The following is a 57,671-nucleotide window of genomic DNA, read 5'->3' as shown; positions in this document are numbered from 1 at the left end:
CGGCAGCTCGGCACCCGAAAGGAAGAACACGAAGAACAGCGGAACCGTGACCAACTCGACCATCAGAAGGAACAGCAAGTTGGACGTCGCCTTGGCAAGAAACACCACCGCGCGGTCGATCGGCGCGAGCAAAATGCCCTCGAGGCAACTCGACTCGGTCTCATGACTGAAACTGCGGTTGAGCCCCAGCAGGCTCGTGAACACGATGAGCGCCCACAGCAGGCCGCCCGCGAAAGATACGACCTGCAACTTATCCCCCACCTGGGCGAGCGCGGCGCCGTAAATGGTGAGCACGAGCAGCGAATAGACGATCATCGACGTGAGCATCTCGCGCGTACGGAGCTCCTGCCGAACGTCTTTGGCAAGTAGGGCCCTGTACTGCGCAAACGCAGAGGGGCGCAGACGTTCGACCCGATCGACGCCGGATTTCCCGCGATGCGTTCCGGCCATTTACGCCACCCCCATTCCAACGGTAGCCAAATACAGGTCTCGGAAGGCCGCACGATCGATCTTGGCCGTCTCGGCACACACCACCGCGCGTCCGCGCGCCATGATAAGCGCGTGAGTACACAGGTCAAAGCCCTTTTCGAGGTCGTGGCTGACCATCACGAACGTGCGCCCGTCGCGAACGCGGGCGATCAGGCGATCGAAGAGCTCCGCGGCATGCGGATCGAGGCCCGAATACGGCTCGTCGAGCAACACGAGCTCAGGGTCGTTGATGAGGGCGCGGGCAATGGAGAGGCGCTGCTGCATGCCGCGCGAGAAGGTGCGGGCACAATCGTTCGCGCGATGGTCGAGTTCGACCAGGCGCAGCAGCTCATCGATGCGAGCGCCCGCCTCCGGTCCCTCCAGCCCGTACAGACTCGCAAAGAACGCCAGGTTCTCACGCGCGGTCAGATCGCCGTAAAGCATGGACTTGTGCGAGATGAGACCGATGCGGGAGCGCAAAACGTCGGGCTCTTCAAGGGCGTCGACACCGAGAATCCGCAGCTCACCACCAGTTGGCCGCGCCAGAAGGGCAAGCTCGCGCAGAAGCGTGGTCTTTCCGGCGCCATTGGGGCCAAAGATGGAGAGGAACCCACCCTGTGGCAGCTCCAGGTCGAGGCCGTCGAGCGCACGACGGCCGCCGAACTGCTTGACGAGCCCTCTGGCCTCAATGGCGAACGGCGCTGCGGATTCGGGGACAGGGCTACTCATGCAGCTCACCCTCGGCACAAGATGCGGCCGCACGCTCGCGCTCGTCGGCTGCCAAAAGCGGCGTGGCGCGACGGGGCGCGAACGCGAGCACGATGCCCAGCGTGGAGATCGCTCCACCCGCCCAGGTGAACAGGATGAGCGGGTTCACCTTGACGTTGAGCGACAGGCTGCCGTCCGGATTCAGACCCTGGAACGCCACGAAAAGGTCCTCAAGCGGGAACGTGATGACGGCTGCGTCGAGCGTGGTCTGACTCGTGGCGGCCGCGACCTTCATAGAGGGCGCCACGTGTCCGAGCGGCCGCCCGGTCTCGGCGTTCGTCACGTCGAGCTCAACGCGCATGATCTCGTTGTTCTGATCGTCGGAATAGCGCTCGCTGCCCGTGAACGTAAGCTCATAGGCGCCCACGCGCACCGACTCACCGGCCTCGCCCGCCAGGTTCACCGTGGCCTCGCGCACATACATCATGGAACCCACCAGGCCCACCACCACGATGGCAACGCCCAGGTGACACAGGTAGCCGCCGGCCTGCGCGGGCGAGCGGCGGAACAGGTTGACCAGCGCGAGCGGCATGCCCTCGCCTTTGGCGCGCATGCGGCCGCGCACACCGCGGCCCAACAGATACAGCGAGCTCGTGAACAGCAGGGCGGCAGACGCGAAGGCGAGCGCCGTCAAACCGAAGTAATAAACCGCGGGGCCCTGCTCGGCAAGCGCCTCGCCCGCCGCCCCGCCGGCCGCGATGATCTCGTGATACTCGGGGACCAGCACCAGCGCGAAGTACGCCATGAGCGCGACAAACACCGCCGCGCCGGCGATGGCGGGGACGCGTATGTGGCGGGCGAACTTGGCGCGGTCGGTCTTGCGCCAGCCCAGCATGGGGCACACGGCCATGAGCAAAACCACGAACACGGCCACGGGACGGGCCACGGCATTGTACGCACCGGCGGCAACCACCGCGCCGCCGAGCGGCATCCAACTCGGCAGGGCGCTCGACACCGTGAGGTAGGCCACGAGCACGCCGGCCATGAGCATCACGATATTGGTCAGGTAGTACGACCCGTTCTTGGAGATCATGGACTCGATCTCACCGTCGTCCTCGCCGAACTCGGCATGGCGGTACGCGACGCCCAGCAAGAACGCCAAGCCGCTCACCACCATGATGGCGAGGAAGAAATAGGTGGACACCGGGTCCTCGGCGAACGCATGCACGCTCTGCACCAGGCCGGAGCGCGTGATGAAGGTGCCGAGCACCACGAAGACGAAGGTGATCGTGGCCGACAGCATGCTCCAGCGCTTGAAGATGCCGCGCTTGCGGTACATCGTGAAGCTATGGATCATGGCGACGCACGTGAGCCAGCTCATGAGGCTGGCGTTCTCCACGGCGTCCCACGCCCAGAAGCCGCCCCAGCCGAGCACGACGTAAGCCCACACCGCGCCCAGGCCCATGCCGATGGACAGGAAGATGAATCCGAACACCGCCATGCGGTCGCACAGCTCGACCCAGCGCGCGGATAGGTCGCCGGTGATGAGCGCGGCCATGGCATAGGCGAACGGGATGGTCATCGCGGCGTAGCCGATGAAGGTCGCCGGCGGGTGCAGGATCATTGCCCAATGCATGAGCAGCGGGTTCATGCCGCCGATCTTGGACACCAGGGTGCCGTCGGCGTTGAGGTACTCCGCGGCCGTGGCCATAAACGGATTGTTGGACGCCGAAAAGACGAGCGTGGCGGTGAACAACGCGACCACGATCTCGGTCACGCCGAGGGCCGCGCACGTGAGCTCTTCGCTCGCACGGCGGCGACGGTACGCCTGGGCCGCGGCGAATGCGGAAATGAGCCACGTCCACAGCAAAAGCGAGCCCTGGCGGCCGGCCCACACGGCACTCACACGGTAGAGCGGCTGCAGGGGGCTATCGGTCGCGGGATAGTTCGAGACCACGTAGGCCAGGGTGTAATCCTCGGTCAGCATGCCCGTGAGCACAATAACCACGCAGGCGGTGAGCAGCGCGAAGGAGGCGTACACGAACGCGTATCCGGTGCGCGCCGGACGAGAGCTCGGACGCTTTGAACCCGCGATGAGCATCAACGCCGAAACGACGGAAAACACGAGCGCCAGGCTCTGCAGGGTATTGCCAAGAGTTGAGGTCATGGGAAACCTTTCTTGTGCGAAGGGGCGCCCGCGCGCATCGCCGACGATGCGAGGCGGGCGCCCGACCGACGCGTCGAGGCCCCGGACGCGCATTCACATCCGGGGCCCCGGCAACGCCGTGAACTACTTTGAGATGGAGGAGTCGATGGCGGGCTGCTCCGTTGCGACGAAGATGCCATCGGAATCGAGGTGACCCGAGAGCACGACGGCAACGCCGTCGGCGACCTGCTCGTCGAGGCCCCCGTCATACACCACCTTCAACGTGGCGCCCTGGGACTCGATGACAAAGCGGTAATCCGCGCTGGCATCGTTGACCTCGCCCTGGATGTAGCCGCACACCTTGGTGTCCTCGAACATCATGGTGTCGGCCTGATCGATGAGGCCCTTGACGGTGAGGGAGCCCTCGGCGCTCTCGTACTTGGACGGGCACTTGGTGACCATCTCGGTGCACCTGAGCATGGGCGGGTTCTCGACCGTGCCGGTGCAGATGGCGACGACGCCCGAGCCAAAGGTCGCGGGCAGCGCGCCCTCGTAGACGACTCGGACCGACTCGCTCCCGTCACCCTCCTCGGGGGTGATGTCAAAACGGACCGCGGTGCCGTCCGTCTCGATCGAGCCGTCGACAACCGAGCCGGTGACCTGGACCTTCTTGCCGGCGTAATCGCCGGTGAGCAGGTCGCCCACCGTGAGCGACGAGGCCGCCCCGCCGGAGCCGGCGATGGCGACGATCACGAGCATGGCGATGGCGACGATACCGCCGGTCACCACCAGACGGCGCTTGGCCTTCTTGTTCATGAGACTCCTCGGAAACCGAAAACGTTTGTGCGCCGCGGAGCGCACGTGCAAGCGATAAGTATACAATGTGCGCTGTCGCTCAGGACACCCTGTCGACCCTATTTCCGCAGCGTCCGCATGACATTCAACGGGAGACGACCATGCTTTTGGCCATCGATATGGGCAACACCCAAACCGCACTCGGCCTCTTTGACGGCGACGAGCTTGTACACGCATGGCGCATGCCCACGGACCGCACGCTCACCAAAGACGAACTGCACGTCCGCCTGCTCGGCTATTTCCACAAAGACGGCCTGGACCTGGGCTGCGTCCACGCCATCGCGTTTGCCGGCGTGGTGCCGCAGCTCATGCGCGAATGGGAGGGCGTGGCCCGAGACATGGGCGCGCGCCTGATGGTCGTGGGCCGTGAGACCGCGGCCGTTACAAGCATCGACGCGCCCAACCCGGCGGAGGTGGGAGCCGACCGCATCGCCAACGCCACGGCGGCGGCCGCGCTGTACGGCGCACCGAGCATCGTGGTCGATTTTGGCACCGCCACCAACATCGACGTGGTCGACGAGCGCGGCGCCTACATCGGAGGGTGCATCGCGCCGGGAATCCGCATCTCGCTCGACGCTCTAACCGCGCGCGCCGCCCGATTGGCAAGCGTCCCGCTCGAAGCGCCCAAGGCCACGATCGGCCACACCACCGTGGAGGCCGTGCAAAGCGGCACCGTGGTGGGCGCCGCCGCGATGGCCGAGGGCCTAATCGCGCGCATCAAGCGCGAACTCGATTGCGAAGATGCGACCGTCATCGCCACCGGCGGCCTTGCGCGCGTGGTGGCCGAGGCCACCGACGCGTTCGACCACGTCGACCCCCAACTCACCATCAAGGGCATCTGCGAGATCTACCGCCGCCTGGCGTAAAGGGTCGAACGCTACAGCGTGCCGAGCTCGGCGACGACGTGGCCCACGCGGTCCTCGGGCTCCTTGACGTCGATACCCTCGTAGCGGAAGAAGCGCGCCGGGTTGTGCATGAGGTCCTCGAGCGGCACCAGCACAAAGTCGCGCTCTCCCAGACCGGGATGCGGCAGGCGCAGCTTGTTGCCGCCGTGAATCTCGTTGTCCATCCACAAAAGGTCGCAATCGATGGGGCGCGGGCCGTTTGCCTTGGCCTTGCCGGAGCGGTCGCGGCCCAGCTGCAGCTCCACCTTGCCCAGCTCATCCAGCAGGATGAGCGGCGCCAGCTCGGTCTTGATCTCGATCACCGCATTGGCAAAGGCATCCTGATCCGTTTCGTAGGCGGGCTCGCTCTCGTAAATGCGCGAGCAGCTCGACACACACGTCATGGGGATCTGGGCAATGAGGTCGCGCGCGGTGCGGATGTTCTCCAAACGGTCGCCCTCGTTGGAGCCGAGCGCCACGTAGGCGCGGCGCGGCTGCGGGCGGGCGATCGCCCAAAAACCATTCAGGAACTGGGCGAACCCGGCAACGTTGTGCACGCGCACGATGTTTGCGCCCTGCTCGATGGCGCCCAGGCACACGCCGAACGTGGCGATGTCGCGCTCCCTGGCGTTTGCCACGCCCGAGATGGCGCCCACCAGGCGCTTGCGCGATACGGCACACAGCGTGGGATAGCCCAGCGAGGCGATCTTGCCCAGCTCGCGTTGGATAACGATGTCCTCGTTGGCCTCCTTGCCAAAACCCGAGCCCGGATCCAGGCAGATGCGCTCGCGGGCCACGCCTGCGTGTATGAGTGCGCGGGCCTGGTCGGACAGGAAGCCCATGACGCGACGCATGATCGGGGCCGAATCGGGCAGGGTGAAGCGGCGGAGCTGCGCGGAGCGGCTGCCGTTGTATGCGGTGGCCCCGGAGCGCGCCATCACGGACGCAAGATCGTCGCTGGAAGGTGCGTCTTCGACCGATGCGCTCACGGCATCCGCGTCGGTCGCATCGAACGCCACGGCGGCAGATGCGCCGGGGGCCGGCGCGGCCTGCTCGGCATCGGCTGCGGGAGCCGGCGCGTCGAACGGCAGCTGCGGCTGCAGGGGCTGCACCATGCCGGAGATGAGCTTTGCCTTGGCGGCGCGCTTGGACTTGCCGGTGGCGCCCAGCGCGCGAGCGGCCTCCTCGGCCTCGCGAGCCTTCTGCGCCATGAATGCGGCGGCGGAGGTGTCGAGCTGGACCTCGGTGTGCGTGCGGGGACGCTCGACGTCGGCAACCTCGCCGGCATGCATGACCACCAGGCCGCAATCGCTCTCTTTGACGAAATCGACCATGCGCGGGTCGGTGAAGCCCGTCACGTCGTTGACGATGGAGGCTCCCACGCGGACGGCCGCCTTGGCGACTTCCACATGGCGGGTATCGATAGACACAACGGCGCCGGCTTTGGCGAGCGCTTGCACGACCGGCAGCACGCGGCGCGCCTCGGTGTCGGGATCGACCGGGGTGAAACCGGGACGGGTCGACTCGCCGCCGACGTCGATGATATCGGCGCCATCGTCGAGCATCTTGAGGCCGTGCGCGATTGCGGCGTCGGTGTCGAGGTGCTCGCCACCGTCGCTGAAGGAATCGGGCGTGACGTTGAGGACGCCCATGATGCGCGGGCGATCGAACTTCAGCTCGTATTTTCCGCAGCGCCAAACTTTGGAATCGCGTGCCATGAGGATCCTTTCGAAACAGACAAACTCGTTCTATTGTATCCAGCCCACTCGTTTTACGTTGCGCGAATGTCGTGGCACGCGGGGATAGAGAGGCCGAGAACGCCCTAAAACTCGAATGCCCGCCCGATATCGCAGAAGATGAGCAGTACGGCGCGCCCATCCTGGGGCGTCGGCAACCAGGCGAGGCTTTCGCCGAACCGCAATCGCAGCGCCACCGCCATCTAGTATAGTTAGCCATGCGATACCCTACTGGGCCCATTTCGTCGGCGCGCGCAGCGCCGAACGGGCCCTTCGACATATCCGGCGCTGTGCGCCGCCGAAGGAGACCATCATGACCGACACCGCTTCCCGCGCGCTCAAGCTCGCCTCGTGGAACGTCAACGGCCTGCGCGCCGTGCTCAAGAAGGACCCGAGCTTCACCGACATCGTGGCCGAACTCGACGCCGACATCCTCGGCCTGCAGGAGACCAAACTGCAGGAGGGTCAGGTCGAGCTCGACCTTCCCGGTTATCACCAGGTGTGGAGCTACGCTGAGCGCAAGGGCTACTCCGGCACGGCCGTGTTCTGCCGCGAGGAGCCCCTTTCCGTACGTCACGCCGATGCCGTGCTCGCAGCCGGGCGCGCCGCGGGCCTCTCCGACGACGAACTCGAACTGGTCGCCGTCGCCGCCACCGAGGGCCGCGTGTGCGCCCTGGAGTTCGAGCGCTTTTGGTTCGTGGACGTGTACACCCCCAACGCGCAGGGCGAGCTCGCCCGTCTGAGCACGCGCATGGCCTGGGACGACGCCTACCGCGCCTTCCTGCGCTCGCTCGAGGACGAAACGGGCAAGCCGGTTGTGACCTGCGGCGATTTTAACGTCGCGCACAACGAGATCGACCTCAAGAACCCCAAGTCCAACCGCGGCAACGCCGGCTTTTCCGACGAGGAGCGCGCGAAGTTCGGCGAGCTGCTGGATGCGGGGTACACCGACACGTTCCGCGCCGCCAACCCCAACCTGGAGGGCGCCTACAGCTGGTGGAGCTACCGCTTCAACGCGCGCAAGAACAACGCGGGCTGGCGCATCGACTACTTCCTGGTAAGCGACGCGATCGCCGACCGCGTGCGCGCCTGCGGCATCCGCAACGACATCTTTGGCTCCGACCACTGCCCCGTCACGCTGGAGATCGAACTGTAGGGCCGCCGCGCAGACGCTACAGCCCGTACTTGCGCACGACTCGACCGATGCGGCGCGTCCACGGGCCGTACAAAACCGCGAGGAACAGAGCGGTCGCCACGCCGTGCATCGCGTCAAAGGGCAGGGATGCGGCTACGTAGGCCAGCGCACCGGCCCATGTGAGCGGACGCACGAACCCCAGCACGCCATATGCATTGATGATCACGCCGTATAGGGCGCCGGATGCCAGCCCCATGAGCACGAGCGCCCATACGCGCGGGCGGCCAGCCGTGCGGTCATCGAACACGCCGGACCGAGCCAGCATGCCGCCCACGTATCCCACCACGCCCCAGGCATACATCTGCCATGGGCTCCACAGCCCCTGGCCGAAAAAGAAATTACTGGTAAGCGCCGCGAGCGCACCGACCATGAAGCCGTTGCGCGGGCCCAACGTCGCGCCGGCGATGATGGCGATCGCGGAAAGCGGCTTGAAGTCCGGAATGGGCGCGAACAGGATGCGCCCCGCCGCCGCGCACGCGGCGAGCACCAGCGTGGGCATGATCTGGCGCAGCGCAGGCTGGCTCCGCTCGTACCCCAGGAAGAACAGAACGAGCACCAGCGTCACGACCACCATCATGAGCAGTGCGGCGTTTGCCGTCCCCGTCAGCAATGCCGCGCCCATGACCAGGGGAACTGCAGTCAGCAGCGCAATTTCGAGAACGTGTCCGCACGTGCCGCTCAAACGCATCTCATCCCCCACCATCATGGCCGGTAGAACAGGTTGTTGCGGAAGAACTCGCCCACGGGCTCCGTGCAGGCAAGCTCGCCGTCGAACATAAGCGACACGCGGTCGGCGACGCGACGCACGAACGCCAGATCGTGCGTGGATACGATGACCGTAACACCGTCGCGGCGAGCAGCCTCGATCATGCCGGCCACACGCTCGCGGGCGGTGCGGTCGAGACCCTTGGTCGGTTCGTCGAGCAACAGAAGCCGTGGATGAACGAGCAGCAGCTTGCCCAAGGCGAGCATCTGGCGTTGACCGCCGGACAGGTCGTACGGATGCAGGTCGGCACGGTCGGCAACACCGAGCTCCCCCATCATGGCCTGAACCTCATCTGCACCATATCCGCCGATATGCGCCCATTCCATGAGCTCCTCATCCACGCGCTCCTCGGCAAAAAGGGCCTTGGGGTCCTGGGGGAGCATCGCCTTGGCCGAAATCGCGGAACGCACCTCGCCCCGCTGCGCACGGCGCGTGCCCGCGATAAGGGCGAGCAGCGTCGATTTGCCACAGCCGTTACCGCCAACCAGAGCATGCACCTCGCCCTGACGCACTTCAAGATCAAAACCGCGCAGCACCCAGTCGTCATCGCGGCGGTACCGGAACCACGCACCGCGCGCCGACACGGCGGCCGGGGCATTCGCGTCGCAGAGCGCGCCACGCTCTGCCAACGTGGCCTCGCACTTGAAGCGCCCCAGGCTCTCAACCTCCCTCACAGCACCATCCACCAGCTCGAACGCACAGGTCGCGTAATCAGCCATCAGCTCGGGCTCGTGCGTCGCAACAACCACGCTGCATCCCAGCTCCCGGTTCACGCGGAATAAGGCATGCAGGAAATTGCGCGCCGCGATGGGGTCGAGCTGCGCCGTCGGCTCGTCGAGCAGCAGCACGCGCGGTTGCATGACGAGCGTCGAGGCAAGCGCCAACAGCTGCTTGCGGCCGCCCGAAAGCGAATCCGTATCGCTGTGGAACCACGGCCCCATGCCAAAAAAGTAGCTCGCCTCGGCAACGCGACGGCGCATCTCGCCCTGGGGCGTACCGAGGTTTTCCAAGCCGAATGCCATCTCGTGCCACACGCTGTCGCACACGATCTGGTTATCGGGGTCTTGGAACACATAGCCGACCTCACATGCTACGGCCCCATCCAAGTCATCCACGGGTCTGCCGAACACGCGCACCTGGCCGGCGCGGTCCCCCGCAGGGGCGATTTGCGGCTTGGCCAGCGAGAGCAGCGTCGACTTGCCCGAACCGGTGCCTCCCACCAGCAGCGCGAACGCACCGGCGGGAACGGCCATGGACACGCCGCTCAGCACGTCACCACGAGGGCCCGGATAGCGAAACGTCACGTCATCGTACGCGAGCGCGATGCCTTCACCGCTCATGCGAACACGCTCCTCTCATACACGTGCAGCGCCGCGGGAACGAACATCCAAGCGGCGTAGGGAATGTAGCTCAGCCAAGGACCCAAGGGCGAGAGCTGTGGATAAAACGCAAAGGACGCGGACCGCCACGCCACCGCGATGCAGAGGGCACCGAAGGCCGCGACGAGTACCAGGCAGAACATGTCGCGCGAAGTGAAGCGATAGCGAACGTACGTGGTTCGGCGCTCCGCGGCGCCCCAGCCGCGCGCACGCATGGCGTCGGCAGTTTCCAGGGAGTCTTCCATGGCCCAGCCCATAAGCACCGAGCTCTGCCGCATGCGGCGGCGCACAAGACCGCGACGCTCGCCGGCACGTCGGCGGCCACTCTCATCGGCACAGCTCAGAGCCACATCCTGCACGTCGGCGATCACATGCCCCTGTCGCACGAAGCGCGGGATGAGCCGCATCGTCATCGAGACCATGAGCGATATGACCGGCGCCGCGCTACCAAACAGGGAGAGCACCTTGTCCTGCGGCAAGATATCGCGTGCGGCCTGGAACCACAGGACGCTCGCCATGAACATCGCCGCCATGACAACGCCGTACAGCAGGCTCTCGGCGTACACCGGCATGCCGAACGGCGAGAACAGCAACGTGCTCCCCCGCTGCGCGAACAGAGGGTTCACGCAGGCCAGCAGCGCGATGAGCGGAAGCTGCCAACGCAAGGCGAGCAGCGTGGGACGAACACCGCGGGCAACGGCGCCGTACGCGAGCGCTCCCGCGAGGGACAGCGACACCAGCACCGGATGCGGGGCGAACATGGTCAGGCCGAGCGTGCACGCGAGAAACGCCGCCGGCACCGCGGGGTGCATAGTTCCAAATGCCGTATGCCTGGGCGCCTGCGCCATCCGCTCCCCCTCTTCTGCAAATCGCCCCTTTAAGAAACAGCCGGGCCCGCCAGGACCCGGCTGCACGAGCGGCGGACGAGCCACCGCTCACATTGAACATGTTCGCTACATCGCGAAGTCGCCGCCCACGAGCGTGCTCACGGACTGCTCGTAGTACACGGCGGAAATGGTCTCGGCGAACTCACCGGCCACGGAGATGGTCTTGATCTTGCCGCCCTCCTCGACGGGGATGGCGTCGGTGACCACGCACTCGACGATCGGAGCGTCGTTCAGGCGCTGGACGGCCTCGCCGGAGAAGATGCCGTGGGTGGCGCACACGTAGATGTCGCCGGCGCCGAGGGCCTTGAGCTCGCGCACGTTGGCGCACAGGGTGCCCGCGGTGTCGATCATGTCATCGTTGATGATGCAGGTCTTGCCCTTGATGTCACCGATGATGCCCATGACCTCGGCGGCGTTGTGGCGCGGACGGCCCTTGTGGGCGATGGCCAGCGAGCAGCCGAGCATGTCGGACAGCTTCTTGGCGGCCTTGGCGCGACCCACGTCGGGGGAGACGACGACGAGGTTGTCGGTGTCAAAGCCCATGGCGTCGTAGTAGTCGGCGAAGAGCGGCAGGGCGGAGAGGTGGTTCACCGGGATGTCGAAGAAGCCCTGGATCTGGCCCTGGTGCAGGTCGAGCGTGATGATGCGGTCCACGCCGGCGCACTCGAGCAGGTTAGCGACGAGGCGGGCGGTGATGGGCTCACGCGGGCCGGCCTTGCGGTCCTGGCGGGCGTAGCCGTAGTGGGTGATGACGGCGGTGATGGAGCGGGCGGAAGCGCGCTTGGCGGCATCCGTGGCGATGAGGAGCTCCATGAGCATGTCATTGACGTTCTCGCCGGCAACGGACTGGATCAGGAAGACGTCGGCGCCGCGGACGGTCTCGTCATAGCGAGCGTAGATCTCACCGTTGGCGAACTGCTTGAGCGTAAGGCCGGAGAGCTCCACGCCGAGCTGATTGGCGATCTTCTGGGCGAGCGGACGGTTGGAGGAACCGGAGTACACTCGCAGGATCTTGCTCATATCCACGGTCTTTTTGGGATCGGTTGTCGGCATGACTTCTCCTTTATACGCCACAACTTCCTTACACGTTCTATATATTAGCCACTTTGCCAGCTAATTGACCACCGATAACGCACCCGTCCCCAATTACACATCCGAAAGGGCTACAGGCGGGCGCGACGCAGCTCGGTGTAGCCCTCGACAATGCGCTGGTCGGAACGCTCCACGGCCAGGGCTCCGTCGGGCACGTCGCGGGTGATGCAGCTGCTCGCGCCGGTCACCACGTCCGCGCCGATGTTCACGGGGGCGACCATCATGGTGTCGGAGCCGATGAACGTGCGGTCGCCGATGGTGGTGGCGTGTTTGTTCTTGCCATCGTAGTTGCAGGTGATGGAGCCGGCGCCAACGTTCACGCCCGCGCCCATCGTGGTGTCGCCGATATAGGAGAGATGCGGGACCTTGGAGCCCTCGCCGATCGTGGACTTCTTGATCTCGACATGCGTACCCACGTGCGCGCCGTCCAAAAGGTGCGTGCCCGGGCGCAGGTAGGCACGCGGACCGCAGGTCACGCCGTTCTCAATCACAACGTCGATGGCGACCGTCTCGTCGAGCGAGCAATCGTTGCCCGCCACGACATTCGTGAGGCGGCTGTTCGGGCCGAGCTGGCAGCCCTCGCCGATGCGGCAGGCGCCGATGAGGTGAGTCTGCGGCCACACGATGGTGTCGCGACCAATCTGCGCATCGGGGCCGATCCAGGCCTGGGCGGGATCGATAAAGGTGACGCCCTCGGTCATGAAGCGCTCGTTGATGCGGTCGCGGGCGATGGCGGTGAGCTCGGCGAGCTGCACGCGGCTATTCACACCCAGGCCGTCGCGGTAATCCTCGCAGTGGGAGATGGTCACGGCATGGCCGTGGCGTTTAAGGATCTCAACCATGTCGGGCAGGTAATACTCGGCCTGCGCGTTGTCGTTGCCGACCTCGCCGATGTGGGCGGCAAGGAGCGCTCCGTCGAAGGCGTAGCAGCCGGCGTTGCACTCGAGGAGCTCGGCGTCCTGCTCGGGCGTGCAGTCCTTCTGCTCGATGATGCGGTTGACGGTCCCGTCCTCGGCCAGCTCAATGCGGCCGTAGCCAAAGGGCACGGGCGGGGTGAAGGTGAGCACGGCACCGGCGTTCGAACCGTTGGCGACGGTGTTGGCGAAGGCGGCGATGGTATCGGCCTGGATGAGCGGGAGGTCGCCGTTCAAGACCACCACGGGGCCGGCGTCGATGCCTGTCGCATCCAGCGCGGTGCGGACGGCATGCGCGGTGCCCAGGCGCTCGACCTGCTCGACGCACTCGATGGCGTCGGCGGCAGGCGTGCCCTCGTAGGCAGCGGAGATCAGCGCGCGCACCTCGTCGGAGTGGCTGCCCACCACCACGACCACGCGGGTGCATCCAGCGGCCAGTGCCGCATCGATGACCCAGCAGGCCATGGGCTTGCCGAGAATCTGGTGGGACACCTTGGCATGATTCGACTTCATGCGCGTGCCCTCGCCTGCGGCCATTACAATCGCGGTGACATCCATGGGGACTCCTTGATGTTCGGTATCAAATCGGACGTCGGACGACGACGCCCATGAATTGATAGTACCGCACAGCAAGAAGCCAAACCGCCCCCAAGTCGACACCCCCGCCGCCCTCCACATCCCGCGCGCCCCGATTTGACAGCTCATCCACCCACCGCCACCATACTCGGCAGGTACATAACGAACGCAAGGAGCCCCATGGCCGCAGCACAGCCCAAGCCCATCCGCATGGTCGCCGGACTCGGCAACCCCGGCGAGGAATACGCCGCAACCCGTCACAACGCCGGCTTTTGCGCGATCGACGTCCTGGCCGAGAAGGCGGGCGTCAGCTATTGGAAGAACCAGGCGGGCGCCGAGGTCGCCGTCATCAACGTCAACGACGCCGAGGCCGAAGGCGGTAAGCGCGAGGTCGTCCTGGTCAAACCCCAGTCCTACATGAACACGAGCGGCGGCCCCATCTCCAAGCTCTGCGCGCAGTACAAGGTCAAGCCCGAGGAGCTGCTCGTCATCCACGACGAGCTCGATATCCCTGCGGGCGACGTGCGCGTGAAGGTCGGCGGCGGCCACGCCGGCCACAACGGTCTGCGCTCCATCATCGACAAGCTCGGCAGCCGCGACTTCTCCCGCATCCGCGCCGGCATCGGCAACCCCCCGGGTCGCATGCCCGTGGCCGACTTCGTCTTGAAGCAGCTGCGCTCCCGCGAGGCCGAGGACTTCGAGGTCATGACGCACCAGGCCGCCGAAGCTGCGGCGCTCGCCGTGACCCGCGGCGTCGTATTCGCGCGCGACCATGTCAACGGCGGCGCGAACGCCAACGGCAAACACTGACAACCCGGAGCAAAACCGCATCGCACCCAAAAGCGCCGACCTCAATTTAGGGACTGTCCCTAAATTGAGGTCGGCGCCCTCCTTTTCACCGCCCCCTCGCCCACCGAAAAACGTTTTACCGCTTGCCCGAAAGACGCGCGAACAAGGCTTACACGCAAGGCCGCGGGGTATACTTGACAGCGCATGCGCATATTCGCCTTATGCGCATGCGCAAGAGGTTGCAATCGGGGCATTTTGCTTGCGTGACCTGCGCATACGATGCTCCGGCCAATCAGAGAGGGGTTCTATGTTTGAAATCCTGAAGAAGACGCAGTTCTCGGAGAAGGTCTTCGAGTTCCGCGTCCACGCCCCGAGGATGGCCAAGAAGGCTCACGCCGGCCAGTTCCTCATGGTGCGCATCGACGAGACGGGCGAGCGCGTGCCGTTCACCTTCGCCAACTGGAACGCGGAGGAGGGCTGGATCGAGTTCATCTTCATGGTGGTGGGCAAGACCACGCAGTGCCTCTCCGAGCTCAACGAGGGCGACTTCATCCGCGATATCACCGGCCCGCTGGGCCAGCCCACCGAGGTCGAGGGCGACTCCGTGGCCGTCATCGGCGGCGGCGTGGGTCTCGCCATCGCCTACCCCGTGGCGCGCATGCTCTGCGAGCAGGGCAAGAACGTCTACGTGATCATGGGCGCCCGCACCAAGGACCTCCTCATCCTGCATGAGCAGTTCGACGCGCTGCCGCTCGCCGGCCTGTTCGTCACCACCGACGACGGCTCCATGGGTGAGAAGGGCGTCGTGACCCTGCCGCTCGCGCGCCTGTGCGAGACCGACTCCATCGACCACGCCTTCTGCGTCGGCCCCGTGCCGATGATGAAGTTCTCCTCCCTCACCTGCCACGAGCACAACATCCCGATCATCGCCAGCCTCAACCCCATCATGGTCGACGGCACCGGCATGTGCGGTTGCTGCCGCGTCGAGGTGGGCGGCGAGACCAAGTTCGCCTGCGTCGACGGCCCCGATTTCGACGCCAGCGCCGTCGACTGGGACGACCTGGCCGCGCGCCAGGCCAGCTACCGCGGCGAAGAGGCCGTTTCCACCAAGCGTCATGAGGAGGCCTGCGCATGTCAGAAGTAAAAAAGTATCGCCCGAACATCGGCGCTCCCCGCACCACTCCGAACGAGGAGCCGGCCGCTGAGCGCGCGTGCGATTTCCGCCCGGTCGACACGGGCTTCACCAAGGAAAACGCCATCGCTGAGGCCAACCGCTGCCTCGACTGCAAGAAGCCCCTGTGCATGCAGGGCTGCCCCGTCGGCGTGAACATCCCCGGCTTCATCTCCAAGATCCGCGACGAGGACTGGGCTGGCGCACTCGAGACCATCAAGGGCGACAACCTGCTGCCCTCCGTCTGCGGCCGCGTGTGCCCGCAGGAGAACCAGTGCGAGGGCAAGTGCATCCTCGGCCGCAAGGGCGAGGCCGTGGCCATCGGCCAACTCGAGCGCATGGTGGGCGACATGGCCGAGGAGGTCGGCCGCGCTCCGGTGTGCAAGCCCAAGAACGGCAAGAAGGTCGCCATCGTGGGCTCCGGCCCCTCCGGCATCGCCTGCGCCGGCGAGCTCGCCCGCGAGGGCTTCGACGTCACCGTGTTCGAGGCCTTCTTCACTGGCGGCGGCGTGCTGACCTACGGCATCCCCGAGTTCCGCCTGCCCAAGAAGATCGTCAAGCGCGAGATCGACGGCCTGGAGCAGCTCGGCGTCAAGTTCGAGTACAACTCCGTCGCCGGCCGCCTGTTCGACGCCGACGAGCTCTTCAACGAGGAGGGCTTTGACGCCCTGTACCTCGCTGTGGGCGCCGGTCTCCCCCGCTTCCTCAAGGTCCCGGGCGAGAACCTGCCCGGCGTGTACTGCGCCAACGAGTACCTCACCCGCACCAACCTCATGCACGCGTACGACTTCCCCGTCTACGACACCCCGATCCGCCAGGGCAAGAACGTCGTGGTGTTCGGCGGCGGCAACGTTGCCATGGACGCCGCCCGCACCGCTCTGCGTCTGGGCGCCGACAGCGTGACGCTGGCTTACCGCCGTACCGAGGCCGAGATGCCCGCGCGCCTGGCCGAGGTCCATCACGCCAAGGAAGAGGGCGTGCACATCCTCGAGCTCGTCAACCCGCTCGAGTTCATCAAGGGCGAGGACGGCTTTGTGTCCGCCGTCAAGCTGGAGCGCATGGAACTCGGCGAGCCCGACGCCTCCGGCCGTCGCCGCCCGGTCCCCGTGGCCGACTCCGCCTTTGAGATTCCCTGCGACGTGGCCATCACCGCCATCGGCACCATGGCGAACCCCTTCGCCAAGCTCTGCGCCGACGTCGAGCTCAACCGCTGGGGTCTCATCGAAGCCGATGAGGACGGCCGCACCTCCAACCCCAAGGTGTGGGCCGGCGGTGACATCGTGACCGGTGCCGCCACTGTCATCCTCGCCATGGGCGCCGGCAAGAAGGCCGCCGCTTCCATGAAGAAGGCGCTGCTGGGCGAGTAGGCCGTATATCTGGTGGGTGGGGCCGTTTTACTCGGCCCCACCCCAGTCTCTGGTACCAGAAATACGAGTTTTGTATACCCCGAGCGCCGGGAACCACCAACAAGAGCCACCCCGAATAGTGGAAAACGATCATTTTTGGCTACCCGTATCGTAAATCGCTACCTGTAGCCGCTTTGCTTGGGTCGATCATCCAAATAGAGCATACAAAACTCGGTTTTTTGGTACAAATGGCTGCGGAGCATCCGAGCACGGCCCACCGTTCTGCCCGTCGTTCCCGAATGCGCACCGCGTGACAGCTAACGAGCAGGGGCGTTCACGCCAAATGGGAGGCGGGGCCATTTCGTATTCGCTGCGCACCAGCGCACATACGAAATGGCCCCGCCTCGCCAAATTACCGCTCGCTTACACCAACTTGAACCCAAAACCATCGCGAATATAGGGCAGCAGACGCATGTCCTCGGCATGCACCTGACCTGCGACATTCATCCGCGCATCACCCGCCAGATCGATGCGGGCAATTTCCAGCTCACCCATATAGCGCAGGTAATCGCTGTTGGACACGGCGATGGAGCCCGCCGGTCGAGCGACACCCGCCCCGGCATCCGGCGCGAGCGGCACCGCCGGCTTCAAGCTCGTACGCGACTCCTGCGACCGAATGATCCGGGCACTCGAATCGGGGCGGTCGTGGTGCACCTGGCCACGCAGGTACCCATAGCCATCCCCGAGCTCGCAGCCAAGCTCGACATACCCGGCCGAAACCTGGGCAAAGCGCCCCCATGATGCATCGCTCAGGTCGGAGTCGCCCACCAGCACGGCATCACAACCCGCTGCGAACGCCGTCTCAAGCATGTTGAGCGCCACGTCGTCCTTGCGGTCGCGGTGCGCCTCGATCATAGGCAGGCCCTCGTGCAATGGCCCGCGCAGCTCGGCATCGCCCGGCACGAACCCGATCGTCTCGAACCCATACGCGCTCAAGCGGTCATTCATCGCCCGCACGTCCTCAAGCGCCAAGCCCGTGTGCTGCTTGGGATAGTAGTTGTGGCACGCCGCAAAGCGCGAGAAGTCTGCGCCGGCAGCACGCCACGCGACGATCTCCGCTTTCGTCACCGTCGAGGCATTGCACACGATGTGGAACGTCTCCGAAAGACGCACCGTCTCCTCCGGCGAGAATCCGTAATCGAGGCGCACGTGTGTGATGCCCAGGTCGGCAAGCTCCTCGATGCGCGAGCAGCCGAGCTTCTCGTACGTCTCAGGCCCCACGTCCACAATGAGTGAAATCCCCGCATCCCGCAGCAACCCCAGAAGGTGGCGCGCATCGCGCTCGTAATCAACGCCCTCCTCCTCGGGAATATGCATCGAAGTGAACGCCATCGTGGCACCCGCCTGGCGCGCGCGCGCGATGATCTGCTCATTGCGCTCCATACCCGCGCTGAAATACACCGATACGCCCGTTTGCATGCCGCAATCCTTTCCAAAGCATTCTGTCGTTCGCGCGGGCCGAGGCCCGCAACCTGCGCTCCACACCCTGCGGATCGCAGCCCATGTCCCGCAATCCGCAGCCAAGCCGCGACCCGCAGCCAAACCGCACGCCGTGCCAAGTCGCACGCCCGTCATAGCACACGGCCTCCCACCGCATGCGAGGGAGGCCGAAACGTGGGGAACATCTGAGACATCCGGCGCGCACGCACACGGCACGCCGGACCCATGCAGACTACTCGCCGTAGAAGGCGTTGATCTTCTCTTCATCCACACCGAAGAACCAGGTGAGGACGAAGCCACCCGCGTAGGCGGCCAGCATGGCGAGAACGTACACCAGCTGCTGTCCAGGCACCACGATGAGCAGGCCAAAGAGGCCAGACACACCTTGGGACACCGTACCGATGTGGCACAGGGCGGCAATCACGCCACCGAAGCCGGCACCAAGGCAGGCCGTGATGAACGGCTTGACGAGCGGCAGCGTCACGGCGTACATGAGGGGCTCGCCCACGCCGAGGATACCGACGGGAATGGACTCGGCAACGAACTTCTTGAGCTTCTTGTTCTTGCTCTTGAGATAGAGGGCGATGCCGGCACCGACCTGGCCGCCGCCGGCCATCATGAGAATGGGCAGCAGGTAGTTGACACCCTGGGTGGCACCGTTCGGGTCGTTGAGCAGCGCGTGGATCGGGGTGAGGGCCTGGTGCAAGCCAACGGACACGAGCGGCAGGAAGCCAGCGGACAGGATATAGCCGCCCACGGCGCCGAGCTTCTCGTACACAAAGGTCACGACGGTGAAGATGCCCTGCGTCAGGAAAGCACCCAGCGGCTGGATCACGAGCATCATCGCGAACGCGCCGATGATCAGCACCAGCAGCGGGCTCAGGAAGGTGTCGAGCACGCTCGGCATGACCTTGCGGATCTTCTTCTCGAGGAACGCGAAGAAGGCACCGGCGATGAGGGCGGCGATCATGCCGCCGGCGGCCGGGTTGTACGCAGCGTTGGTCAGGGGCAGCAGGATGGCGTTGGCCGGATCGGCGGTGCCGGGGGCCAGCAACGGCATGCCGGCGTTGGCGATGCACATCATGCCGGCGATGCCGCCGAGTACGGCGGAGCCACCAAACTCACGGGCGGCGTTGAAGCCCACGAGAATGGGCAGGTAGGCGAACAGCGCCCAGCCCATGGAGCGGATGCCCTGGTACCACCAGTCGTTGGCGAACATGTTGCCGGTGGAAACGTTGATGACGTTGCAGATGCCGTTGATGAGGCCGGCGGCGATGATGCCGGGCAGCAGCGCCACGAACACGTTGGCGATCTTCTTCATGAACGCCTGGACGGGCTTGTGCTCGTACTTGGCCTTCTGGGCCGCCTTGTTCTCGGCGGCGGCGTCGGTCACGCTCAGATCCTCGGCGACCTCGCCCTTGGCGATGCCGGTCAGCTTGGAGAACTCCTCCAGCACCTTGTTCACCTTGCCGGGGCCGAGCACGACCTGCATGGTGTCGCTCTCAACGAGGCCCATCACGCCGTCAAGCGCCTTGATGCCCGCCACATCGACCTTGGACGCATCGCGCACGCCGACGCGCAGGCGCGTCATGCACGCCGCGTTGGACGTCACGTTGCCCTTGCCGCCGAGTAGCTCGAGCAGCTTCTCACTTAACTCTTTGTCGCTCATGTCACTCTCCTTCTTCTGACTGCGACTTACCTTCCACCTTGCTGTATACCTCGCCGGTTTGTTCCGACGGAGCTACCGAATGTTATGCGCGCGGGGCGATGGCCTCGCGCACGTGGCCGGCCGCGCCGGCGAGCGCCTCAACGGCACCCTCTGCATCGAGGCCCGCCATGATCATGACGACCGCGGTTTTCACATGGCCGGCGGCCTGCTCGAGCGCGGCGATTGCCTCGTCGCGTGTGCATTCCGTGGCCGCCATCACGATGTTCTGGGCGCGCGTGACCAGCTTCTCGTTGGTCTGCTGCACGTCCACCATGAGGTTCTGGTACGCCTTGCCGATCTGCACCATGGAACCCGTCGAGATCATGTTGAGGATGAGCTTCTGCGCAGTGCCGGCCTTGAGGCGCGTGGAACCGGTGAGGACCTCGGGGCCGGGCACAGGCTCGATGGCGAGTTCGGCGGCGGCGCCGATCTTCGATTCGCGGTTGCAGGCGATTGCCACGGTCTTGCAGCCCAGCTCGCGGGCGTAGGTGAGGCCGCCGATGACATACGGCGTGCGACCGCTCGCAGCCAGGCCGATCACCACGTCGCGCTCGCTCACGTTGATGGCGCGCAGGTCGTCCTCACCCATCTGGGCGCTGTCCTCGGCGCCCTCGACCGCCTTGACGAATGCTCCCTCGCCGCCGGCAATCAGGCCGACTACCATATCGGGCGACACGCCAAACGTCGGCGGGCACTCAACGGCGTCGAGCACGCCCAGGCGGCCACTGGTACCGGCGCCCATGTAGATTATGCGCCCGCCGGCGCGCAGCGATGCGGTCGCCCATTCGATGGCTTGGGCGACCTGAGGCAGCACCTCGGTGACGGACGCCACGGCGCGGGCGTCCTCGCGGTTCATGGCCTCAGCGATCTCAAGCGGGGTCATCTGGTCAAGGTTCATCGTCTCGGGGTTGCGTGTTTCGGTGGACAATTTGGCCAAATCAAGCACTCGTAACTCCCTCCGGTTTCTTTTCGTCGAAGTTGCGCAGCATCATCTTGGTGCAGCGCTCGTAATCTCTCGTCACATACAGGGCAAACAGCGCGTCAACAACCAGCAGCTGAGACAGGCGCGAGCCCATGGCGCCACTGCGAACCAGCGGCTCGCTCGATGCCACGCCCAACACGAGGTCGGCCTCATCGGCGAGCTGCCCGCCCATAGCGCGCGTCACCGCCACCACCTTCGCACCGCGCTCGCGGGCCTTGCGCGCGAGGGTGACCATCTCGTGCGTCAAACCCGAATAGCTGAACACGATAGCGAGGTCGTCAGGGTGAATGTTGCGCACACTGAGCAGCTGTCCGTGCCAGTCCTCACGCATGTGGCACTCTTTATCCACGCGCGTGAGCTTTTGCTCCAGATCGCGGGCAACCAGCAGCGAGGCGCCCACGCCGTACAGGTTCACCACGCGACAACGCATAATCGCCTGCACGCACCGCTCCAACGCAACGGGGTCGATCAGCCTGCTCGTGGCCTCCATCGACCGTATGCTGCTCTGCATCACCTTCCTTAACACATGCTCTGCGACATCGCCGGGAACGATGTCCTCGAACGTGATATCGTTCGTGTCGTCTGTCGAGGCGAGCTCGTAGACCAGCTCGCGCTGAAACTCCTTGTAGCCGTCACACCCGAGTTTCCGACAGAAGCGGACAACCGTCGAAGCCGACGTGTGGCTTGCCGCCGCAAGGTCGCGGATGCTGCACACGCTCGCCGCGTGCGGATCTCGGCCGATATCCTCGGCGAGTCTCCGCATGGCGGGACTCGAACTGTGCCCGCACTCGCGAATCCGCAACAAAAGGCCTCTCGTTGGCATCGCTGTTGCCCCCTTCGTTCACGCTTCATTAAACACTCGCAGAACAAACATGTCACGAGTTTCAAGTAAACATAAAACGTTGTTTCATCATTGAATAGACGGGGCGCGCAATTTGACCGTTCGGCGCTGAAAACCGGCCATTGGCGACACTGGCACTGCCGATTCGTACCAACTTGCAGCCTCGCGGTGCGAACCGGTTGTGCCAAAGGTCATGATTCATGCCATGCCGTCACATCCCAATCCCACCATATGGGACGGGCCATTTCGCGCATGCAGACACCGGGCGCACCGCATGCGGTACCCCATGCGAACTGGCCCCGACCCCGCAACCGGACGCGGAACCGGTTCGAGCATTTGCCGTATACCAAGCGCATATACCGCATATACGAAACGGCTCCGCCCCCACACAACAGACACGTCCCCATGCGCAAAGGAGCACTTCCATGAGCAACCTCTCGACCGCCACCACCATGTCCCGCCGCAATCTTCTGTTCGGCGGCGCGCTGCTTGCCGCCGCCGGCACCGCCATCGCCACCACGGGCTGCAGCGATGCGGGCACCGAGGGCGGCAGCGCCCAGGGTGCGGCGGCCGCCGGCAGCGGCAAGGTCGGCAAGGTGAGCAACGGCGTCAAGGTCAAGGGCGGCTTCCAGCTCGAGCAGAGCTTCCCCGTCCTTGCCGACGCCGACGCCTTCGACGACTCCCTCATCACCAACGCCACCGCGACCTTCCTCGGCTTTACCGGCCAGGGCACCGTGTTCGTCAAGGCCAAGGACCCGAGCGCCTTCAAGCTCTTCGTCAACGGCGTGGAACTGCCGCTCGACCAGGTCAAAGGCAGCGACTGGGCATCCATCGACATCTCCGGCATCACCGTTGACGGCGACAACCGCCTCCAGGCCAGCTGCCTCGACGAGTCCGTCGGCGCGATCGAGGTGCGCATCGGCTACCCCGAGCTGATCGATGAGACGGACGCCAACAAGGACAACGACAACTTCAAGCTGCTCGATGAGATCATCCAAACCGAAATCGACAACGGCTTCACCTCCGCGCAGCTGGTTGTCACGCACAACGGGCGCATCCTCAAGCAGGCGGCCTACGGCCTGTGCAACTCCTACGCGCCGGACGGCAAGCGCCTCTCCGGCGGCGCCAAGGTCACCAACGACACCCTGTACGATCTGGCCAGCAACACCAAGATGTACGCCGCGAACTTTGCCATCCAAAAGCTCGTGGCCGATGGCAAGGTCGACGTCACCGAGCTCGTGAGCACCTACATCCCCGAATTCCACGACCGTCCGGGCGACACCATCCCCGGCAAGGACGCCCTCACGGTCCAGGAGATCCTGGAGCACCAGGCCGGCTTCCCGGCGGATCCGCAGTATCACAACCCCGACTACAGCCCGGCCGAGCAAAAGACCATCCCCGGCAGCCGCGCCAACGCCGCCCTGTTCACGCAGAACCGTGACGAGGTGCTGCAAAAGATCATCGAGACGCCCCTGGAGTACACCCCGGGCACCGAGACGAAGTACTCCGATGTCGACTACATGCTGCTCGGCTTCATCGTGGAGCGCGTGAGCGGCCAGCGCCTGGACGAGTTCATGCGCGACGCCTACTACGCGCCGCTGGGTCTGGAGCACGTGACGTTCAACCCGCTCGACAACGGCTTTGCCAAAGACGACTGCGCCGCCACCGAGCTGAACGGCAACACGCGCGATAACATCATCAACTTTGACAACATCCGCACCGACACCGTCCAAGGCGAGGTGCACGACGAGAAGGCGTTCTACGCCATGGGCGGCATTTCCGGACATGCCGGCCTGTTCTCCAACGCGCGCGACCTGGCCGTGCTCACGCAGGTCATCATCAACCGCGGCGGCTACGGCAACCTGCGCTTCTTCGATGGCGACACGGCCGATCAGTTCATCAAGCCCAAGGACAGCAACCCGAGCTACGGCCTCGGCTGGCGCCGCAAGGCCCAAAGCGCCTACGCGTGGGCGTTCTCCCCGCTTTCCGATCCGGCCACGGTTGGCCACACTGGCTGGACCGGCACGCTGACCGTCGTTGACCCGGTACAGCACATCTCGGTCGTGCTGCTGACCAACGCCAAGAACAGCCCCGTGTTGGACAACGTCGCCAACCCCAACGACTTCGTGGGCAACCACTTCCTCACAAGCGGCTACGGCCTGCCGACCACCATCGCCTTTGACGCCGAGGGTGCCAACGCCGATTGCAACGCCGCCAAGATCGTGGACCTCGTGCGCGCCAAGGCCAACCTGATCGCCACGAACGAGGAGTGCCGAACGGAGCCCGACCGCAGTGAGCTGCGCGCCCTCATGCAGGTCGCCGAGGGCCGCAAGGACAACGCCGTCGTCTCCGCCTTCATGGAGAGCAAGACGTGGAAGGCCGCCAAGAAGCTGAGCAAGTAACCAACGCCCGGCGCCTGGCAAACCCCTCATTCGGCCCCGCCCCCATGCATGCACATGAACTGCCTCGATTTGAAACACCTCCACCTCAATTTAGGGACTGTCCCTGAATTGAGGTATGGCGGTGCGGGAGTACGTTCGGCCAAAACGGGTACTATGAAAAAATATTCGGTTTGTGCCATTTTGCGAGCAAGGAGCATCTGTGAGCGACCCAACCAGCCGCGCGGCCACCACGAACCCCGACTACGACCTTCCAGGCAACGATCTCGATCCCAAGAACACCACCGCCGACCAGCGCAAAGCCATCCCGCTCATCGTGCGCGTGTATGGCGCCCTGTGCGCGCTCGACGGCGTCGTGGCGCTGCCGCTTATGGGAGCCTACTTTGGCATCATGGTCTATCGACTGGTGCTCGGCCAGGAATCCGTCCTCATCGGTTCCAACCTCACCCTTACCGTCACCATGACGGCGATCGGCTCCGTCCTGGCGTTCGTCGCCTCGGTTGCGCTCATCATCTTCGGCTGGACGCTCATGAAGAGCTATCGCCGCGACGCGGGCCGCTGGGCATACGCCCTTATCGTGATGACGGTCGCACAGATCCTGATCGACGTCATGCTCCAGGGCATCGGCGTGCACCTCATCCGCCCCATGATCCAGCTTGGTATCCTCACGGCACTCTCTGCCACGATCGACCCCACGCTGCGCCAGGAGCGCGAGCTACAGCGTCGCCTGCGCGATCTCGAGGACCGCGAGGCAGCCGCCGAGGGCATGCTGGGCCGAGACCTCACGGGCGAGGGCTATATCAAGCTCAACTTCTTCAACCTGTTCTGGGTCTTCATGGTCTGCTGCGTACTCGGCCTGATCATCGAGGTCATCTTCCATATGGTGTGGGTCGATCCGGGCGTGTACCAGGATCGAGCCGGCCTTCTGTTCGGCCCGTTCAGCCCCATCTACGGCTTTGGCGCCGTGTTGCTCACCGTTGCCCTCAACCGATTCTATAAGCGCGGTTTTGTATTGATCTTCCTGGTCAGCGCCCTGATCGGCGGCGTGTTCGAAGCTGCTGTGGGCTGGTGGATGCAGACCTCGTTCGGCGCGATCGCCTGGGCGTACTCTTACGAACTGCTGCCCGGCATCCCCGATCCCATGGCGATTCTGTTCGCCGGGCGCACGTCCACCCCGTTCATGCTCATGTGGGGCACCCTCGGTCTGTTCTGGATCAAGGTCTGCCTGCCGCGCCTGCTCAAGCTCATCAACCTGATTCCGTGGAAGATGCGCTACTCGCTGACCACCGTGGTCGCCGCCCTCATGCTGGTGAACGGCGTCATGACGCTCCAGGCGCTCGACTGCTGGTTCTGCCGCGTGAGCGGCATTCAGCCCAGTTCCCCGGTCGAGGAGTTCTACGCCGAGCACTTCGATAACGACTACATGGCAAACCGCTTCCAGACCATGACGATCCACCCGGATACATCAAGTCGCGTGGATTCCCCCAAGCCAGCGGCGTAAGCGGGCGGCCGAGTAAACACGGGCTTCAAACTCGCGCCGCGCGCCGGGCGCCGGCCGAAAGCGGTTACACGCCCAAGGTAGACGCTCTGCCAGATACGGACGCCGATCTCAGACGGGATTTTGGTCGCAATTTGCCATGCTGTTGCAACGTAGCACTTCGCGACCATTTTTCCGGCCGTCCCATGGTCGTCCTATATGAGAAATGGTCGAGATTTGCCACGCTGTTGCAGAGTGGCAAATCTCGACCGGAAACCAGACCCGCAAACCGTCACGACCCGCTACTCGGAGAGCTCGCGCTCCACAACGCAGGTGTTCTTGATGGTCGCAACCAAGCGCTGCAGACCGTCGATCACGCGCGGGCGAATGTCGCCGCCGATGAGCACGAGCATGATGTCGTCGCCCACGGCGAGCTCGCCGGAGTTCAGCCACACGCGCACGTAGCCAATGCCCGGCAAAGCGCGCGCCTCCTCCACGGCGGCGGCCACCTTGGCCTCGTCGTAGCTGAACACCATGCCGGTGACCTTGTCGCCAGGCTGGACGCCATCGGTCTCGATGCCACGGGCCTCGGCCTTAGGCGTCTCGCGCACGGTTCCGTTGTGAACCAGATACATTCCACATGCGCGGAAGCTCGGGTCGGCCTTGGCCTCACGCAGCCAAGCGTCGATGGAAGGCATATCTGCCATGGTCGATCCTTTCTTTCCGGCAATGCCCAACCGCGAACAGGCGCGCACGGGACATCGCCTTGACTACAAATAGCGCGCCGGCCAGCGGGGAAGCATCCCCGGCAAGCCGGCGCGAACATGTCTCAATTTGTACCTGTCCCCAATTGAGGCCCCCTCAATTGAGACTTACTGGGCCGGAATGGTGTCGACCACGCGGCACACCATGCCGGCGCGGGTGGTGCGGGGAATGATCTGGCCGGCGCACGTCACGAGGGTGAGGACCTTGTCGGCCTTCTCCACCTCGGCGGCGGCATCCTTCGCGCTTGCCTTCGCCTGGGCGAGGGAAGCCTGCAGGTACTGCGCAAAGGCCTTCTCGCTATCGAAATTGGTACGGCGGGCGTCCACGTAATCGTCCTGCACCTGCATGGTGAACATCGGCTTGAGAACGTAGGTCATCTCGGGCGTGATGTAGTAGGCCTTCTTGAACGTGTCGAAGACCTTCTGGTCCATGCTCGCATCGATGGGCTCGAACATGGCGCCGTCGTTCATGTGATGACCGTACAGGGTGGTCTGCTGGTCGACCATACCCGGGGCGGCGCCGTCCATGTCCATGAAGATGGTGCCGTTCTCGCTGTATTCGCCATTGGGCAGATGACGCAGGTAGGTGTTGTTCGTCTCGCCCTGCGCGACCACGTAATTAATGCGCGTTCCGGGGACGTAGATCCAACCCACGATATCGTCGCTCTCTTTTTTGAGCACGTCGAAATCGATCTGGGGGATGCCGTCCTCGCCCGAGGAATCCTTCACGGCCATCTCGGCGATGCCGTTGTAGTAATCATTGGCCTTCTTGTAGCCGATCTGCGCCTTGACGAACAGGCCGCCCGCCACGAGAAGCAACGCCACGCCCACCGCAATCAGGATGTTGGAGAGCACGTTGCCGCGGCGCTTGCCGGAACGTCCGGACTTACCGCCCCGAGGCGCGCGATACGCGGACGAAGCGGAAGCGTCCGCCTGCGCACCGTGCACAGGTCGCGCACCCTGGATGGGACGCACGCCCTGGACCGGACGCTGCCCGCCGGCGGCCTGTGCACCGCGCGCAGGACGCGCGTACGGCGACGGGGGAACGGGCCGCGAGCTCACCGGTCGCGGCGCCTGAACCCCACCGGGGCCGGGCGCGGGCTGGCCTTTAGGTTTGAAGTGCTTTCCCCCTTCGCTCGCCATACGCCTCTACGCCTCCGCCATCTCACGCTTGAGCTGAGCGATGGCCTCGCGATACTCGGGCATGGTGGCGCCGAGGATCTGCGCGGCGTAAATGGCCGCGTTCTTGGCGCCATTGATGGCAACGCAGGCCACGGGCACGCCGGAGGGCATCTGCACCATGGAGAGCAGGGAGTCCAGGCCACCCAGGTCGCTCGTCTTCATGGGCACGCCGATGACCGGCAGCGGGGTGAAGGCGGCAACGACGCCACCGAGATGCGCGGCCTTACCGGCGGCCGCCACGATCACCTTAATACCGCGGTCGGCAGCGGTCTCGGCCCACTCGTGCACCTGCGCGGGATTGCGGTGTGCGCTGGCGATAACCAGCTCGTAGGGAACGCCCAGGCGCTCAAGTTCGGCGGTGCAGCCCTCCATGACGGGGAGGTCGGACTTAGAGCCCATGATGATACCGACGAGCGGGGCCTTTTCAGTTGCAGTGGTTTCCATGGTGCCTCCAGGGAGTCGCGGTGGTAGTGGCTTTAGTATACCTACTGGCACGAGGGGGAGACCGCTCTCAGCCCATTTCACACGCGATTGGAGGCGCTATTCCGCGAAGGTCCCGAGTTCCTCGGCCATGCGGATGACCTCCAGGCCCAATGCGGTCAATTCATAGCCGTTCGGCAGGCGGGCACCGTTGGGCTGAACGTTGTCGCGAACGATGACGAGCTCGCAATCGCGCAGCGCGGCGAGGGTTCGAATCACCGTCGGAACGCTGACCGCGGCGGCCTGGGCGATATCGCGATGGGCGAGCTGAACCTCGGCGCAGCGGCGGCCGTGCTCACAGCCGGAGCGCTCGGCAATGATGCGCAGCACACGGCAACCGGTCTCGTTGACCCGGACACCCGGAATATTGACCCGGACTCGTTTGCTCATGTTGGCGCACCTCCCCGAAATACGCATCTGCCCCAGGATGGACGCCTGCGCCGCGGCCTCCGCACTGCGGCGGACGCTCAGCGCGCGCCCGCATGGGGAGGCCAGATTCGCATCTACATACGTCATCCAGCCTGACTTGCACCCGAGAACCATAACACCTTATCTCTACCTGGCAGCTATCAATTTGTGTCAGGGGTGTCACTTTTAGAGCCTGTGCCTGGGTTTTTATCGTCGCAGATGAGGAGCTTGCGAGCGGGCGCAGCTCAAGCGGCTTTAACACGCTCAACTCAAGAGGTTCGTTGAGCTGCCAGAGCTATCATGTCGTTACTTTATTGATGAAGAGACGTTCCCCTTTTCGCACCGTTCCTTCGAATCGCTCCCAAAGAGCCTAAGCAACCCCCCCCCCAATTTTTTTCTGTCAGCGGTTTGTAAAGTGACTCGATATGACCGGTTTTAACCCACATCTTCACATTTAGGGCAAACGCGACCTCGCCATGCAAAAGGGGTGCCCGGCCCTGAGCCCGAAGCACCCCTCCTCGAGGAAGACCCCTCCCCCGCACTATGAAACCGGCCCGCAACGCTTACCGCACCGGCGACTTTGCCGCCGCGGCCTACGCCAGGTCCTGCAGCGCCACGACCTCCATGCCGTCGCCCGACTGACGGGCCTCGAGCGCAGCGATGTACGCGTTGGCGGCGGAAAGCGCCGTCAGGCAGGTCACCCCGCGGCGCACGGCCTCGGTGCGAAGCACGTAGCCGTCGCCGCGCGAACCCGGGCCGTAGGGGATGTTCACAATGAACGCGATTTCCCCGCCGGCGATGAGGTCGAGGATCGAGGAACCGCCGTCCTCCGAACTCGAGGCCCCAACCTTGCCCACGATCTCGCACGGCACGTTGCCGCCACGCAGCACGCGCGCCGTTCCCTCGGTGGACACGATCTCGAATCCCAGGTAGCGCAGGATGCGCGCGAGGCTCAGGATGTGGCGCTTGTCACGGTCGCACACCGAGATGAATACGCGGCCGTCCTTGGGCGTCGGCAGCTGGTAATCGATTGCCAGCTGAGTTTTTGCGTACGCCTCGGGGTAGCTCTTGGCGATGCCCATGACCTCGCCCGTCGACTTCATCTCGGGCCCCAAGATGACCTCGGCACCGGGGAAGCGACCCCACGGCATCACGGCTTCCTTCATGCAGAAGTAATCGAGCTTGCGACGATCATCCGGCAGGTCCAGGTCGCTCAGAGCGGCGCCGGCCATGATACGGGCGGCACAGCGGGCCAGCGGCACGCCCGTCGCCTTGGAGATGAACGGCACCGTGCGGCTCGCTCGCGGGTTCGCCTCGATCACGTAGATAGCGTCACCCTTAACCGCATATTGCACGTTCACCAAGCCACGCACGCCGAGCGCCAGCGCAATGCGGCGCGTCGTCTCACGCAGCTTTTCCTGCAGGGACTCGGAGAAGGAGAACGGCGGGATGCACGTGGCCGAGTCGCCGGAATGGATGCCCGCCTCCTCGATGTGCTCCAAGATGCCCCCGATGTAGACGTTCTCGCCGTCACACAGGGCGTCAACGTCGCTCTCATACGCACCCTCGAGGAAGCGGTCCAGGTAGATGGGATGATCGGGGCTCACGCGCGTGGCCTCGGCCATGTACTCGCGCAGACGCTCGGCGTCGTAGGCGATCATCATGCCGCGGCCGCCGAGCACGTAGCTCGGCCGCACGAGCAGCGGATAGCCAATCTGCGCCGCCACGGCCTCGGCCTCCTCGAACGAGGTGGCCATGCCCGCCGGCGGATACATGATGCCCAGTCGGTCGAGGAGCGCCGAGAAGCGCTCGCGGTCCTCGGCAAAATCGATAGCGTCGGGCTGCGTGCCCATGATCTTCACGCCGCTCTCGGCCAGCGCGCGCGTGAGGTTGACCGGCGTCTGGCCGCCCAGCGTGGTGATCACACCCACAGGGCGCTCGGCATCCACGATGTCCATCACGTCCTCGTAGGTGACCGGTTCGAAATACAGGCGGTCGGAGGTGTCGTAGTCGGTGGACACGGTCTCGGGGTTGCAGTTGACCATGATGGTCTCGAAGCCGCGCTCGGCCAGCTCGTAGCAGGCATGTACGCAGCAGTAGTCGAACTCGATGCCCTGGCCGATGCGGTTGGGGCCCGCGCCCAAGATCATGACCTTTGGCTTTTCGCAGGAACGCACCTCATCGGCAGCTACGCCGCGGCGCGCAGCGGGAGCCGGGCGCATGAGGTTCTCGTACGTCTTGTAGTGGTACTCCGTGGCGCTCTCGAACTCGGCGGCGCACGTATCGACCGTCTTCATGCTCGGCACCACGCCCAGCCCCTTGCGATACGCGCGGACGAAGCGCTCATCGCTGCCGGTCAGCAGCGCGATTTGGGCATCGCTCGTGCCGTACTGCTTGAGCAGACGCATGGCGTCGGCATCGATGTCCTCCACGCGCAAGCCGCGCACCGCCTCCTGCACGGCGATCATGTCGTGCAAGCGGTCGAGGAACCACGGATCGATGCGCGTGGAGTCGTGCAGGCGCTCCACACTCCAGCCGCGGCGCAGCGCCTCGGCGACATAGGCGATGCGCCCCTCGCTCGCACGGGACACAGCCGCCGCAAGGCCGCTCTCGTCCAGGGATGCCAGCTCGCCCGCGACCTTCGCGTTCGCGCCGAAGCCGCAGGCCCCGTCCTCGAGCGAGCGCATGGCCTTGCCGAACGACTCTTCGAACGTGCGGCCGATCGCCATGACCTCGCCCACGGCCTTCATGCGCGTGGTGAGCGTCGTGTCGGTGCCCTTGAACTTCTCAAAGGCGAAGCGGGGCACCTTGACCACGCAGTAGTCGATCGACGGCTCGAAACACGCCGGCGTGGCGCGAGTGATGTCGTTGGTGATCTCATCGAGGGTATAGCCCACGGCAAGACGCGCGGCGGCCTTGGCGATGGGGAAGCCCGTGGCCTTGGAGGCGAGGGCCGAGGAGCGGCTCACGCGCGGGTTCATCTCGATGACAATGAGGCGTCCGTTTTGGGGGTTGACCGCGAACTGCACGTTCGAGCCACCCGTCTCGACGCCGATCTTCTCCAAAATCGCCAGGGAGGCGGCGCGCATGCGCTGGTACTCGAGATCGGACAGGGTCTGCGCGGGAGCGACGGTGATGGAGTCGCCCGTATGCACGCCCATGGGGTCGAGGTTCTCGATGGAGCACACGATAATGCCGTTGCCGGCGCGGTCGCGCATGACCTCCATCTCGTATTCCTTCCAGCCCTCGATCGATTCCTCGACGAGCACCTCGCCCGCCGGGGACAGCTCGAGGCCCTGGGTCACGATCTGGATGAGCTCGGCCTCGTCATGAGCGATGCCGCCGCCCGCGCCGCCCATGGTGAAGCTCGGGCGCAGCACGCACGGATAGCCCGTACGCTCGACGATCGCCAGGGCGTCCTCGACGGAGTAGGCGTAACCGGAGCGCGCCACCTCGAGGCCGAGTTCGGCCATGGCCTCGTTGAAGAGCTTGCGGTCCTCGCCACGCTCGATCGCAGCGAGGTCGCAGCCGATCATTTCAACGCCGTAGCGCTCGAGCACGCCGGAACGGGCGAGGTCGACGGCGGCGTTCAGACCGGTCTGGCCGCCGAGCGTGGGCAGCAGCGCGTCGGGGCGCTCGCGCTCGATAACGCGCTCGATGAACTCCGGCGTGATGGGCTCCACATAGGTACGGTCGGCAAGGCCAGGGTCGGTCATGATGGTCGCAGGGTTCGAGTTGACCAGAACAACCTCGTAACCGTCCTCCTTGAGGACCTTGCAGGCCTGGGCACCGGAATAGTCGAACTCGCACGCCTGGCCGATGACGATCGGACCGGACCCGATGACCAGGATGCGTTTGATGTCTTCGCGCTTGGGCATGCTAGTTCTCCTCCGTTGCAAAATTCCAGCCGGCGAGGCGGTCGGCGGCGATGTCGATGCTCAGATAATCCGGCTCACCCGCCATGAGGCGCGCGAACGCGGTGAACAGGTAGTGCGCGTCGGTGGGGCCGGGCGAGGCCTCCGGGTGATACTGCACGCTGAAACACGGGGCGTCGAGGAGCTGGATGCCCTCGGCGGTGCCGTCGTTGAGGTTCACATGCGTGAGGCGGATACGGCCGAAGCGCTCGTTCTCCACCACCGGTGCGATGCCGCGCTCGACCCAGAAACGCAGGTCGCCATCGGCCGGATGCTCGGCAACGCCGCCGGACAGCTCGGGCACGAGCGCGCCCAGGCTGGGGAACACCAGGCCGAAGCCGTGGTTTTGCGCGGTGATCTCCACGCGACGCGTGAGGAGGTTCATGACCGGCTGATTGCCGCCACGATGACCGAACTTGAGCTTTTCGATCTGCGCGCCGGCGGCCAGGCTGATCATCTGGTGGCCCAGGCAGATGCCGAATACGGGCACACGGCCGATGAGCTGCTGCACCTGTGTGTACGTCTCGGGGACGGCGTCCGGGTCGCCGGGGCCGTTGGAGAGGAAGACGCCATCGGGGTTCATCGCAAGCACCTCGGAGGCGGGGGTGTCCCACGGCACGACGGTGAGCTCGCACCCGGCGCGGACAAGGCCCTCAAGAATGCCGCGCTTCACGCCGCAGTCGTAGGCGACCACGCGATGCGCAGCCGGATTCGCGGCGTCCTCACCCGCCGGGGAGGTCAGGGCGAAATCATGGGCAGCAGGCAAGTCTGCCGTGGTAAAGGGGTGAGGCTCGGGGCAGCTCACGGTCTTCACGAGGTTCTCCCCCACCAGCTGGGGCGCGGCGGCCAGGCGGGAGGCGAGCTCGTCCAGATCGAATTCCTCGGTCGAGACGATGCCCATCTGGGCACCGTTGTCGCGCAGGTGCTGAACGAGGGCGCGCGTATCGACACCCTCGATGGCAACGATGCCGAGCTTCTGCAGATATGCAGGAACACTCGTTGCGCTACGCCAGTTGGAAGGCGTGGGGCACATGTCGCGCGCGACCATGGCGCGCATCGCCGGGGCGTTCGCGGGACGCGAGCCGTCGCCGGGGAAGGCGCTCTGCACATCGGCGAGGTCGATGCCGTAGTTGCCGATCTGCGGATAGGTCATGGTCACGATCTGGCCGGCGTAGCTCGGGTCGGTCATTACCTCGAAGTAGCCCTCGAGCGAGGTGTTGAAGCAAACCTCGCCGGTCGCCGTGCCCGCAGCGCCGCAAGAGCGGCCGTAGAACACGGTGCCGTCGGCAAGCAGCAGCACTGCCGGGCTGGTATTTCCTTTTGAAGTGGATGCCATGATGCGCTGGGCCAGGGGGCTCGCATCAGCGCGCGAAGGCGCGGGCGCACACACGTCCGCAGGGCGATTCAAACCCATCTCGTCTCCTTTTCGGTCTCTCGGTACCGGCTTAAAGGCCGTATGGTCTCGGGGTATTGTACGCGACTTTGCAGAGTTTCGCGTAGGTAATAATTTATATTCGTGTTTTGGTTGCTGAGTGGGTTTTTTATACATTATGAAACCTGAACCGCAACAAAAAAGCCGGGTGCCACGAGGCACCCGGCTCATGCGCGATCATCACATGCAACTCAGCGCACGTTCGCGTTATTTGTCCTTGCGGCGGCGGAAAGCGCCGAAGAAGGCGGCGATTGCTCCGGAGATTCCGGTCGCTGCAACAGCGACCGTCGCGGGATCGCCCGTCTGGGGCAGACCGGAGGCGTTCGAACCACCCTGGCCACCTGCGGTACCGTTACCAGACCCCTGGCCGCCGGTGGAACCGTTGCCCGTGGTGCCGTTGTTGCCGCCACCGTTGTTGTCGCTGCCACCGTTGTTGTCGGAACCGTTGTTGCCCTCGGACCCAGCGTCGCCCTTGAGCGCATCGATGGCGGCCTTCAGCTCGTCGAAGGCGGCCTTGACCTGCTCATCAGTCGCGGCGTCATCCCCAAGCACGGCGTTCGCACCGGCGATGGCCGCGTTCAGGCGCTCGACCAGAGCGGGGGTCTTGCCCTCGGTGTCGAGCATGCGCGCCTCGGCGACCAGCGCCTCGAGCGCGGACTTGTCCGGCTTCTCCTGCGGGGCGACGTCGCTCTTCACCAGAGCCTTGCGGGCATTGCCCAGTCGCTCCGTCAGCTCATCGACCACCTTCTGGTCGTCGCCGGGGTTCTTGAGCAGCTCCTTGGCATCGTGAAGCGCGTTGGCAAAGGGCTCCCAGGTCGTCTGCGTATAATCCTCGGCAACGAGTTTCTCGGCGTCGATATCGGCAACGAGCTTCTCAAGCTTGGACACATCGACCTTGCCAGGCACCGTAGGCTTAGCCCCATAGAAACGGACCTCCGCCATGGAAGCATACGCGTCGGCCTTCTCACCGCCAGCGTGGGTGGCGAGGACCTTCACGAACTGCGTACGACGGGCGCCAAACGCCATCTGCTTGAACTCATCGCGGTTATTGAGCACCTTGCCGTTGTTGTCAAACTTGAACGTGCCGACCAGCGTGCCGCCGTCCTTGAGCTCGTCAACGCTCGAACCGACATACACCTGAGCCTCGAAGACGTCTCCGTTGGTGCCGCCGTCGTGACGCGCGAGGAACGTTACGTCGGTCAGGTCATACTCAGCGCCGAGATCGAAAATCAATCCCTGGGGCAGCTTGTACGCTCCACTGTAGTTCGAATGCCAGGTGGTCGCGTCATCGTAGTCGAGCGCGTACTCAACCGGATGCTCGACAGCCGCACTCGTTGCAAACGCAACCTTCACTGCATCCTTGTTCTTCTCGGTGTTGATGAGGGCCTTCTCATCAACCGGACGCATCTTCAGAGCGGAAATCGCCTTCTCAACCTTATTCGCGGCAGCAAGAATCTGACTCTTGGACGGGTTGCCGTTCAAGAGAGCGCGAGCCTCCTTCACAGCCTGATCCAGCTGGGCGTAGCTCTCGGGCGTATAGGCATCCGCGCTAAACATCATGGCCTCGGCGATAGCGTCCTCCAGGGGCTTGGTGTCCGCGCCGGCCTTCACCGTCACCTCGTACTCGGCCGTCTTCGAAGGATCAACCGCGGCCTTCACCGTGATCTTGGCAGTGCCCTCAGACTCACCACGAACGTACCACGTCTGCTTACCAGCGGCGTCCGTACGGGAAACAACCGAAGCGACGGCAGGGTTGCCGGACTCAACCGTGAAATACGGGTAACGGTCGTCCTGCGGCAAGACCTTCGCCCTCACCGGAGCAAGGTCGCCAACGTGCAGCGACGTCTGGTTCTCGCCGAGCTCGATGGCGTCGGCGGTCACACCCGCCTTCTCGTAGTGGAAATTGACCTCGGAGATCGTCAGCATATGAGGACCGTTATTGGCCTCGAGCGGCTTGATGTCGACCTGCTTGACCTTCTTGTTCGCGTTCTCCGCCGACGGCGCGAACATGTACTTTGCCCGCACGGTGTCATATTCGCCGCCGCCGAACTCCTGCGTGCCGTCCTCGAATGTGATGGTCGCCGCGACCTTCTTCACGAAGCCGTTGCCATTCACCTCGCCCTTGGCATCGCGACGGTTGACAAGCTCCACATCCTTGAGCGCGCGAGGCTCCTTGAGCTTGAAGGAGATCTTCATGCCATCGATGGACACCACATCGGTCGTCGTGGACCACTTGAGCTCGAAGCAGCCGGCACCCGAACCGCCGTCGTGATTCTCGACGCCATCGAACAGCGGGTCGAACTTACCGCCCTGAATCATCTGCGAGACATTCGAACCGTCGTCCTCGGCCAGCGCCTTGTTGGTGATGGAGATATCGAAGTCCTGCTGCCCGAGCTCATGAACGCTGGTCTGCGGGGCCTCGGGCAGCTCGCCCTTGGCGAGCAAATCGGACTCGACAAAGTCGCCCTGCGGGCCGACGAGCCAACCAGTCGCGTCCTTCAACTCGACCGGACCGTCCTGCAGCGCCTCGAGCTGGAACGTCAGAACCGAGCCAGACCCGCTGTACAGATCCTGATCGCCCTTATTGGCAAGCGTAAGATTCACCGAGCCGGGACGCTTCACCGTATTCAAGTTCTCCATGCCAAAAGTGCCGGCACCCTGGGCAACGCTGCCATCTACCACCTTGAACTTCGCGGTATCGTAGTGGACGAGCGCACCGAGGGCGTTCACCGCGCGGGCATCGCCGGCGTACACGTCAAACGTGATGACCTCGCCGCGCTTGGCCTCGGATTTATTCGGGATCAACGCGATGCCACCGGACACCTTGTCGGTCTTCTTGGTACCGCCGTTGAGCTTGGACATAGTAATCGAGATGTCGTACGCATCGTATGCGCCGTTCATGTTGAAGTCAGCACCGCGGCCGGCGACATGGCTGTCCCACGATGCGTCGCCCTGCTCGATGCCCAAGGCATTGCCCTTCAGGTGGACATAGTCCTCATCGCACACCGTCTCCTTGCCGACCAGAGAACCGAGCGGCTTACCGGCGGAGTTGTCCTTCTTGTTCAACATCAGCTCGTTGGCGGAGAAGTGATCCGACTTGCCCGCGAGCGGCGTAAGGCGCAGATACCGAGCGGAACGGCCCTTGAGCTCGACGGTCTTCTCCGAATTGTCCGTCGTCCAATTCGTCTCAATCGGCTCGGTCCAATGCTGACCGTCGACACTCGTCTCGATCTTCATCTTGGAGATGTTGCCATTGCCGGCGTTCTCGCGCGGAACATACACAAAGTCTTCGAGCTCGTACACCATGCCGTAATCGATCGTCATGGGGACGTTCAGGCCTGGGATGTCTCCGGAATGGAACATGGTCTTCTTGTCGTGGTCGAAGGCGAAGCTGAGCGCGCCCCAGTTGTCTCCACCGCTCCAGTCGACAGCGAGCTTGTTGCCGCTCTTGGCCGGCGCCAGCGTGTTGCGCCACGGGTCCTCGAGAGACGTCGACGTGATTTTCTCGCTCCACGCAGAGAAGCCCTTCTCGTTGCGCGAGCGAATCTGATACGTGTGCGTCGAGTGATACGGCAGGCCAGTATGGTTGAATTCGGCCACGTCGCCAACAGCGTTCAGCGATCCATCGATAAGAAGCTCGTAGCCCGTTGCACCATCAACCTTGTCCCAGGTGAGCTTGATGCTCGTGGGGGTCTTGTTCTCCTCGGCGGACTCCAACTTGGCAGGAGCCTTGAGATCCTGCTGCAGCGTGTTGCCGCCGAGCTTGGGATCGTTCGCGAAACCCTTGACCACAAGCACCTGCTCATGCTGCTTCACGTCGGTTTCAGGCAGGAACACGTAGACCTTCGGGGTGGTGGTGATTTTCTGCTCGCCGAACTTCTCGCTCTCCGGAGTGGTATTCAGGTCGGGCGCCTGCTCGTAGTACCACACGGCCTTCGTGCCCTTGCCCGCATTCTTGGCCTTGTCAAAGGCGGCCTTGTCATTGACCTTCTCAACCTGCTGGCCACCATAGGTAATCGAGGTCGGCGCGGCGGTCACGTTCACCACGGCGGTGGTGGAACGCTTGGAGTTGTACCCGGTGTATCCGCCCTCAGACTTGCCGATGGTCAACGTTGCGGTATCCCCCTCGACCTTCGAGGTGATCTTGGTAGAAACATGGTCGCCGTAGTTGACATTCTCAACCACGCCATAGCCTTCGACGTTCTTCTGGTTGGAATTGATGGTCTTGCCGTCGTCCTCGAACAGCGTGTACTCAGAGTCGCCGGCAGGCCAGAACTCGACAATGCGACGAGTCTTGTCGAGGCCCTTCTTGTTGGTCTCGCTGATTGCCTGGGGGTTGTTGTTCTCCTCATACATGGGAACGATGGCGCCCGCCTGAACGAACAGGGGCAGCTTCCACAGCGGCGCGTCAAAGTTGTTGAGAACCTGTCCGCCGCGATACTGCTTGCCGGTGAAGTAATCGATCCAGATGGTCGGGTTCTGCTCATCCACCGCGCCGTCTTTGGTCTTGTTGTAATTGGGCAGGTAGATGCCATTGCGAACGTCATTACCCGTGTTACCCGCATCGCCCGTATTCTGATACACCGGCGCGACCAGGAAGTATTTACCGAAGGTGTACTGATACTGCGTGTCCGTACCGCTCGCGAACTCAGAATCGTCCGTGAGCATCATCGCGCGGACCATGGGCAGGCCGGTATCGCCATTCTTCGTATCGATGTTCGCCGCCGACGCCGCACTCGTGTAGATATAAGGCATGAGCTGAGCCTTGAGCTTCAGATACATGCGCGAAATGCCCGTGTACGGATCGCCGTGAGTCATCGGGCTCTTGCGATGAGCGCCCCAGCCGTCCATGTCGAGCATGGTGGGGGTAAAGGTCTTCCACTGGTAATCGCGGGTCGCAATGATGGGCGCGCCACCAAAGATGCCGTCCATATCGGAGCCGACGTTGGGATTACCCGAAAGACCCTGACCGATGTACGTGGGGAGATGGAAGCGAATGTACTCCCAGTTGCCACCCGTTTGGTCGCCGGTCCAGATGCCACCATAACGCTGCGTTCCCGCCCAGCCGTCGAGCGTGACGATATTGGGACGCATACGGTCGGCGAACTTGTCATTCGTCGCAACGTCATATGCCTTCTTGATGCCGTTCAGGCCGAACGAATAACCAGAGCCAACCCAAGCGACGTCGGTCTTGAGTGCCGAAATGCCGCCCTGCTCGACCTCTTTCTTGAAATCGCGCTGTAGATGCCATTGCTCGTTATCCACCGGCTCGAGGTTTGACTGCGTCCACAGTCCGGTCTCAACACCGCGCGCATTGGCGTAGTCGGTGAACTCCCGCAGGTTCTGGACATTCGCGTCGATCGCCTTGTTGCGCTCCGCCTCGTTGTTCTCCGTCTTGCCATAACCGTTTTGTCCGTATCCCGCACCATAACCATCATTGGGCAGGAACCAACCGAGCGGCATGTCGGCCTTCTCGTAATCTCTAATGACCTGCTGCGCGGAGAATTCGTCAGAGAACTCCTTGGGCTTGAAACCGTCAGCCTCAAAGGAAGGGCCGTGGCCGTTCAGGGACTCGCTCGCCATGCTGCCGTCGGGGCGGTTGTCATTGGCGTTATAGCCCTTCTCGTATTTGACCTCTCCGGCCTCGCCCGCTGGTTTGCCGTACTTCGTCTCCCACTTTGCGCCGCCGCCGGTCTTGCTCCAGCCGTCACGGTTGTATGCATTCAGATGTCCCAGGTAGAAGGCATACTCCGGCAGAAGCACCGGGTCGCCGGTTACGTCAAAATAGCCGTCGAGAACATCCTGAGCAACCGCTGCGCGCGAAGCACCGTCCGAAAGGAAATAGTAGGCGTCAAACTCATTTTCCTCGTGGGAGAGCTTTACCTGAGAGGCATCAGCCTCGCCAAAGTCATAGGCGCCTGGCTTGAAGGTGTTGCGAAGCACGCCATAGCCGTCGCTGGACCAATAGAACGGGTTCGGCGAGGCAACACCGCCATCGACCCAATTGTTGGTATTGGCAATCTTGATGGTCTTGCCCTTATGGGTAAAACGACCGTTCTGGGTACCACCGCCGAAGAAGAACTCCTTAGCATCGGTGTCGAGAGTCTGAACGGTTGACGAGCTCGACAGGTCAATCGGCGACGCCTCGGAAAGCACCTCCCTATCACCCACGGAAACCTTCATCTTGGCGGTTTCCTTATCGAGGGTGATGGTGGTCTTTCCGGACTTGATGAGAATGCTACCGCCGCTTGTCTCGACCGTCGCCTTTGGATGGCTGTAAGCATCCTTGTCCGAATCCGGCTGCGCCTGGATATGAGCGGTGTGGCTCGAATTGGTCGGCACTGCGTACTCGTCAAAGGTTCCCGACGGGTCGACGTTATAACGGAAAACGCCCTCCTCGAGGAACGTGATGCGGCCCTTGACGTCGGCACCGTCACCGCCCTGGAACGTCACCTCCACCACATTCTCTGTCGCGCCCTGGGTTGCGCTCTTGACCTTAGCCAGCGGCGCGGCCTGAGCAGGCGTGGCAAGCACCAGCGAAAGCGCCGCTGTGGCCAAAACTGCGGAGCCCTTCACCCAATTGCGCTTGAAAATCGAATCTTCGCTCACGTTGTCTCCTTCCCCGGAGATGCCAATTGATGAGGCCTACGAGTGGACAGTGGATATAACCAGCAGACCACGCATAATCTGGAGACAACTGTAAAAAAGCGCTATTATCCTCATCCCTTCGATGTGAATTTATCGGTGAACGGCAGATATTACCCACCAGCGGTATAGGGTGGTATTTCATTGCAGAAACCAATAGCGTCAACAAGAGATCTGAGGGCGGCAAAACGCCCTTCACCGCCGCCACGACCCCGTCACCGATTTGCACAAATCGATCGGGGCCTCTATGCGCGAAAGATAAAACAGCGTGCCCTCTTCGCGCATCCCGCGACGATGCGATTGCTACATTCCCCGCCCGTGGTACAATGCAGCACGCGGGTCATTAGCTCAGCTGGCAGAGCAGGGGACTTTTAATCCCAAGGCCCAGGGTTCGAACCCCTGATGACCCACCCTTCAACATGAACGCGAGGAGCCATATGCCCCTCGCGTTTTTGTTTTACGAGCATGGGTTCGAACCCCGTTGGGGGTGCGAAGCTGAGGAAACGCGCAGCGTTTTCCAGCAAAGCCCGCAAGGGGCACGGAGGCCCGTGGAAGCGCACGGGCGTTATCCAGCGGGGCCTGCAAAGGATGCGGTCCCGCAGCAAAAGGGGGCCAGTGCGGCCACCGGCCTGCAAGTGGATGAGGTTTTTCGTACTCATATTGTGATTCATCGAGTAGGCAAGTTTTCGACCATCTTGCGACCTGCGCTTTTTGCGCTGCCTCATACGCGTCTACTCGGCACAACCGGTTTTTAATACGAAAAACCTCAACTTCGTTACAGCCGACCCAAATCATCCCGCAAGACAGGCCAACCAAAAGCCCCAGCCCTGGCCAAATCCGCCGGGCAGCGCACCCAGTCTGCATCTCACGCAGCTGAACCTCGCATAAAAAAGGCCGCCGACTCTCATCGGCGGCCAAAAAGCCTATTCCCAGGTCCACTGACCGTTCACGAAGATCGGAACCTCTTCGCCATCGACCGTGATACCCGTTATGTCCAGGTCGTCGGCACCGATCATAAAGTCGACGTGCGCGGCGCTCTTGTTCAGGCCGCGGCGACGCAACTCCTCGGCAGACAGGTCGCAGCCACCCTCGTAGCACTCGGGGAAAGCGGATCCAAGCGCCAGGTGACAACTCGCGTTCTCGTCGTACAGCGTGTCGTAGAACAGAATGCCCGTCTCGCGGATCGGCGTGTTCTTCGAGATCAGCGCAACCTCACCCAGGCGACGCGCGCCCTCGTCGGTCTCAAGAATGCTCTCAAGCGTATCGCGGCCAACCTCGGCATCGAACTCCACAACGCTGCCGCTCTCAAAACGCAGCCAGAAGCGGTCAATCTTGTTGCCGTGGCGCACGAGCGGCAGGGCCGAATACACGATGCCGTCCACACGATCGCAATCCGGCGAGGTAAACACCTCCTCCGTGGGGATGTTCGGCGAGAACTCGCGCCCCTCGGGCGTCATGCTCGAGCCGCCCTCCCACACATGGCGATCGGTCATACCAACCCACAGATCGGTGCCGTTGGCCGAGGTGTAATGCAAACGATCGAAGTGGCGGTCGTTCAACAGACGCAAGTTCTTCTCGAACGTGGCGTCGTGCAGCTCCCATGCGGACTCGGGATCATCGCCGTCCGCGCGGGCAACGGAGAGGATCGCGCACCACAGACGGTACGCGGCGACCTCGTCCTCAACGCCCGGATACACGCGGCGGGCCCAAGCGACCACCGGAGCGCCGGCAATACACCACGGGTTGATGTTGAAATCCATGCCACGGCGATATGCCTTGCACTGGGTGTTGCGCGCCTTGGAGGCAGCCGCGGGCTTGGCCGGATCGATGCCCTTGAGGGCCTCGGGGTCCGCACCCTCGACAAAGATGAAGCACGCACCGCCCTCGGCAAGCGAATCGAGCTGCTCGCGCTGCCAGGAAGGAACCGTTTCGAACCAGGAAGCCTCGACGTTCTCATACGTCAAACGCGCAATCTCGTCGTCGCTCCAAATCACAGTCACGTGGCCGGCGCCGGCGGCATACGCACGTGCCACCAGCGTACGCACGAACGGCGCAACCTCGACCGGAGCCTGGATGACAACCTCCTGCCCCGCCTCAACGTTCACGCCCTTGCGAACGATCAGGTCGGCATAGCGCTCGATCTTGGGCTGCAGCTTGAGCATGCCGGCGCGGGCATCCTCCACGGTAAGTTCGGCCTTGAACATATGCTACTTGCCCTGCTTCTTGTCCTTGGGCGCCATGGAGCGGGCAATGACGTCGTCGAGCTTGGCGGCGGTCATGCCAGCGGCCTTATCGCGGCAGGCGTTGCGGATCGGGCGAATCTTGATGAAGTCGAAGATAAAGGCGACGATGATCGCAGCGTAGGCGGCCACAATCAGGGCAAACTGCGCGGCCTGGGCGCCCTTGTCGGCCATGCCATCCTGGCCGAGAACGGCCAGAAGCACCCAGGTGCCGATAAGCGCCAGGATGCCGATGACAAGCAGGACCCACCAGATGCGGCGATACCGCGAATAATCCTCGTCCTCCTTCATGAGCTGGCTGGACGCGGTGTAAATGCGGTCCTCCTCACGGCGCAACTCGGCCTTGCGGGCCTTCTTCTCCTCCTTGGACAGGTTGGAGAGGTCCTCGCCGCGCTCGGCGGCGGCGCGCTTGGCCTTAGCGGTTGCCGGGACCACGCGGACCGAACCGCCCGCGGGACGGGCGGGCTTGGCGGAAGAGGTCGACTTGCGGGCCATGCCGGAGCCGGACGCGCCCTGCAATTTCTCCTGATTACGCTTGTTGTTTGCGCTTCTGGTACTCACTCAATCGCTCCTTCTTGGATGCCATGGGCAAAAATGTGCTGCCAGTAATAATCTCATATGCATCGCGATACCGTGCCGATGTTCTCTCAATAACCTCAGACGGCAGGCGCGGCGGCTCGCCCGTGAAATCCCAATTGTCCTTGAGCCAATCGCGCACGTACTGCTTATCATAGCCGGGCTGAACCTTGCCCTCCTCATAGGAGGCGGCATCCCAGAATCGACTGGAATCGGGGGTGAGGCACTCGTCGATCAGCGTGACACGGCCGTCGATGATGCCGAATTCGAACTTGGTGTCCGCGATAATGATGCCTCTCGTCCGGGCATAGCGCGCGGCCTCCGTGTACAGGCTGATCGACAGATCTCGAATCTGGCTTGCCAAGTCCTCGCCGATGAGCTCGACACACCTCTCATAGGAGATGTTCTCATCATGATCTCCCACGTCGGCTTTGGTAGACGGGGTGAACAGGGGCTCGGGCAGCGGTGAGGCCTCAACCAGGCCGGCCGGTAGCGCAATGCCGTCGACCTCCCCCGTCGCATCATACGCTTCCTTGATCGACCCGGTGAGATAGCCGCGGACCACGCACTCGATCTTGATGGGTTCGGCCTTGCGCACCAGCATCGCGCGACCGGAAAGATACTCCTCATAGGGCAAGAACTCCGCGGGAAAGTCGCGCGGATCCATGGACACCAGATGGTTCGGCACGACATCGGCGAGCTTCTCGAACCAGAATGCCGAGATGCGACTCAGAACCTCCCCTTTATAGGGGATCTCGTCGGGCAGGATGTAATCGAATGCCGAAATGCGGTCCGAAGCGACCATAAGCAACGAATCGCCCGCATCGTAGATGTCGCGAACCTTACCCTGGGAATCCGGCCGAAGCTCCATTGCTGTCATAAACGCCCTCTCCTTAACGCTGTGATACGACGCCGGGGCCACCCGGCGCCAGCCGTTGCGCCGTGCGGATGGCGCTGAACTCCTCGCTCCCCGCCATCGTGCGCGACTAGCACCTCATTGTAGAAGACTGTTTCTCCTCTTCCTGCTCGCGCGGAAGATGTAACGTAAACGTAGTGCCCTTTTCGAGCTCGGACTCGACGGCGATGAAGCCGTGATGGCGCTCCACGATCGTCTTCGTCACCGCCAGGCCCACGCCCAGGCCGCCGGCCTCGCGAGCGCGGCTCGCATCGGCGCGCCAAAAGCGGCCGAAAATGCGCGCCAGGTCGTCTTTGGCGATGCCGATGCCCGTGTCGGAGACCGAGACCATCACGTGCTTTCGATCCCCATGGACCGACACCACGACCCAACCGTCCTCGGGCGTATAGCGCATCGCGTTGCTCATGAGGTTGATGACACACTGCGTAATCATGTCCGCATCGCAGGTGATCACGGCGGAGCGTCCCTGCATCTCGTCGGCGAAGCGCAAGTGCAGGCCCTTGTTGTGGAAGAGCTGGTGCTGGTTGTTCACGATGGTGCGCGTGAGCTGGACGATGTCGACCTGATCCAGGCGCAGCGGCGCGGCGTGGTTCTCCTGGCGGGAAAGGTCGAGCGTCTGCTGCACCAATCGCGCCAGGCGGCGCGTCTCGGAGGCGACGGTCTCGAGATGCTCGGCATCGGTGGGGTACACGCCATCCTGCATGGCCTCCACCGTTGCTTGCATGGCCATGAGCGGGGTGCGCAGTTCGTGCGCCACGTCAGAGGTGAGGCGGCGCTCGCGCTTGAGGTCGCGCTCAAGGTTGGCCGCCATCTCGTCAAAGGTCTCTCCGAGCTGGTCTATCTCATCGTCACCGCGCATGTTGGTGCGGGCCGAAAGATCGCCCTCGCGGATGCGGCGGGCAGTATCGGTGATGGTGCCCACGGGCTTGGTGAACATGCGCGACACCAAGAAGCCCACGATGACCGATATGGAAATGGCGATGAACGCCGCGAGCCCCATGGCGTTGAAGGTGCGCTCGCGAAATGCCGTATCGGCCTTGGTGAGCAGGGCGTCGCTGCCGAGCACCCATAGGCGGGCATCGCCGATGCGCACGCCATCCGCCGCGATGATGGGGACCGTCACAGCGGACTCGGGATCCGTGGGGGCCGTGGAAACGGGGCTGTGTTCTTTGGCATGGCGCGCTGGCAGGGTGTCGTCGTACAAGATCTTGCCGTTGACATCCATGACCTGCAGGCCAATATCGTCGGACAGGGCGCTGGACTCGGCAATGGCGGCGAGCGACTCACGCTTCCAGCCGCCGTCCGCCCGGTGCGTCTCGGCGATCTTGGCGGCCACCACGTTCGCGATCTCCTCGACGTTCGCACGGGTGTAGTCCGAGAACGCACCGCCCCAGACCACCATGACCACGAAGGCCAAGATCATGACCGTCACCAGCGAGGTCAGGGCGAAGGAGAGCGCCATCCTGCCGCCGTAGCTGATGCCCACCCTCGGCGTGGCGTGCGGCGTGTTCCAGCTCGCGCGGCTCGAGGACTGATCGCCCTCGTACCCGTGTTTTTGCCCGATGACCAAACGCGCCATCTCACCCTCCTCGTGGTTGGGTCTCAAATGGGGACAGGCACCAATTGCGACACTCGGCGCATCTCGAATCGCACCCGCCCCCGATTAAGGCAGAAGCGCCTCAAATTGTACCTGTCCCCATTTGAGACTGGTCCCCATTTGAGACTACCCGTTAAACGAAAAAACGGGCGCCACGACCATTCGCGGCGCCCGTCTGCAGACGTGTTACTTGTCGGCCTTGTCCGACTGCGCGGGAGCCTCGAAACGATAGCCCACGCCGTGGACGGTGTAGAGCCACTTGGGCTTCTTGGGATCGTCGCCCAGCTTGGCGCGCAGATTCTTGACGTGACTGTCAATCGTGCGCTCGTAACCCTCGAAGTCGTAACCGAGGACCTTCTCCACCAGCTCCATACGGTTGTACACGCGACCCGGATGACGGGCGAGCGTGGTGAGGAGCTTGAACTCGGAGGCGGTGAGGTCGACCTCTTTGCCCTCGACCAGGATCTTGTGGCCGGAGATATCGATCACCAGGTCGCCGAAGTCGAGCACCTCGACCTGAGGCTCATCGGCCTGATGGGCGCGACGGAACAGCGCGCGCACGCGAGCAACGAGCTCACGCGGGGAGAACGGCTTGATGAGGTAGTCGTCGGCACCGAGCTCGAGACCGATGATGCGGTCCTCGACCTCGCCCTTTGCAGTGAGCATGATGATCGGCACATCCGAGGTATCGCGAATGGCGCGGCAGACGCGCTCGCCGGAAAGCTTGGGGAGCATAAGGTCGAGAACGATCAGGTCGAACTGATGCTTCTCGAACTCCTCGACAGCGGACTGGCCGTCGCCAACGCCCACGACCCAGTAACCCTCGCGCTCGAGGTAAGCGGCCACCGCGTCGCGAATGGCCTTCTCGTCTTCAACCAACAAAATCTTACGTGCATCTGAAGCCATGGGCGGCCTCCTCGTCTCGTGATCAAGCGTCATTACATTTTAACGCACAAGCGCGACGCATATCTTAGATGGAGTATGCCCAATATGCCGGACGCTCAATCAAGCGCCCGGAATCTGGTACGGCATCCCGCACTATGCCAGCGGGAACACCCTGACCTGCACAGCGGCGGGCAGGCCGTTATCGCCGCGGACCGTTGCGAACGTCACAAAACGATCGGTCTCGCCCTCGCTCGCGGGGTAATCGCCGTAGTCGGTGGCTTTGTCGGGCGCAGGCAAGATCGCATAGGTCTTTGCCTCGGTGTCCACCACAAAATGCGACGACCGCGCCTTGATGAGGTAGCGGCTGCCTTTCCCCGCCGCGCAGGCGAGGGGTTCGCGACTCAGGTACACGAACGGACCGCCCTCGCAACCGATGAACGTGCCCATGTTACCCAAGCCTCCGCCGTACCCATAGTTCGCCTCAACAGAGAACGCGAACGTCCCGTTCATGTACACGGCTTCAAACGGGCTCACGTTTTGCGGCATGACGAGCTGATCGACCATTTTGCCGCCGTCGAGGTCGAGCGCGGTTATCCCGTAGAACGTGCCCTCCTCGGTGTTCACACGCGGCGCGATGGTGAGGTACCCCCCGCTCACGCGCGGCCATGTGGCAAAGCGACCCGGACTCTCGTAAAGGTCCTTGGCCTTGGCATCGCCGAACGCCCAGCTATAGCAATGAGAGAACTCCGCACGCTTGGAACCGGCGGCAAGCGGCATCTTCTGCCATATGACATTCCCGCCGGCCACCGTGAAACGCGCGGGCTCCCAATCGGCGTTGCCATGGTCGAGCTCGACCGCCTCGCCCGCAAGCGCACCGTTTTGCAGCTCCTGGGCGAGAAGCACCCACGACGCCTCTGCGTAGTTCATCTCGATCCACGCATAAACCGTCTCGCTGCATCGAACGTCGTGGAAGCCGCATGCACCACCCTTGATGGGTTGCGGAATCAGCGTGGTTCGCGCGCCCGACGCCAGGGAGATGATACCGAGCGTGTTTACCGAACGAGCGCTGGAGGGCGCCTCGAGCAGCGCGGCCCATGCACCCTCAGAGTGAAACGGCACCGTGCCGAGGGGCAGGTCCCAGGCAGACTGGACGGCGATCGGATTGTCGACGCTCTTAAATTCCTCGGTAACGTTCACAATCTTAGAGTCGTCCGTGATGACCTGAGGCTCGCCGCTTACTTGCTGCTCATCCCCCTTCGAGCCGCAGCCCGCGAGAGAAACAGCCCCAAGTGCCGCCGTAGCCGCGGCCGCACCCTTGAATAGAGAGCGGCGAGAGAAACCGCCGCCGACCTTACAACCGGCGGCAGGGCCCTGGTTCAACTTTTCGCGATGTTTACTGCTCATATGGGATTCCTCGTATAACGCGCTGTCGAACTGTCGCGTCAGCGCCGCATGGGCGGTTGGGACGGCGCCTCATCGCCCGTCGATTCGCGGCGCATGGCCCGCCGCAGCTACTCGGCGATCCGGGCCTGAGCCTCGCGCAGGGCGCGGGTCATCTGATCGGCACAGGAGGTCTTGCGCGGGCCGCACGTATTGCCCTCGAGCATCTCGACGACACGGTCGACCGGCTGACCGGCCACCAGTTTGCCAATCGCCTTGAGGTTGCCGTTGCAGCCGCCCTCAAACGAAACGTTCTCAATGGTCTGGCCGTCCTCGGACAGTTCCACGTGGATCATGCGGGCGCAAACGCCGCGCGGCTTGAAATCGAGCTTGGTCATGGTCATGCCCCTCACTATCGGTCTTTCTGCTGGAAAAGTATGCCATACCCATATGTGCAGTTTGGGGATGCGCCATCCCCGTCCAGCCCCGCGACAATACCTATGCCCGCTGCGAAATTGCCTATGGATGTCCGCCTTTTACGTGAATCAAACGGCAGACATCCATAGGCAATCCCCGTGTGGCACCGCAATCGCCTTGCGATGCGTGCTACCTCGCCCGGAGCGCACGGACCGCAGTCGCCGCACAGAAAAAGGGCGAGCCCAAAGGCCCGCCCTTTCTTGGTGCTCAATAGCAGCCTTCCGAAATTACTCGGCGGCTTCGAACAGGAACGGCGTGGTCCAGCCGTCCGGCACGGCACCCTGCTGGCCGTCGCCAAGATCCTGCTTGGTCCAACCCTCAGGGATGCCGCCCTCGCCCTCCCAGGCACCGACCTGGTGGCAGCCGGCACAGGTGAAGACGCTCTGGTCATGCATGCGGTGGCAGGAATTGCACTGCTGCACGCCGTGGAAGTCGCTGTGCGGGTCGAAGGCAAGGTCCTTGGTGGAGGACTCGCTCGCACCGGGCATGATGCCGGCGCCCGCGTGGCAACCGCTCTGCAGGCAGAACTCGTTGGTGTAGGTCACCTTGGCGAGCGGGGTCTCGTGGTTGCCCGTGAGCTGGGACTGAGCCATGCGCACGGAGGTGCCGAGCGTGTTCTCGTGGCAGTCCAGGCACTTGCCGTTCACAACACCCTTGTGGGCGAACGCCAGGGAATCAGTCTGATTCTCGAACGTGTCGTAGTACTTGCCCATGGTGCTGTGGCACAGGGCGTCGCAGTAGCCGGGGGTGGCGCGCCAAGCCCAGCCGGCGACACCGAGAACCGTCACGGCCACGACGGCAGCGATCACGATGGGAAGGCGCTTGCCCTTCCAGTCGCGCTTCTTCTTGGGAGTCTCGGACGCGGTCTCGGCCACGTTCGTCTCCTTGGTCTCATCAGCCATAGTTGCTCCTCTACCTCAAGCGACTTAAGCGGACAGCGCCGGGTTGTCGCCGCAGTACTTCTCGAGAATGTGGTCGTAAGTGCGGGTGCGCTTGTCGAAGGCAACGCCACCCTCGGTGAGCAGACCGCGGGACTCGAGGTCCTCGGCGACGTCGTCCATACCGAGGTCCTTCAGGCACTCCTTGGTCGGGCAGCCGAGCTTCTCGTCCCAACCGAAGCGCTTGTAGAGCATGGTAAGGGCCTTCTTCCAGTCCTTACGCTCCATCTTGTCGGTGCCGGGGGTGAAGGGCTCGATCTCGGGATCCTTCTCGAAGACCCACTCGGTGATGACGTCGTGGACGCCGCGCAGGTCGTTGCAACCCACGTTGCCGTCCTTGTCCTTCATGCCGCGGACCGTGTTGGCGCGCTGGAGGGTCATAATGCGCTCGCCGGCCTTGTACAGGTCGTCGATGGTGACCTTCTGGCCGGTGACGGCGGTGTAGAACTGGGCCTCGAGGTCCAGGTCGCCGCGGTAGTTGCGCTCCTTGGCGGGGGCCATGGCCATCGGCCACACCCAGTTGCACAGGACCAGGGAGTCATGCAGGACGTCGGTCACGATGCTCCACCAGGCGAACTCGGCCTTGGCCTCGTTCATCTCGGTGTAATCCTTGACCGGGTCGATGGCGCCCTTGCCCCACATCTCGGTGGCCATCTCTTCCTTGAGCTCGTACGGCAAACCGCAGCCGTGGAAGTTGACGGCGGAGTGGATCATGTCGTCGCGGTTGAACATCATGTTGTACAGGCCGCCGACCTGACCGAAGGTCTCGATGGAGTGGTGGACCGGCCAACCGCGGTAGTTGATCAGCGCGGACTTGGCGTTGTCGAACCAATCCATGCAATCCCACTCCTTGGCCCACACGATGGGACCATGGCCGAGCAGGGAGATCGGCTTGTTCTCAACATCGTTTGAGGCAATGTCGAGCAGGATCTTGACGAAGCTCGAGGGATCCTGGCCGTGGATGATGGCGTCGAAGTTGTACTCGGCCATCTGCTCGGCCGGAACGTGCTTGTCCAGGATGCCGGCGGAGTAGGTGTAAGCCAGGTCGCGGTAGAGCTGGGCGTAGTTGCACCACAGACCCAGATCGTCGACGGTGGCGGAAATGAGCATGTTGTAGCTCACGGAGAGGTCGGACAGCGTCTTGCCGTCCTCCTCGAAGATGCCCTCGGCCTTGAGGAAGGACTGCATGTAGGCAGAGAACGGGAAGCCGGGGACGCAGGTGTTGCCCTGGGACTCGTAGCCGGTCTTCTCCTGCACGTAGGGCACGTGGACCTGAGCGTAGCAGCGCACGGGGCAGCCGTGGCAGCCGGCCATCTTGACCGTGTACTTCTCAGCAGCGGGGCCCATGTCCTTGGTGGACTTCATGCAGCGATAGCCCATGGTGTTGAGCTCGAACGGCTTGGGCTCGCCGGTCTCGATGGGGCCGCCCTCGGCAGCAGCCCAGTAGAGGCCCTTGCGAGCGGTCCAACGGGAACCGGCGTCGTAGTACTCGGCCCAGGACTGCTGGGTGCTCGGCACGACGTGGTTGTTGTTGGAGCCAATGACCTGGGAGATCATGTAGTCGGACAGGTCGGCGACCATCTGCGGGTCGGCGACGTGGCAGGCCTTGGTGCCGCGGACGACGACGGCCTTGAGGTTCTTGGAGCCGAGGACGGCACCCAGGCCGGCGCCGGCGGAGTGGGAACGGGTGTTCATCACGCAGGCGTAGGGCAGCAGGTTCTCACCGGCGAGGCCGATGGCGGCCACGCAGCACTCGGCACCGTGCTTCTTGCACAGGGCCTCGGTGGTCTCGCGGGTGCCCTTGCCCCACAGGGCGGAGGCGTCCTCGATGCTGATCTTGTCGTCATCGATGAAGATGTAGCAGGGCTTGTCGGCCTTGCCCTCGATAATCAGGCCGTCGTGGCCGGAGTACTTGAGCATAGCGCCGAGCTGGCCGCCGCAGTGCATGTCGACCACGAGGTGGTCGGTGGTGAAGGTGGACAGGGACGCCCAGGTGGAGCGACCCGCCAGCGGCACGCCGGAACCGGTCAGAGGACCGACGGCGAGAACGACCTTGTTCTCCTCGTCCATCCAATCGACCTCGGGGCCGACCTCGTCGTACATGATCTTGTTCGCGAAGCCCATGCCACCGATGTAGTCCTTCTGCATCTCGACATCGGACTCTTCGGTGATATCTCCGCTCGTGAGGTTGACGCGGGCGATCCAGCCAGCCCAACCGTAAGAGGTTTCAGCCATTGCGCTTCTCCTTTACTGGGCGCTCTTGCCGCCGCCGACGAAGTCCTGGACTTCGCTGACGTAGGGCCACTTGATCTCGGAACGGGTGGGGCCGGAGGAGTGGTTAACGTTCTCCCACTTGATGAGCTCGAGAGCGCCGTTGGGGCACTGCTCGGCGCAGCGGCCGCAGGCAACGCACTTGGTGGACTTGTGCGTCTCGGTGTTGACCACGGGCATGTGCCACGGGCAGGCGGCGACGCAGGTGCCGCAGCCAACGCACTTCTCGGGGTCGACGGTGCGGGTGCCGTCCTCGAGGGTCACGATGGCAGCGTGCGGGCACGAGGTCTGGCACAGAGCGGTGGTGCACATGTGGCACGCGCGGATCTGCCACTCGCACGAGTAGAACAGACCGTCGCAGGACTCCCAGTCGGAGCCGAACTGCAGGCCGTCATGCACGTGGATACGGGCGGCAGCGGGCTGAGAGGCGCCGTCGTTCTCGAGCGTGCACATCATCTCGCAGCGCTGGCAACCGGTGCAGCGGGCACGATTGACCTTGAGCACGTGGGCCGGGGTCGCATAGTAGTCGACCTCGCCCTTGGAGCTCGTGGGGGCAGCAGCGGCGGTATCCGGGAGCAGCCCCAGCGCCACCATGCCCGCCACGAACGCGCCCGACACCTTCACAAACCCACGACGGGTAAAGAAGGAGTCGAGACGGTCCGCACCGGAGCCAACCTGCTCCATGGCGGTGTTCTCTTTCATAGTTCCCTCCCCAAAAGGCTTCACGGGCGCGCTTGCGCCCATGGAACGTAAAAGCTGCGCGCATGGCGAAAATGCGCACATACAGCCAGGTTCAATTATGCCTGAATAAAACGTTTAAACCCCAGATGCTCATTATTCTATTTGGAGAATAATGCCTTGATTCACAGGGCTTTGGCGGAACGCGCATCCGTCGCAGTGCACACCCGATGGCCACCACGGCGGCCGCACACTCTACTCGATTTCTCCCGCCTCACGCAGCTCCTGGTCGACACGCTCGTCACGCAGGGAGCAATTCTCGGTGAGAAGGCAGTTCGGGCACATGCTTTCACAGCGAACAACCTCGTTAAGCTGAGCGATCTCGTATCCCTTGATACGCAGCAGGTAGTCGCCAATCAGCGCGCGGACGGCCTCCACCGCATAGGTGAGCGTATACTTGCGGCCGTTCGGCAGACCGCCCACCGCCTCCAGGATCTCCTCCTTGGTGATGGCGAGGGCCTCGTCGAACGTCTTCCCGCGCAACATGGTGGCGAGCACCGTGGCACAAGCAATGGCGGCCAGGCAACCGTGGCTGCGGAAACCGACCTCGACAAACGTCTCGGTTTCGGGGTCGATCTCGGCAAACAGCTGCATCTGAACCGTACCGCGCTTCTCCTTGCCAACGCTGCAAAATGCGTTGGCACCGTCTGGGATACCGCCGTTCTTGGCGTCGGCAATCAAATCGAGCGTGCGCTCGGAATACTCGGTGATCGGGGCGTCATTCTCGATCTGATACATATCGGGTGTGCGCAAAAACGGCGTGTCTTCGGTCAGGCGGCGCTTGGCCATGGCGATGGTTCCTTCCTATCGGGTTTCCCTGTCATTATCCCTGTCAACGCGCCTCCGCGAAGGCGGTTTTGTCATGCTGCAAGATCTCGCACGGCATCGCATTCGGACTTTTGGTCGCAATCTGCCACGCTGTCTCACACCGGCAAATTTCGACCATTCCCAAGTGCAAATAACCTAGATTTCGGTCGTAAAATGCCACGCTGCTACAGGGTGGCATTTTACGACCATCCATCCCCGCGGTGAACCATTACGGGTTGCGGAACTTCTCCACCCCGTACCACTCGGCCAGGGCCTTGCCCTGCGCGGGGCTCAGATGGCGCGTGGAATAGAAGAACGACTCATTCAGGCTCGTCGTGGTGATCTCGATATCCGCATATGCCTCGTCGTTCATGGCGCGCTCGAACAGATCGGCAACCTTGGATGCAGGCCACAGGTACGGTTGGTTCAGGAAATCAGAAGCGGCCACCGGGCGCGGATACACGCGCGACTCGGTGCGCACCACGTCGGCAAACGTCGCCAAATCGTCGCCCTCCGCCGTGTTGAACAGCGCATGGGCGAAACTATGCGACATGAGCGGCTTGGAATACAGGTAGATGCCGGATTTGCCGTAGAGGATGACGATGTCCGTCACCTCCGGCTCGGGAAGCGGGTCGTCCAAGCCGAGCTCATCGAGCTCGGGGCGATCGTCGTACCCCAAAGGAAGATCCTGCTTTCCCATGGCGGGGGTGTCCTCGGCGTGCGGGCGCTCCTCTATGAACGCAAGGAGTTCCTCGGCAAAAGCGCGGGCATCGGTTCCCGCAGGGGCGAATGCACACTTGATCCAACGATCGGACGTGGTTAATTTGCCATCACGCGAGCGGCGTCGCAGATCGGAAAGGGCCTGATCGGCCGCAATCAACCAGTCGTTGCGAGCATGGATCCGAGCGACCTCTTCAGGGGCTCGAGCCGCCTCCGCATCTTCAGCAACAGCCGAAACGTCAGATGTAGCAGAAGTACCAACCGCAGCAGAAGTACCACCTACAGCGGAAGAACCGGTCGCAGCGGGCGTACCGGACGCGGCAGGGCCGCCCTTCTCCCCCACCGCAATGGGTGCATCAGTCGGCGACATCTCCTCGGATGCCCTCATTTCAATCTCATCGCTCATGCATTACCTCAACTTATCAGCCCCGAACGCAAAAAGGACGGGGTCAATCCGTACGCATGCCAGTTTACCAGCATGCATGCAGATAGACCCCGTCCCCTCACGAACGATTGACCCCAAAGAAGCCGGACCCAGCCGGCGTGGGACAACCCGATCTCCCAACGCGGCGCCAGCGACGGCGCCTAATCAACCCGGTAAGCCACGAGCGACCTTGGGCGGGCACCACCCGAACAGCGCGCTACTTGGCCGCGCGGTTCGCCGCCTTCTTGCGGTCGGTGGCGTTCAGCAGGCGCTTGCGCATGCGAATATTCTTGGGCGTGACCTCGACGAGCTCGTCGTCGATGATGTACTCCAGGGCCTCCTCCAGGGAGAACGTGCGCGGAGGCACAAGCTGCACGGAGATATCGGCGGTCGAGGAACGCTGATTACCCAGGTTCTTGGTACGCGCGATGTTCACGACCATGTCGCCGGGCTGATTGCGCTCGCCCACGAGCATGCCCTCGTAGCACTCGGTACCGGGCTCGACGAACAACGCACCGCGCTCCTGCAGCGTGCCCAGAGCGTAGGCCACGGCCTTCTCGGTCGTCATGGCGATCATGGCGCCGTTCTTGCGGCCACCGATCTCGCCGGCATACGGACCGTACTCCAGGAAGGTGTGGTAGAACACGCCCTCGCCATGCGTGACGTTCAGAATGCGGTTCTTCAAGCCCATGATGCCGCGAGTCGGGATGCGGAACTCGACGTGCGTGACAGAAGTGCCGGTCTCCATGCTAGTCATGGTGCCACCGGAATTGCCGAAGATCTCAATGACCTTGCCGGCGTACTCGTCCGGGCACTCCACAACAGCCTGCTCGACAGGCTCCTGCAGGTTGCCGTTCTCGTCCTTCTTGAACAGGACGCGCGGACGACCCACCTGGAACTCATAGCCCTCGCGGCGCATGGTCTCCATCAGGACGGAAAGGTGCAGGATGCCGCGACCGCTCACCTCAACGCCGGTCTTGTCCGGCAGCTCCTCGATGCGCATGGTCACGTTGTTCTCGCGCTCGTTGAACAGGCGCTCCTTGAGCTGACGGGCGCCGACGATGTCGCCGTCGCGACCGACGAGCGGAGACGTGGAGGCCTCGAACACGATGGAGAGAGTCGGCGGGTCGATCTCGATGGGATCGAGCTCGACGGGGTTCTCAGGATTGGTGTACACGTCGCCGATATCGGTGTTGTCCACACCCACAACGGCTGCGAGGTCGCCGGCACTGACCTGGGAGCACTCAGTGCGGCCCAGATAGTCGAAGGTGAAGAGCTGCTTCACGGTAGCGGTCTTGCGCTCGCCGTCGTTCTTGACAACGAGAATCTGGTCACCGGTGTGGATGGTGCCGGAATACACGCGGCCGATACCGATGCGACCCACAAAGTTGGAGTGGTCGATGGTGACGCACTGCATGGCAAGCGGGCCGTCGACATCGACCTCGGGAGCCGGCAGATCGTTGACGATCATATCGAGCAGCGGATACATGTCCATGTTGCCATCCTCGGGGTCGAGGCGGGCATAGCCGTTCACGCCAGAGCAGTACACAACATGCTCCATCGCGAACTCAAGCTGCTCATCAGTTGCACCAAGGTCGGCCATCAGGTCGAGGCAGTCGTTGTACGCCTTCTCGGGATCGGCGCCGGGACGGTCGATCTTGTTGATGACGATCATGATGGAAAGACCAGTGTCGATGGCGTGACGCAGCACGAAGCGGGTCTGGGGCATGGGGCCCTCAAAAGCGTCGACGAGCAGCAACGCGCCGTCGGCCATGCGCAGCACGCGCTCGACCTCGCCGCCGAAGTCGGCGTGGCCGGGCGTATCGATGATGTTGATCTTCACGCCGTTGTAGTCGATGGAGATATTCTTAGCCAGAATGGTGATGCCGCGCTCGCGCTCCTGGTCATTGGAGTCGAGCACGCGGTCCTGGACCTCCTGATTGGAGCGGAAGGCGCCAGCGGCGCGCAGCAGCTTGTCGCACAGAGTGGTCTTACCGTGGTCGACGTGAGCGATGATGGCAATGTCTCGAAGGTTGTCTACGCGCATGGGCGTCCCCTATCCATAATTCGGCCTCACGCAAGCCAGTATCGATGAGCGTGATAATTTGTCGGTATACGGGAAATCGTAACGGCGGTATTGTAGCCGTTGTCACTGATACAAACATGCCTCACCAGCGGGTTTGCTGGCACTACACATAATCTGAAGCTATAGAACTACTCTGCAAGATTGGCAAAACGGTTCACCAGAGAGGTAGACAGTGTATCCCGATCCTAAAGAAGGGCGGGTTCCTCGCCAGCGGGCTCGGGGTCGCACCAACGGAAGTCCTCACCCATGCCGGCACCCTCATACAGCACATATGCAGAGTAGCCCATCGACATTCCACGCTGGTAGAAACTCACAATGACGGCATCCTGGAACTCGCAGTCGAGCTCCACTCCGCCTGTATACGCAATCGCATAGCGATCGAGCGGACCGACATGATCAGACTGAATTCCAGCAGCATTGGCCTCGATAAAATGCTGCGCACCCTCGAGACAAGCCTCGGGACCATCCTCAGTAAAGCAGGCCTGATACCGATTGCTGTTTGCATCTTCGGCAATGAGAACCACACCAAGATCCTCGCCATCGGCCAAACTGTTGAGCATGTCGTCGATCAGGTCGCAGACCATGGCATCGAGTTCGGCAGAGACCTCGTCCTGGGAAGCTTCATTGTTGTAGATTTCCTCAGACATGGGATCTCCTATCCGGTTAGGCATATGCCCTCGAGCCAGTGCAAAGGTACATGATAGACCAATACCTCGTTACAACCTATCGACATAGCAAAAGAGGGCCCCGAGGGGACCCCCTTGCGCTCCCGCGCCGAGAAAGCGCGAAAGCCGTCCACCGGTCAGCGGCGCCCTGCTCTCCCACGGGCTGACCCCGCAGTACCATCGGCGCGGTGCGGCTTAGCTTCCGGGTTCGGAATGGGACCGGGCGTGCCCCGCACGCAATGGCCGCTGACCGGTGGGCGGCTTTCATACCCTCCCACCCGGGATCCTCGCGTGCCCTGGAGGGCCC

At 63.4% G+C, this 57,671-nt stretch carries 42 protein-coding genes, 1 tRNA gene and 1 rRNA gene (1 of these 44 only partly in view); 8 read left to right on the top strand and 36 right to left on the bottom strand.

The genetic code is table 11. The features are described 5' to 3' along the window. From COLINT_RS06105 to COLINT_RS06090, 4 genes are all read right to left on the bottom strand, one after another. Positions 1–450 carry the 5' portion of a heme exporter protein CcmB gene (locus COLINT_RS06105; protein ID WP_006723572.1) on the bottom strand. The gene continues 300 nt to the left of window position 1, outside the view, so the window shows 450 of its 750 coding nt (coding positions 1–450); it begins with the start codon at positions 448–450; the stop codon falls past the left edge of the window. Then, positions 451–1,197 (bottom strand): ABC transporter ATP-binding protein, encoded by a 747-nt coding sequence (locus COLINT_RS06100; RefSeq protein ID WP_006723571.1) that lies wholly within the window; start codon positions 1,195–1,197, stop codon positions 451–453. After that, positions 1,190–3,343: a heme lyase CcmF/NrfE family subunit gene (locus COLINT_RS06095; protein WP_156780338.1), complete on the bottom strand. Its 2,154-nt coding sequence runs from the start codon at positions 3,341–3,343 to the stop codon at positions 1,190–1,192. Before COLINT_RS06095 ends, COLINT_RS06100 begins: the two co-directional genes overlap by 8 nt. Before the next feature lie 123 nt (positions 3,344–3,466). Then, entirely contained in the window at positions 3,467–4,138 is a 672-nt protein-coding gene (locus tag COLINT_RS06090; RefSeq protein ID WP_006723569.1) for a cytochrome c maturation protein CcmE domain-containing protein, read from the bottom strand. A 140-nt stretch (positions 4,139–4,278) separates the two neighbouring features. On the opposite strand from COLINT_RS06090, the gene COLINT_RS06085 reads away from it, so the two are divergent. Beyond that, complete coding sequence (locus COLINT_RS06085) at positions 4,279–5,043, top strand: type III pantothenate kinase (RefSeq protein WP_039910414.1); 765 nt, start codon at positions 4,279–4,281, stop codon at positions 5,041–5,043. An 11-nt stretch (positions 5,044–5,054) separates the two neighbouring features. Here the strand turns inward: COLINT_RS06085 and folP are convergent, their stop codons facing one another. After that, on the bottom strand, positions 5,055–6,779 hold the full coding sequence (folP, locus tag COLINT_RS06080) for a dihydropteroate synthase (RefSeq protein WP_006723567.1): 1,725 nt from the start codon (positions 6,777–6,779) through the stop codon (positions 5,055–5,057). 331 nt (positions 6,780–7,110) lie between these two features. Here folP and COLINT_RS06075 point away from each other — a divergent pair, with 331 nt between their 5' ends. Continuing rightward, the gene (locus COLINT_RS06075; RefSeq protein WP_006723565.1) at positions 7,111–7,953 is read left to right on the top strand and encodes an exodeoxyribonuclease III; all 843 of its coding nucleotides are present in this window, start codon (positions 7,111–7,113) and stop codon (positions 7,951–7,953) included. A gap of 16 nt (positions 7,954–7,969) precedes the next feature. Here the strand turns inward: COLINT_RS06075 and COLINT_RS06070 are convergent, their stop codons facing one another. The 5 genes from COLINT_RS06070 to glmU form a co-directional block, all read right to left on the bottom strand. After that, positions 7,970–8,680 (bottom strand): ECF transporter S component, encoded by a 711-nt coding sequence (locus COLINT_RS06070; RefSeq protein ID WP_039910413.1) that lies wholly within the window; start codon positions 8,678–8,680, stop codon positions 7,970–7,972. 14 nt (positions 8,681–8,694) lie between these two features. Beyond that, positions 8,695–10,098 carry an ABC transporter ATP-binding protein gene (locus COLINT_RS06065; protein ID WP_006723563.1) on the bottom strand — a complete coding sequence of 468 codons (1,404 nt, stop codon included), beginning with the start codon at positions 10,096–10,098 and terminating at the stop codon, positions 8,695–8,697. Continuing rightward, a complete protein-coding gene (locus COLINT_RS06060) occupies positions 10,095–10,985 on the bottom strand; it encodes an energy-coupling factor transporter transmembrane component T (RefSeq protein ID WP_006723562.1) in 891 nt (296 codons plus the stop codon). Before COLINT_RS06060 ends, COLINT_RS06065 begins: the two co-directional genes overlap by 4 nt. Positions 10,986–11,090: 105 nt before the next feature. Further along, positions 11,091–12,077, bottom strand: coding sequence for a ribose-phosphate diphosphokinase (locus COLINT_RS06055; RefSeq protein WP_006723561.1), 987 nt, complete (start codon positions 12,075–12,077; stop codon positions 11,091–11,093). 110 nt (positions 12,078–12,187) lie between these two features. Then, positions 12,188–13,588, bottom strand: a complete 1,401-nt coding sequence (gene glmU / locus COLINT_RS06050) for a bifunctional UDP-N-acetylglucosamine diphosphorylase/glucosamine-1-phosphate N-acetyltransferase GlmU (protein ID WP_006723560.1) — start codon at positions 13,586–13,588, stop codon at positions 12,188–12,190. Positions 13,589–13,786: 198 nt separating this feature from the next. On the opposite strand from glmU, the gene pth reads away from it, so the two are divergent. The 3 genes from pth to gltA all read left to right on the top strand — a co-directional run bounded on the left by pth (position 13,787) and on the right by gltA (position 16,933). Beyond that, positions 13,787–14,416, top strand: coding sequence for an aminoacyl-tRNA hydrolase (pth, locus tag COLINT_RS06045; RefSeq protein ID WP_006723559.1), 630 nt, complete (start codon positions 13,787–13,789; stop codon positions 14,414–14,416). A gap of 286 nt (positions 14,417–14,702) precedes the next feature. Further along, on the top strand, positions 14,703–15,539 hold the full coding sequence (locus COLINT_RS06040) for a sulfide/dihydroorotate dehydrogenase-like FAD/NAD-binding protein (protein ID WP_006723557.1): 837 nt from the start codon (positions 14,703–14,705) through the stop codon (positions 15,537–15,539). Next, positions 15,527–16,933, top strand: coding sequence for an NADPH-dependent glutamate synthase (gene gltA / locus COLINT_RS06035; protein WP_006723556.1), 1,407 nt, complete (start codon positions 15,527–15,529; stop codon positions 16,931–16,933). Before COLINT_RS06040 ends, gltA begins: the two co-directional genes overlap by 13 nt. Positions 16,934–17,335: 402 nt before the next feature. On the opposite strand, the gene COLINT_RS06030 is transcribed toward gltA, so the two are convergent. The 4 genes from COLINT_RS06030 to COLINT_RS06015 form a co-directional block, all read right to left on the bottom strand. After that, positions 17,336–18,391 carry a MupG family TIM beta-alpha barrel fold protein gene (locus COLINT_RS06030; protein WP_006723555.1) on the bottom strand — a complete coding sequence of 352 codons (1,056 nt, stop codon included), beginning with the start codon at positions 18,389–18,391 and terminating at the stop codon, positions 17,336–17,338. Between the two features lie 253 nt (positions 18,392–18,644). After that, on the bottom strand, positions 18,645–20,081 hold the full coding sequence (locus tag COLINT_RS06025; protein WP_006723554.1) for a PTS transporter subunit EIIC: 1,437 nt from the start codon (positions 20,079–20,081) through the stop codon (positions 18,645–18,647). A gap of 82 nt (positions 20,082–20,163) precedes the next feature. Then, positions 20,164–21,066: an N-acetylmuramic acid 6-phosphate etherase gene (gene murQ / locus COLINT_RS06020; protein ID WP_006723553.1), complete on the bottom strand. Its 903-nt coding sequence runs from the start codon at positions 21,064–21,066 to the stop codon at positions 20,164–20,166. Next, positions 21,059–21,925 (bottom strand): MurR/RpiR family transcriptional regulator, encoded by an 867-nt coding sequence (locus tag COLINT_RS06015; protein ID WP_039910412.1) that lies wholly within the window; start codon positions 21,923–21,925, stop codon positions 21,059–21,061. Before COLINT_RS06015 ends, murQ begins: the two co-directional genes overlap by 8 nt. Before the next feature lie 443 nt (positions 21,926–22,368). Here COLINT_RS06015 and pbp4b point away from each other — a divergent pair, with 443 nt between their 5' ends. Beyond that, positions 22,369–24,345 (top strand): penicillin binding protein PBP4B, encoded by a 1,977-nt coding sequence (pbp4b, locus tag COLINT_RS06010; protein WP_006723550.1) that lies wholly within the window; start codon positions 22,369–22,371, stop codon positions 24,343–24,345. A 199-nt stretch (positions 24,346–24,544) separates the two neighbouring features. Then, positions 24,545–25,843 carry a putative ABC transporter permease gene (locus COLINT_RS06005; RefSeq protein ID WP_006723548.1) on the top strand — a complete coding sequence of 433 codons (1,299 nt, stop codon included), beginning with the start codon at positions 24,545–24,547 and terminating at the stop codon, positions 25,841–25,843. Between the two features lie 278 nt (positions 25,844–26,121). Here COLINT_RS06005 and COLINT_RS06000 read toward each other — a convergent pair whose 3' ends face one another. From COLINT_RS06000 to COLINT_RS05970, 7 genes are all read right to left on the bottom strand, one after another. Next, positions 26,122–26,526, bottom strand: a complete 405-nt coding sequence (locus COLINT_RS06000; protein WP_006723547.1) for a molybdenum cofactor biosynthesis protein MoaE — start codon at positions 26,524–26,526, stop codon at positions 26,122–26,124. Positions 26,527–26,691: 165 nt separating this feature from the next. Next, a complete protein-coding gene (locus tag COLINT_RS05995; RefSeq protein ID WP_233418353.1) occupies positions 26,692–27,531 on the bottom strand; it encodes a class B sortase in 840 nt (279 codons plus the stop codon). A gap of 201 nt (positions 27,532–27,732) precedes the next feature. After that, positions 27,733–28,209 carry a 5-(carboxyamino)imidazole ribonucleotide mutase gene (gene purE / locus COLINT_RS05990; protein ID WP_006723545.1) on the bottom strand — a complete coding sequence of 159 codons (477 nt, stop codon included), beginning with the start codon at positions 28,207–28,209 and terminating at the stop codon, positions 27,733–27,735. A 96-nt stretch (positions 28,210–28,305) separates the two neighbouring features. After that, complete coding sequence (locus tag COLINT_RS05985) at positions 28,306–28,635, bottom strand: hypothetical protein (RefSeq protein WP_152062756.1); 330 nt, start codon at positions 28,633–28,635, stop codon at positions 28,306–28,308. Between the two features lie 611 nt (positions 28,636–29,246). Beyond that, complete coding sequence (carB, locus tag COLINT_RS05980) at positions 29,247–32,531, bottom strand: carbamoyl-phosphate synthase large subunit (protein ID WP_006723543.1); 3,285 nt, start codon at positions 32,529–32,531, stop codon at positions 29,247–29,249. A gap of 1 nt (position 32,532) precedes the next feature. Next, a complete protein-coding gene (carA, locus tag COLINT_RS05975) occupies positions 32,533–33,903 on the bottom strand; it encodes a glutamine-hydrolyzing carbamoyl-phosphate synthase small subunit (protein WP_039910657.1) in 1,371 nt (456 codons plus the stop codon). A gap of 303 nt (positions 33,904–34,206) precedes the next feature. Next, positions 34,207–40,608, bottom strand: coding sequence for a discoidin domain-containing protein (locus tag COLINT_RS05970; RefSeq protein ID WP_006723541.1), 6,402 nt, complete (start codon positions 40,606–40,608; stop codon positions 34,207–34,209). Positions 40,609–40,981: 373 nt separating this feature from the next. Here COLINT_RS05970 and COLINT_RS05965 point away from each other — a divergent pair. After that, positions 40,982–41,054 (top strand) — tRNA-Lys (locus COLINT_RS05965). Positions 41,055–41,567: 513 nt separating this feature from the next. Here the strand turns inward: COLINT_RS05965 and COLINT_RS05955 are convergent. The 15 genes from COLINT_RS05955 to rrf all read right to left on the bottom strand — a co-directional run bounded on the left by COLINT_RS05955 (position 41,568) and on the right by rrf (position 57,615). Then, entirely contained in the window at positions 41,568–42,848 is a 1,281-nt protein-coding gene (locus tag COLINT_RS05955) for an aminopeptidase (protein WP_006723539.1), read from the bottom strand. A 3-nt stretch (positions 42,849–42,851) separates the two neighbouring features. After that, positions 42,852–43,445: a hypothetical protein gene (locus COLINT_RS05950; protein ID WP_039910409.1), complete on the bottom strand. Its 594-nt coding sequence runs from the start codon at positions 43,443–43,445 to the stop codon at positions 42,852–42,854. Beyond that, positions 43,414–44,340, bottom strand: a complete 927-nt coding sequence (locus COLINT_RS05945; RefSeq protein WP_211203992.1) for a phosphoribosylaminoimidazolesuccinocarboxamide synthase — start codon at positions 44,338–44,340, stop codon at positions 43,414–43,416. The genes COLINT_RS05950 and COLINT_RS05945 overlap by 32 nt, the downstream gene beginning before the upstream one ends. Positions 44,341–44,446: 106 nt before the next feature. After that, the gene (locus COLINT_RS05940) at positions 44,447–45,955 is read right to left on the bottom strand and encodes a sensor histidine kinase (RefSeq protein WP_006723536.1); all 1,509 of its coding nucleotides are present in this window, start codon (positions 45,953–45,955) and stop codon (positions 44,447–44,449) included. Positions 45,956–46,159: 204 nt separating this feature from the next. Then, the gene (locus COLINT_RS05935; RefSeq protein WP_039910408.1) at positions 46,160–46,879 is read right to left on the bottom strand and encodes a response regulator transcription factor; all 720 of its coding nucleotides are present in this window, start codon (positions 46,877–46,879) and stop codon (positions 46,160–46,162) included. A 132-nt stretch (positions 46,880–47,011) separates the two neighbouring features. After that, the gene (locus tag COLINT_RS05930) at positions 47,012–48,262 is read right to left on the bottom strand and encodes a hypothetical protein (protein WP_006723534.1); all 1,251 of its coding nucleotides are present in this window, start codon (positions 48,260–48,262) and stop codon (positions 47,012–47,014) included. Between the two features lie 107 nt (positions 48,263–48,369). Continuing rightward, positions 48,370–48,636: a TIGR03905 family TSCPD domain-containing protein gene (locus COLINT_RS05925; RefSeq protein WP_039910407.1), complete on the bottom strand. Its 267-nt coding sequence runs from the start codon at positions 48,634–48,636 to the stop codon at positions 48,370–48,372. 306 nt (positions 48,637–48,942) lie between these two features. Further along, complete coding sequence (locus COLINT_RS05920) at positions 48,943–49,617, bottom strand: cytochrome c3 family protein (RefSeq protein ID WP_006723532.1); 675 nt, start codon at positions 49,615–49,617, stop codon at positions 48,943–48,945. A 24-nt stretch (positions 49,618–49,641) separates the two neighbouring features. Then, complete coding sequence (locus tag COLINT_RS05915; RefSeq protein WP_006723531.1) at positions 49,642–51,888, bottom strand: aldehyde ferredoxin oxidoreductase; 2,247 nt, start codon at positions 51,886–51,888, stop codon at positions 49,642–49,644. Positions 51,889–51,900: 12 nt separating this feature from the next. After that, positions 51,901–52,626: a 4Fe-4S binding protein gene (locus COLINT_RS05910; RefSeq protein WP_156780337.1), complete on the bottom strand. Its 726-nt coding sequence runs from the start codon at positions 52,624–52,626 to the stop codon at positions 51,901–51,903. A 231-nt stretch (positions 52,627–52,857) separates the two neighbouring features. Further along, positions 52,858–53,451 (bottom strand): iron-sulfur cluster scaffold-like protein, encoded by a 594-nt coding sequence (locus tag COLINT_RS05905; RefSeq protein WP_006723529.1) that lies wholly within the window; start codon positions 53,449–53,451, stop codon positions 52,858–52,860. Between the two features lie 247 nt (positions 53,452–53,698). Next, on the bottom strand, positions 53,699–54,595 hold the full coding sequence (locus COLINT_RS08185) for a hypothetical protein (RefSeq protein ID WP_006723527.1): 897 nt from the start codon (positions 54,593–54,595) through the stop codon (positions 53,699–53,701). Positions 54,596–54,830: 235 nt separating this feature from the next. Continuing rightward, complete coding sequence (gene typA / locus COLINT_RS05895; protein ID WP_006723526.1) at positions 54,831–56,660, bottom strand: translational GTPase TypA; 1,830 nt, start codon at positions 56,658–56,660, stop codon at positions 54,831–54,833. Between the two features lie 224 nt (positions 56,661–56,884). Further along, complete coding sequence (locus COLINT_RS05890) at positions 56,885–57,346, bottom strand: hypothetical protein (protein WP_006723525.1); 462 nt, start codon at positions 57,344–57,346, stop codon at positions 56,885–56,887. Positions 57,347–57,499: 153 nt separating this feature from the next. Continuing rightward, a 5S ribosomal RNA gene (gene rrf, locus COLINT_RS05885) occupies positions 57,500–57,615 on the bottom strand. Between the last annotated feature and the right edge of the window lie 56 nt (positions 57,616–57,671).

Origin of the sequence: Collinsella intestinalis DSM 13280 (genome assembly GCF_000156175.1) — a bacterium.
In the GTDB taxonomy this organism is placed as follows: Bacteria; Actinomycetota; Coriobacteriia; order Coriobacteriales; family Coriobacteriaceae; genus Collinsella; species Collinsella intestinalis.
Note: the sequence above shows the minus strand (reverse complement) of the source record. Positions and strands in the feature narration are given on the sequence as shown.

Coding starts and splice junctions, on each gene's coding strand:
- COLINT_RS06100 (WP_006723571.1), bottom strand. CDS start 1,197: ATGAGTAGCCCTGTCCCCGAATCCGCAGCGCCGTTCGCCATTGAGGCC.
- COLINT_RS06095 (WP_156780338.1), bottom strand. CDS start 3,343: ATGACCTCAACTCTTGGCAATACCCTGCAGAGCCTGGCGCTCGTGTTT.
- COLINT_RS06090 (WP_006723569.1), bottom strand. CDS start 4,138: ATGAACAAGAAGGCCAAGCGCCGTCTGGTGGTGACCGGCGGTATCGTC.
- COLINT_RS06085 (WP_039910414.1), top strand. CDS start 4,279: ATGCTTTTGGCCATCGATATGGGCAACACCCAAACCGCACTCGGCCTC.
- folP (WP_006723567.1), bottom strand. CDS start 6,779: ATGGCACGCGATTCCAAAGTTTGGCGCTGCGGAAAATACGAGCTGAAG.
- COLINT_RS06075 (WP_006723565.1), top strand. CDS start 7,111: ATGACCGACACCGCTTCCCGCGCGCTCAAGCTCGCCTCGTGGAACGTC.
- COLINT_RS06070 (WP_039910413.1), bottom strand. CDS start 8,680: ATGCGTTTGAGCGGCACGTGCGGACACGTTCTCGAAATTGCGCTGCTG.
- COLINT_RS06065 (WP_006723563.1), bottom strand. CDS start 10,098: ATGAGCGGTGAAGGCATCGCGCTCGCGTACGATGACGTGACGTTTCGC.
- COLINT_RS06060 (WP_006723562.1), bottom strand. CDS start 10,985: ATGGCGCAGGCGCCCAGGCATACGGCATTTGGAACTATGCACCCCGCG.
- COLINT_RS06055 (WP_006723561.1), bottom strand. CDS start 12,077: ATGCCGACAACCGATCCCAAAAAGACCGTGGATATGAGCAAGATCCTG.
- glmU (WP_006723560.1), bottom strand. CDS start 13,588: ATGGATGTCACCGCGATTGTAATGGCCGCAGGCGAGGGCACGCGCATG.
- pth (WP_006723559.1), top strand. CDS start 13,787: ATGGCCGCAGCACAGCCCAAGCCCATCCGCATGGTCGCCGGACTCGGC.
- COLINT_RS06040 (WP_006723557.1), top strand. CDS start 14,703: ATGTTTGAAATCCTGAAGAAGACGCAGTTCTCGGAGAAGGTCTTCGAG.
- gltA (WP_006723556.1), top strand. CDS start 15,527: ATGTCAGAAGTAAAAAAGTATCGCCCGAACATCGGCGCTCCCCGCACC.
- COLINT_RS06030 (WP_006723555.1), bottom strand. CDS start 18,391: ATGCAAACGGGCGTATCGGTGTATTTCAGCGCGGGTATGGAGCGCAAT.
- COLINT_RS06025 (WP_006723554.1), bottom strand. CDS start 20,081: ATGAGCGACAAAGAGTTAAGTGAGAAGCTGCTCGAGCTACTCGGCGGC.
- COLINT_RS06015 (WP_039910412.1), bottom strand. CDS start 21,925: ATGCCAACGAGAGGCCTTTTGTTGCGGATTCGCGAGTGCGGGCACAGT.
- pbp4b (WP_006723550.1), top strand. CDS start 22,369: ATGAGCAACCTCTCGACCGCCACCACCATGTCCCGCCGCAATCTTCTG.
- COLINT_RS06000 (WP_006723547.1), bottom strand. CDS start 26,526: ATGGCAGATATGCCTTCCATCGACGCTTGGCTGCGTGAGGCCAAGGCC.
- purE (WP_006723545.1), bottom strand. CDS start 28,209: ATGGAAACCACTGCAACTGAAAAGGCCCCGCTCGTCGGTATCATCATG.
- COLINT_RS05985 (WP_152062756.1), bottom strand. CDS start 28,635: ATGAGCAAACGAGTCCGGGTCAATATTCCGGGTGTCCGGGTCAACGAG.
- carB (WP_006723543.1), bottom strand. CDS start 32,531: ATGCCCAAGCGCGAAGACATCAAACGCATCCTGGTCATCGGGTCCGGT.
- carA (WP_039910657.1), bottom strand. CDS start 33,903: ATGGCATCCACTTCAAAAGGAAATACCAGCCCGGCAGTGCTGCTGCTT.
- COLINT_RS05955 (WP_006723539.1), bottom strand. CDS start 42,848: ATGTTCAAGGCCGAACTTACCGTGGAGGATGCCCGCGCCGGCATGCTC.
- COLINT_RS05945 (WP_211203992.1), bottom strand. CDS start 44,340: ATGACAGCAATGGAGCTTCGGCCGGATTCCCAGGGTAAGGTTCGCGAC.
- COLINT_RS05940 (WP_006723536.1), bottom strand. CDS start 45,955: ATGGCGCGTTTGGTCATCGGGCAAAAACACGGGTACGAGGGCGATCAG.
- COLINT_RS05935 (WP_039910408.1), bottom strand. CDS start 46,879: ATGGCTTCAGATGCACGTAAGATTTTGTTGGTTGAAGACGAGAAGGCC.
- COLINT_RS05930 (WP_006723534.1), bottom strand. CDS start 48,262: ATGAGCAGTAAACATCGCGAAAAGTTGAACCAGGGCCCTGCCGCCGGT.
- COLINT_RS05925 (WP_039910407.1), bottom strand. CDS start 48,636: ATGACCAAGCTCGATTTCAAGCCGCGCGGCGTTTGCGCCCGCATGATC.
- COLINT_RS05920 (WP_006723532.1), bottom strand. CDS start 49,617: ATGGCTGATGAGACCAAGGAGACGAACGTGGCCGAGACCGCGTCCGAG.
- COLINT_RS05915 (WP_006723531.1), bottom strand. CDS start 51,888: ATGGCTGAAACCTCTTACGGTTGGGCTGGCTGGATCGCCCGCGTCAAC.
- COLINT_RS05910 (WP_156780337.1), bottom strand. CDS start 52,626: ATGAAAGAGAACACCGCCATGGAGCAGGTTGGCTCCGGTGCGGACCGT.
- COLINT_RS05905 (WP_006723529.1), bottom strand. CDS start 53,451: ATGGCCAAGCGCCGCCTGACCGAAGACACGCCGTTTTTGCGCACACCC.
- COLINT_RS08185 (WP_006723527.1), bottom strand. CDS start 54,595: ATGAGCGATGAGATTGAAATGAGGGCATCCGAGGAGATGTCGCCGACT.
- typA (WP_006723526.1), bottom strand. CDS start 56,660: ATGCGCGTAGACAACCTTCGAGACATTGCCATCATCGCTCACGTCGAC.
- COLINT_RS05890 (WP_006723525.1), bottom strand. CDS start 57,346: ATGTCTGAGGAAATCTACAACAATGAAGCTTCCCAGGACGAGGTCTCT.